Below are 57671 nucleotides of genomic sequence, written 5' to 3' on the forward strand. Positions count from 1 at the left end.
CGCCGGGCCCCCCCGGCCGGCGTGCGCCCGTGGGGGCCGGTTTTCGCCCGCCGCTGTGCCCGTGGGGCCACGGTCGGGCGGGGTTACCGCCCCGCGGGCGCCGCCCGCGGCACGGTCCGGTCGGGGGGCGCCGTCGATACACAGATACCCTTGACAGGTGACCGACGCCCAAGAAACCGCAGCAGCCAGTTCACTGCGAACCACCGGAGGCGCCCCTCCGGACGACGGCGGATCAGCTGATTCCGGGGCGCCGACACCCTTGCTCGAACCGCGCGAGGGCATTCCTCCCGTGATCGCCGACGAGGCCGCCCTCGCCGAGGCGATCGCCGCCTTCGCCGCCGGTACCGGCCCCGTCGCCGTGGACGCCGAGCGCGCCTCCGGCTACCGCTACGGACAGCGCGCCTATCTGGTGCAGCTGCGTCGCGAGGGCGCCGGCACCGCGCTGATCGACCCCGTCGGCTGCCCCGACCTCTCCGCGCTCGGCGAGGCCCTGTCCGGCGTGGAATGGGTGCTGCACGCGGCCACCCAGGACCTGCCGTGTCTGCGCGAGATAGGCATGGTGCCGACGCGGCTGTTCGACACCGAGCTGGCCGGACGGCTCGCCGGGTTCCCGCGGGTCGGCCTCGGCGCGATGGTCGAGGGAGTACTGGGCTTCGTCCTCGAGAAGGGCCACTCCGCGGTGGACTGGTCCACCCGGCCGCTGCCCGACCCCTGGCTGCGGTACGCGGCTCTCGACGTCGAGCTCCTGGTCGACCTGCGCGACGCGCTGGAGAAGGAGCTGGACCGGCAGGGCAAGCTGGACTGGGCCCGACAGGAGTTCGACGCCATCGCGTCCGCCCCGCCCGCCGAGCCCCGCAAGGACCCGTGGCGCCGTACGTCCGGCATGCACAAGGTGCGCCGGCGACGGCAGCTGGGTGTCGTGCGCGAGCTGTGGCAGACGCGGGACCGGATCGCGCAGCGGCGGGACGTGTCCCCGGGCAAGGTGCTGTCGGACGCGGCCATCGTGGAGGCGGCGCTGTCGCTCCCGGTGGACGTGCAGGCGCTGGCCGCGCTGAACGGATTCGGGCACCGGATGGGCCGGCGGCAGCTGGAGCAGTGGCAGGCGGCGGTCGACCGGGCGAGGGCGCTGAGCGAGGCGCAGCTGCCGCAGCCGGGCCAGCCGGTGGCGGGCCCGCCACCGCCGCGGGCCTGGGCCGACAAGGACCCCGTGGCCGCGGCGCGGCTGTCCGCGGCGCGGACCGCCGTCTCCGCGCTGGCCGAGGAGCTGAACATGCCGCAGGAGAACCTGATCGCCCCGGACGCGGTGCGCCGGGTCTGCTGGGAGCCTCCGGCGGCCGACGAGGAAGCGGTTGCCGACGCGCTCACGTCGTACGGGGCGCGGCCGTGGCAGGTGGAGCAGGTCGCTCCGGTGCTCGCCGCGGCGCTGGCCGGCCAGAGTGCCTGACCGCCGCCGCGGACCCGTCCGCGGCGCCTGAGGACGAGGCGCAGGAGGCGCGCGAGGCGAGCGAGGCGGAGGTGCACGAGGCGCACCAGCCGCAAGCGGTTACCTTGACGCTCCTCTCATGAAACCGTTGTAGATGTATTTCTGGAGTGCGAGGAAGACGATCAGTGTCGGCAGGATGACCAGCACCGCTCCTGCCGAGATCGTTTCCCAGTGGGCGGCGTAGGGGCCCTTGAAGCGGAAGAGGGACGTCGAGATCACGCCAAGATCCTGTGAGGGCATGTAGAGGAAGGGGATGTAGAAGTCGTTGTAGACGGCGATCCCCTTCACGATCACGACCGTCGCGATCGCCGGTTTCAGCAGCGGAAAGATGATCTTCCGGTAGATCGTGAACGCGTTGGCGCCGTCGAGGCGGGCGGCCTCGTCCAGGGAGATCGGGATCGAGCGCACGAACTGCAGGAAAATGTAGATCGAGACGATGTCCGTACCCATGTAGAGGGCGATCGGGGCCCAGCGGGTGTCGAACATGCCGAGGCTGTGGACGATCTGGAAGGTGGCCACCTGGGTGGTCACCCCGGGGACCAGCGCGGCGATCAGGAACAGGGCGATCACCAGTTTCCGGAAACGGAAGGTGAACCGGTCGATCGCGTACGCCGTCATCGACCCGATGAGAACGGTTCCGCCGACCGAGACGACGAGGATGAAGGCGGTGTTGCCGAACGCCGTGAGCATTCCGCCGTCCTGGAACGCCGTCACGTAGTTGTGGAGGTTCAGCGGGTCGTGCGGCAGGGTGAGCGCCCCGCTCCCGTTCGCCGTCTCGTTCTCGGTCTTCAGCGAGGTCAGGAGTACGACGCCCAGCGGGAGCAGGACGACCAGCGTCGCGGCGATCAGCGACAGGTACACGAGGGCACGGGCCACGGCACGGCGTGTCATACGAGGTCCACCCTGTCGTCGGGGACGAGACGTCGCTGCACCCAGGTCACCAGCAGGATGATCAGCAGCAGCACGACCGCCGCCGCCGAGGCGAGCCCCGTCTTGTTGAACTGGAAGGCCAGCTTCACGGTCTGGATCACGAAGGTCTCGGTACCGGTCGCCCCGCCGGTCATGATGTACGGGATCTCGAAGGCCGAGAGGGAACCGGAGACGGACAGGATCACCGTCAGGGTCAGCACCGGCTTGATGCCCGGCAGGATGATGTAGCGGAACTGGTGCCAACGGCCGGCGCCGTCCAGTTCGGCCGCCTCGTACAGCTCCCCCGGGATGGACTGGATCGCGCCGAGGAACAGGACGAAGTTCATACCGAGGTAGCGCCAGATCGAGACGCCGGCCAGCGAGGTGTTCGCCGAGGCCGGGGTGCCCAGCCAGGCGTGGTCGGTGTGATAGCCGAAGAGGCCGAGGACCGTGTCGAAGGTGCCGCCGTCCTGGAAGAAGTAGAGGAACACGAAACCGATTGCCACGCCGTTCACCAGGGACGGGAAGAAGAGCACGCCCTTGAAGAAGTTGCGGAAACGGACGCGGAAACTCAGGATCGTCGCGAAGTAGAGCGCGGCAACGATCTGGATCACCGAGGCAACCAGGTAGTAGCCGCTTACCCAGAAGACCTGGAAGAGGTCCTCCCTGGTGAAGATCTCCGTGTAGTTCTCGGCGCCCGTGTAGTGCAGTTCGGGGCTCACGCCGTCCCAGTCGGTAAAGCTGTAGGCGACCATGTTGGCGATCGGCGCGTAGGTGAAAGTGATCAGCAGGACGAGCGGGGCGAGCAGGAACAGCCAAGGGGTCAGCAGCCGCCAGGTGCGCGCCCGGCGCGGGGCCGGGGCGGGCGCGGGGCCTTTCGAAACCGGTTTCGCAGCCTCGGTGTCCGTCTGCTCGGCGCGGTGCGCAGGGAGGGGCGTGTGCGCGTGCGCCATCAGTCGCTCACGGTCGCTTGCGTCTCGGTCCACTTCTTGCCGAGTCCGCCGAGGAAGTCGTCCAGACCGCCCTTCTTGGCGCCGCGGGCCAGGTCGACCAGATCCTGGCGGTACTCGGGCTTGTAGATGCCGACCTCGGACTCGTCGTCGATCAGCTTGACCTTCGCGCCCGCCGTGTCGTCCAGCTCGATGAGCTTGACGCCGGCCTCCTCGTACGGCTTCAGCACCTCGGGCATGGGCGCGTCCTTGAGCGGGGAGATCGCCAGGTTGTCCTTGTCGTAACCGGACTTGTCGGTGAACCAGTCGATCCAGGCGCGGGCCGCCTCCTTGTGCGGGGAGTGGACGTTCACGGCCTGGTTGTAGTCGGGGCCGACCGTCGCGCAGAAGGTGCCGCCCGTCTGGGCGGGAAACGGCATGAAACCGATGTCGTCCGGGTTCACGCCGGCCTTCTTCGCGGCGTCCTGGAACTGGATGATCGCCCAGGTGCCGAGCCACTGGGTGGCGATCTCGCCCTTGGCCGTCCGGGGTTTGGACTCTTCCCAGTTGCTGGTCGTCGGGTCCTTCTCGGCGAGGCCCTGCTTGACGATGTCGTACAGCAGGGTGTCGCCGACGCGCAGGTCGGAGTTCTCGGCCCAGGGGTCGTCCTCGGCGAGCTTCGTGGTCGCCTGCGGGTCGCAGTGGACGGAGCCGTCGACGTACGTCCACGAGGTCAGGGGCCACTGCGCGGCGAAGTTGGTGTAGTAGGGGACCGCGTCGGTCTTCGCCTTGATCGCCTTCAGGTCGGCGAGGAACTCGGCCGGGGTGGTGGGCCATTCGGTGACCCCGGCCTCCTTCCAGACCCGCTTGTTGTAGACGAAGCCGGGCATCACACCGACCGGGCTCTGGCCGTACACCTTGCCGTCGACGGTGGTGAAGTCGGTGAAGCGGTACTTCTTGCCGCGTTCGGCGGCGGTGCCGAGGGAGGCGAAGAACTTCGGGTAGTCGTTCTTCTTGATGACCGCGGGGATCAGCAGGACATCGCCGTAGTCGTCCGTGTTCATCCGGATCTTGATCTCGGCCTCGTAGTTGGTGAGGGCCTGGAACTCCACCTTGACCTTGGGGTAGGTCTTGTTGAACTCGGCGGCGTACTTCTTCATCGTGCCGTCCTGCACGAGGTCGGTGCGCACGGTGAGGACCGTGATGGTTCCGTCGACCTCGGCGGGGTCGTCGGGCGCCTTGGCGTCCGCGCCTTTCGCGCTGCCTCCGGTGCCGGTGCAGCCCGGGAGCAGCAGGGCGGCTGCCGCGACCGTGGCGAGGACCGTGACTGTACGGCGGTTCATGTGCATCACTTCCGTTCTCGGGATGTTCTCGGGACGGACGAGCACGTGCGGGTGGGTCGAACACAAGCGGGTTGGCTGATTCGGCACTCTGGCAGCGCTTTCCTCAACCGGTAAAGTCCGATTCCCGCCAACGATGAAGAAGTGGCGCTCAGTTGTGGGCTTGACCGGTTTAGGGAGTGCGCATGCTGGAGGCCTCACCGCTCGACGACGGCTGGCACCTGCGGCACGAGGGAAAGCCGTTCCCGGCCGTGGTGCCGGGCTGTGTGCACACTGATCTGCTCGCCGCCGGGGTGATCCCGGACCCCTTCATCGGTCTGGGCGAGAAGGAGGTCGCGTGGGTGGGGCGGCGCGAGTGGACGTACGAGCGGGAGCTGCCGGCCGTCCCGTCCGGGCACGAGCAGACCGACCTGGTCTTCGACGGACTCGACACGGTCGCGGAGATCACCCTGAACGGTCGGTCCCTCGGCCGGGTGCGGAACATGCACCGCTCGTACCGCTTCGACGTGACGGGGCTCGAGGGACCGCTGGCGGTCCGGTTCGTCTCGGCCTACGCCGAGGCGGAGGCCGTCCGCGGCAGGGTCGGTGACCGTCCGTCCCCCTACACCGAGCCGTACCAGTACCTCCGCAAGATGGCGTGCTCGTTCGGCTGGGACTGGGGGCCCACCCTGGTGACGGCCGGGATCTGGCGGCCGGTGCGGGTGGAGCGCTGGTCGACGGCGCGGCTCGCCCGGGTGCGCCCGCTGGTGACCGTCGAGGAGGGCGTCGGGGTCGTCGAGCTGCGGGTGGAGGTGGAGCGGACCCGGGTGGAGGCCGGGCTCACCCTGGAGGCCCGGGTGGCGGGACGGTCGGCGCGCGCCGAGGTGACGGGCACCGGGGGTGTGGTGCGCGTCGAGGTGCCGGACGCGGAGCTCTGGTGGCCGCGTGGGTACGGCGGGCAACCGCTGTACGAGGTCGAGTTGATCCTGCATCACGGGAGCGCGCCGCTCGATGTCTGGCGGCGGCGCGTCGGGTTCCGCAGCGTCGTGCTGGACACCTCCGCGGACGCCCACGGAACCGGTTTCACCCTCGTGGTAAACGGGGAACGGCTCTTCGCCAGGGGCGTGAACTGGATCCCGGACGACGTGTTTCCGTCCCGGGTGACCCGGGAGCGTTACCGGAAGCGGTTGCGACAGGCGGCCGACGCCGGGGTCGACCTGATCCGGGTCTGGGGCGGCGGTATCTACGAGAGCGAGGACTTCTACGACGCCTGCGACGAACTGGGGCTGCTGGTGTGGCAGGACTTCCCGTTCGCGTGCGCGGCCTACCCCGAGGAGCAGCCGTTGCGGGGCGAGGTGGAGGCGGAGGCCCGCGAGAACGTCGTCCGGCTGATGCCGCATCCGTCTCTCGTGCTGTGGAACGGCAACAACGAGAACCTGTGGGGGTTCAGGGACTGGGGCTGGGAGGAGCGGCTCGGCGGCGACTCCTGGGGCGAGGGGTACTACCTGGGTGTACTTCCGCGTGTGGTGGCCGAGTTGGACCCGACGCGGCCGTACACGGCGGGCAGCCCGTGGTCGGGGTCGTGGGAGCACCATCCCAATGACCCGGCGCACGGGACGCACCACTCGTGGGACGTGTGGAACCGGCAGGACTACGCCGAGTACCGGAGCGAAGTACCGCGGTTCGTGGCCGAGTTCGGCTGGCAGGCGCCGCCCGCCCACGCGACTGTGCTGCGGGCGCTGCCCGGCGAGGAGCTCGCGGCGGACTCCCCCGGCATGCTGCACCACCAGAAGGCCGAGGACGGCAACGGCAAGCTGGAGCGCGGCCTCGCCCGCCACTTCGCCGTACCGAAGGACGATTTCGACCGCTGGCACTACCTCACGCAGGTCAACCAGGCGCGCGCCGTGGCGACCGGGATCGAGCACTGGCGGTCGCACTGGCCGGTGTGCGCGGGCACGATCGTCTGGCAGCTCAACGACTGCTGGCCGGTGACGTCCTGGGCGGCGATCGACGGGGACGGGCGGGAGAAACCGCTGTACCACGAGTTGCGGCGGCTCTATGCGGACCGGCTGCTCACCTTCCAAGTGCGCGACAGCGGGCTGGTGTTGGCCGCCGTGAACCAGTCGGGTGTGCCGTGGGCGGGCACGGTGTCGTTGCGGCGGATGTCCGTGGAGGGGGAGCTGCTCGGCGCGGTGAGCGTGGAACTGGTCGTCGGCGCCCGGGTGGTGGACGAGATGCGGGTGCCGGCGGACCTGGAGCCGGCCGGGGCGAAGGAGTTCCTGGTGGCCGACGCGTGGGGGTCCCCCGGGCCGAGCGAGGCCGCGCGCGAGGGAGGGCTGCGGGCCGCGCACTTCCCGGTACCCGACCGTGACATCCCGTACCCGCGGCCGCAGTTCGAGGTGACCGTGGCCCCGGGGAGCGTCACGGTCACGGCATGCACCCTCGTACGGGATCTGCTGCTCCAGGCCGACCGGCTGGGGCCGGGGGTTCGGGCCGATCGGGGGCTCGTGACCCTGCTGCCCGGGGAACGGGTGACCATCGGGGTCGAGGGCTGGGAGACTCCGGATGCCGCCGCCGCCCGGGCCGCGCTGTTCTGCCAGGAGCCCGCTCGATGACAGCCTCCCCGTCGCCCCGCGTCACCATCAAGGACGTGGCGGCGCGCGCCGGCGTGTCCAAGGGTGCCGTGTCGCTCGCCTTCAACCGCAAGCCGGGGCTCTCGGAGGCGACCCGGGACCGGATCTTCGCGGCGGCGCGGGAGTTGGGCTGGGAACCGAACCTCACCGCACGCTCGCTGTCGAGTTCGCGCGTGGACGTGGTGGGGCTCGCGATCTGCCGGCCGGCGCGGATGCTGGGCCTTGAGCCGTTCTACATGGAGTTCGTCTCCGGGGTGGAGAGCGTGCTGACCGAGCACTCCTGTTCGCTGCTGCTGAGGCTGGTACGCACCGTCGAGGAGGAGGCGGGGCTCCTGGAGTCCTGGTGGCGGGGACGGCAGATCGGCGGCTCGATCCTGGTCGATTTCCGGGCCGACGATCCCCGGGTGGCGGCGGCCGAGCGGCTCGGGATGCCCGTGGTCGCGGTGGGGCACCCCACGCTGACCGGGAGTCTGACGTCCGTGTGGACCGACGACGCGACGGCCGTGACGGAGGCGGTGCGCTATCTCGCGGCGCTCGGGCACCGGCGGATCGCCCGGGTGGGAGGCGCGGCCGCGCTAGGCCACACGGTGATGCGGACCGCGGCCTTCGACGCGGCGGCGCGGACGCTGGGGCTGGCCGGGGCGCGGCAGGTCGCCACGGACTACTCCGGGGAGGCGGGGGCCCGGGCGACCCGGTCGATGCTGACCGCCGCTCCGGCGGACCGGCCGACGGCAATCGTTTACGACAACGACATCATGGCGGTGGCCGGGCTGGCCGTGGCGGCCGAGATGGGGCTCGGGGTGCCGGGCGATGTCTCGCTCCTCGCCTGGGACGACTCCCAGCTGTGCCGGCTCACCCATCCGACGCTCTCCGCGATGAGCCATGACGTGCACGGTTTCGGCGCGGAGGCGGCGCGCACGCTGTTCGGCGTGATCACCGGGTCGGGTCCCGGATCGCATCCGGTGCCGACGCCCGTGCTGACACCGCGGGGCTCGACGGCGCCGCCGCGGGGCTGAGTGCGAGGGTGACTTCGGCCCCGTCCGGGGTGTGACGTTCGCCGCTTGGCCCTCCGGGACTGGGCAGCTACGTTACCCACAAGTAGCATGGGTCCTGAGCGCGCGCTCAGCGCTTGCGTGTCGCAGCAGTGCCATCCCGCACCTGGAGGAGAGCCATCGTGCCTCGTACCGTCAGGGACGTCGTCTTCGTCGACGGCGTCCGTACCCCGTTCGGCAAGGCGGGCCCGAAGGGCATCTACCACGAGACCCGGGCCGACGACCTCGTCGTGAAGGCGATCCGGGAGCTGCTGCGCCGCAACCCCGGTCTCGACCCGAAGAAGATCGACGAGGTCGCCATCGCCGCGACCACGCAGATCGGCGACCAGGGCCTGACCCTCGGCCGTACCGCCGGCATCCTGGCCGGTCTGCCGACCTCCGTGCCCGGCTACTCCATCGACCGCATGTGCGCGGGCGCTCTGACGGCCGTCACCGCGGTCGCCGGCTCCGTAGCCTTCGGCGCCTACGACGTCGCCATCGCCGGCGGTGTCGAGCACATGGGCCGCCACCCGATGGGTGAGGGCGTGGACCCCAACCCGCGGTTCGTCAGCGAGAAGCTGGTCGACGAGTCCGCCCTGTTCATGGGCATGACCGCCGAGAACCTGCACGACCGCTACCCGCAGATCACCAAGCAGCGTGCCGACGAATACGCCGTGCGCTCGCAGGAGAAGGCCGCCAAGGCCTACGCGAACGGCAAGATCCAGGCCGACCTGGTGCCGGTCTCGGTCCGCCGCACCAACCCGGACGCCGGTGAGACGGGCTGGGGCCTGGTCACCGCCGACGAGCCGATGCGCCCGGGAACGACGCTGGAAAACCTTTCCGGTCTCAAGACCCCGTTCCGGGTCCACGGCCGGGTCACGGCCGGTAACGCGGCCGGTCTGAACGACGGCGCAACCGCTTCCCTCATCGCGTCCGAGGACTTCGCCCGCGAGCACGACCTGCCGGTCAAGATGCGCCTCGTCTCGTACTCCTTCGCGGGTGTCGAGCCGGAGGTCATGGGCTACGGCCCGATCCCGGCCACGGAGAAGGCTCTGGCGCAGGCCGGTCTGTCCATCTCCGACATCGGTCTCTTCGAGATCAACGAGGCCTTCGCCGTCCAGGTGCTGGCCTTCCTCGAGCACTACGGCATCGCGGACGACGACGAGCGCGTCAACCAGTACGGCGGTGCGATCGCCTTCGGTCACCCGCTGGCCTCCTCCGGCGTCCGTCTGATGACGCAGCTGGCCCGCCAGTTCGAGGAGCAGCCGGACGTCCGCTATGGCCTGACCACCATGTGTGTCGGCTTCGGCATGGGCGCCACCGTCATCTGGGAGAACCCGCACTTCGAGGCCGCCGGAGGCGACAAGTGACCACCACCGAACTCCTGAAGGGCGCGGCCGAGCTGTTCCCGGACGAGGTCGTCACCCAGGCGCACGTCCGTCACCTGGACCTGCCGTTCGGCGCCGGGCGCTTCGCCCTGATCACGCTGGACAACGGTTTCGACCACACCAAGCCGACCACCTTCGGCCCGCAGTCCCTCGCGAACCTCGACTCCGCGATCGACCAGGTCGAGAAGGAGGCGGCGGCCGGCGAGATCGTCGGTATCGGCGTCACCGGCAAGCCGTTCATCTTCGCCGTCGGCGCGGACCTCAAGGGCGTCGAGCTCCTCAAGGAGCACAAGGACGCGCTCGCCATCGGCAAGGGCGGCCACGAGGTCTTCAAGCGCCTGTCGAACCTCGCGGTCCCGACCTTCGCGTACTACAACGGCGCGGCGATGGGCGGTGGCGTCGAGGTCGGCCTGCACTGCAAGTACCGCACGGTGTCCGCGGCGCTGCCGGCCTTCTCGCTGCCCGAGGTCTTCCTCGGTCTGGTCCCCGGCTGGGGCGGCTGCACGCTGCTGCCGAACCTGATCGGCGCCGACAAGGCCGTCTCGGTGATCATCGAGAACTCGCTCAATCAGAACAAGCAGCTCAAGGGTGTCCAGGTCTACGAGCTGGGCATCGCCGACGCCCTGTTCGAGGGTGCGGACTTCCTGGAGCAGTCGCTGCTCTGGACGGCGTCCGTCCTCAAGGGCGAGATCGTCGTCGACCGCCCGGTGATCGACCGCGGTGAGGCCTGGGACCAGGCCGTCGCGCGCGGCCGGTTCGTCGCGGACAGCAAGGTGCACGGCGCGGCCCCGGCCGCCTATCGCGCCCTGGACATCATCGCCGCCGCGAAGAACGGCGACCTGCAGCAGGGCTACGACGCCGAGGACGTCGCGCTCGCCGACCTGATCATGGGTGGCGAATTGCGCGCCGGCATCTACGCGTTCAACCTGGTGCAGAAGCGTGGCAAGCGCCCGGCCGGCGCCCCGGACAAGTCCCTGGCGCGTCCGGTCACCAAGGTCGGCGTCGTGGGCGCGGGCCTGATGGCCTCGCAGCTCGCGCTGCTGTTCCTGCGCCGCCTCGAGGTGCCGGTCGTGCTGACCGACATCGACCAGGAGCGTGTCGACAAGGGTGTGGGCTACGTCCACGCCGAGATCGAGAAGCTGCTCGGCAAGGGCCGCATCAACCAGGACAAGGCCAACCGCCTGAAGGCCCTGGTGACCGGTGTCCTGGACAAGGCCGAGGGCTTCGCCGACGCGGACTTCATCATCGAGGCCGTGTTCGAGGAGATCGGCGTCAAGCAGCAGGTGTTCGCGGAGGTCGAGGCGGTCGCCCCGGCGCACGCGATCCTCGCCACGAACACCTCCTCGCTGTCGGTCTCCGAGATGGCGTCGAAGCTGAAGAACCCCGAGCGGGTCGTGGGCTTCCACTTCTTCAACCCGGTCGCGATCCTGCCGCTCCTGGAGATCGTCCGGGGCGAGCAGACCGACGACGCCTCGCTGGCCACCGCCTTCGCCGTCGCCAAGAAGCTGAAGAAGACGGCCGTTCTGGTGAAGGACGCCCCGGCGTTCGTCGTGAACCGCATTCTCACCCGTTTCATGGGCGAGGTGCAGAACGTCATCGACGAGGGCACCCCGGTCGAGGTGGCGGAAAAGGCGGTGGAACCGCTCGGCCTGCCGATGTCCCCGCTGGTGCTCCTCGAGCTGGTCGGTCCGGCGATCGGTCTGCATGTCTCGGAAACGCTCAACCGGGCGTTCCCGGACCGTTTCACGGTCTCGGCGAACCTCGCGGCCGTCGTCAAGGCGGGCAAGCGCGGTTTCTACGTCTACGACAGCGGCAAGCCCGAGCTGGACCCCGAGGTCGCCGCGCTTCTGCAGCAGGGCGACACCGTCCTGACCGCGGAGCAGGTGCGGGCGCGCGTCCTGGACGCGGTGGCGCAGGAGATCGGGCTCATGCTCGACGAGGGTGTCGTCGCCGAGGCGCAGGACATCGACCTCTGCCTGATCACGGGCGCCGGCTGGCCCTTCCACCTGGGCGGCATCACGCCGTACCTGGACCGCGAGGGTGTCTCCGAGCGCGTGAACGGCAAGAAGTTCCTGGCGCCGGGCGTGGCCTCGGTTCCGGCGTAACCGTCGTAATCGCTGTAGCAACCCTGCGTCTTCGGACGTGAAGAGGGCCTCCGCCACTGGCGGAGGCCCTCTTTCCTGCGTTTCCGTCGTTTCCCAGCGACGCTGCTGTTTCCCGCGCCTCCGCCGTTTCCCTACGTTTCCGCCGCTTTCCGCCGTTTCCCTACGTTTCCGCCGCTTTCCTGCGTTTCTCCGCGCTCCTGCCGTTTTCCTGCGTTTCCGCCGTTTCCCGGCGTTTCCGCCGTCCCCTCCGGTCCCGCGGGCCGGGCTATCGGTTCGGCTCTCCCGGCCTCCGGACCGGCGACACGAGCGGGCGTACCGCCGGCCGCGGCGGGCGCGTTACCCGGCCGTGCGACTGATCGGTTGTTCGACTGATCGGCTGATCGGCTGTTCCGCGTCAGACCGTGCGCCAGGCCATCAGGGCCAGGCCGGGCTCGTCCTTGCGGCGGGTGAGCTGGAGCAGGCCGGTCGCCGGGGACAGGGCCGCCGCGACCACCCGGTCCTCGTGGTCCTTGGCGAGCGCCACGATGGCGTCGGCGGGCAGTTGGGGGCCCGACTCGGCCCACCAGGCGCCGGCCGACTCCCGTTCGGTCGGATACGCCGCGAAGGCGACCCGGCCGCTCGCGGAGCGCTGGGCGAGCAACGTGCAGTCGTGACCGTCGAGTTCGGTGCGGATCGCGGCGACCGGACCGGGTCCAGCGGCGGCGAGCACGGGGACGGGATCGCTGCCGGGACGCCACGCGCACACCTCACCGGAGTCGTCGGTGTAGAAGAGGGTGGTGTGCTCCGGGGAGGTGGCCAGCGCCCGGAGGGTGCGGGGCCTGACCGGCGCCTTGAGAGGCTCCTGGAGCACCGGCTGGGTGCCCGGCGCCTCCTGGCGCCAGTGCAGGATCCCGCCGGAGACGGCCGCGTAGGCCTGGACGCAGCCGGACTCCCCCGTCACCGCGATCGGCGGCCCCTCGACGCCCTGACCCTTCAGGTCGCGCCACGGGTCCCAGCCGCCCTTCTCCTTCTGGGCGACCATGCACAGCCCCGTGCCGATGCTGCGGGCGAAGACGTGCGCACGTCCCTGGGCGTCCACCGCGACGGCCGGCGTGCCGGTGCGGTCGCCCTTCTTGTTGGGATGACCGATGGGTGTCCAGTCCAGGGCGGCGAGGTGCGGCCGGAAGTGCGCGGAGTGCACCAGCCCCGCCTCCCCCTTCACGGTGGGCCGCCAGGACGCCAGGTGGGCGTAACCGTCGGCGCCCTGGCCGACGGCCGGAGCCGGATACACCTTCTGGTCGCCGCCCACCCTGCGTGGGGCCTCCCAGGGCCCGCCCGGGGTACGTTCCGCCCGGCACAGGACGGCGTCGTCCGACATCAGATAGACACCGAGCCGCCCGTCGCGGCCGCGTATGAGCCAGTCGCCGTTCACCCGATCACTTTATGTCGGGCCCTTCACGGCGCCTGCGCGAGGGTCACACCCAGGGAGCCGTCCGTGCGACGCTGGGCCCATGGACGACAACGCCGCGCTGCTCGTGATCGTCGACGCCGCGAACGTCGTCGGGTCGGTGCCCGACGGGTGGTGGCGGGACCGGCGCGGGGCCGCGGAACGGCTGCGCGACCGGCTGGCCGCCGCCGGGCTGCCGGGGCACCAGGGGGCCCAGGAGATCGTCCTCGTCGTGGAGGGCGCGGCCCGCGGGGTGGAGCCGGTGCCCGGCGTGCGGGTGGAGGCGGCGCCCGGCAGCGGGGACGACCGTATCGTCGAGCTGGTGGCCGGGTCGGTGGGACGCTCCCGCCTGGTCGTCACGGCCGACCGCGAGCTGCGCCGCCGGGTGACGGAACTGGGCGCGGACGTGACAGGCCCGCGCTCGGTACGGGACTGAGGCGGACGGCACCGGAGCCGGCCCCTGCGGTCGAGCGGGGCCGGCTGCCCGGCCGTTACGCCGTGTCGCCGCTGCCCGGCCCGTGGGCCTGGTCGGCGGATGCCGCCTGGCGCCGTCCGAGGAGACTGTGCGAGCGGCCGTAGAGGAAGTACACGCCGAATCCGACGACCATCCAGATGCCGAACCGCAGCCAGGTCTCGGCGGGCAGGTTGAGCATCAGCCACAGCGAGGCGCACACCGACACGATCGGGAGGACAGGCACCCACGGCGTCCGGAAGGACCGGGGCAGGTCGGGGCGGGACCTGCGCAGGATGATCACGCCGATGGCGACGACCACGAAGGCGAAGAGGGTGCCGATGTTCACCAGCTCGGCGAGTTCGCTGAGGCTGGTGAAGCCGGCCAGGATCGCGATGAGGACGCCGAGCAGGATGGTCGGCCGGTGCGGGGTCCTGAACCGCGGGTGGACGTGGGAGAAGAAGCGCGGCAGCAGGCCGTCGCGGCTCATCGCGAAGAAGACCCGGGTCTGGCCGAGGAGCAGGATCATGCAGACGGTCGTCAGGCCGACGGCGGCGCCGAAGCTGATGAAGCCGGCGAACCAGGGGTGTCCGGTGGCCTTGAAGGCGTCGGCGAGCGGGGCGCTGACCGACAGCTTGGTGTAGTGCTGCATGCCGGTGACGACGATCGACACGGCGACGTACAGGACGGTGCAGATGATGAGGGAGCCGATGATGCCGCGGGGCATGTCGCGCTGCGGGTGCTTGGTCTCCTCGGCGGCCGTGGCGACGACGTCGAAGCCGATGAACGCGAAGAAGACGACGGAGGCCGCGGTGAAGATGCCCATCACGCCGAAGTTGGACGGCGCCCAGCCGAACATCAGCTGGATGAGCGGGGCGTCGAGGCCGCCGCCCGCGTCCACGGTCTGCGCCTTGGGGATGAAGGGGTCGTAGTTGTCGCCGTTGATGAAGAAGGCACCCGCGATGATCACGGTCAGGACGACGGTCACCTTGATGGCGACCACGACGGAGGTGACCCGCGCGGAGAGCTTCGTGCCGACCACGAGGATGGCGGTCAGCACCAGGACGAGGGCGGCGGCGAGGATGTCGAAGCCGAAGCCGTCGGCTCCCTCTCTGCCGCTGAGCGCCGCCGGCAGGTGCCAGCCCGCGTTGTCGAGCAGCGAGGCGATGTACCCGGACCAGCCGACGGCCACCACCGCCGTGCCGAGCGCGAACTCCAGGACCAGGTCCCACCCGATGATCCAGGCGGGAAGCTCACCGAGGGAGGCGTACGAGAAGGTGTACGCCGAGCCGGCCACCGGCAGGGTCGAGGCGAACTCGGCGTAGCAGAGCGCGGCGAGCGCGCAGGCCACGCCGGCCGCGACGAAGGCCAGGGCGACCGCGGGGCCGGCGTTGTTTTTGGCCACCGTGCCGGTCAGGACGAAGATGCCGGTGCCGATGATGACGCCGACGCCGAAAACGGTGAGATCCAGTGCGGACAAGGATTTCTTGAGCGCGTGCTCGGGTTCCTCGGTATCGAGGATGGACTGCTCGACCTTCTTCGTCCGGAAGAGGGTGCTGCTCACGGGGACCTCCCACGCTGTGTCGTCCTCGACATGATCGAGAGGGGGCGTAGACCGTATGCCCCGACGCGGGCGGGTTAACGCGAATGGGCCGGTTTCACCACTCTTCACAGTGGTGAAACCGGCCCATACGGGTGTGTCGGCCTGGCCGGGACGACGTCGGTGCGGCGTCAGTCGCGCGCGGACTCCACGGAGTCGACCTCGGCGGCCGTGCTGCCGTACTTGCCGTCGAGCCTGGAGACCAGGCCGGTGACCTGACGGGCGATGTCGGGGGCGGTGAGCCCGATCTCGGCCATGACCTCGGCGCGGGAGGCGTGGTCGAGGAAACGGGGCGGGATGCCGAAGTCGCGCAGCGGGACGTCGACGCCCGCGTCGCGCAGGGCCTGCGCGATCGCCGAGCCGACGCCTCCGACGCGGGAGTTGTCCTCGACGGTGACGACCACGCGGTGCCGCTCGGCGAGCGGGGCCATGGCCTCGTCGACGGGCTTGACCCAGCGGGGGTCGACGACCGTGGTGGTGATGCCCTGCCGGTCGAGGAGGGTCGCGATCTCCAGGCACATCGGCGCGAGGGCGCCGACGGAGACCAGCAGCACGTCCGGGGTGTCGGTGCCGCTCTCGCGCAGCACGTCCATGCCGCCGACGCGTCCCACGGCGGGTACGGCGGGGCCCACGGCGCCCTTGGAGAAGCGGACGACGGTCGGCGCGTCCTCGACCTCGACGGCCTCGCGCAGCTGGGCGCGGACCTGGTCGGCGTCGCGCGGGGCCGCGAGTCGCAGGCCCGGGACGACCTGGAGGATCGACATGTCCCACATGCCGTTGTGGGAGGCGCCGTCGGTGCCGGTGACCCCGGCCCGGTCCAGTACGAAAGTCACACCGCACTTGTGGAGGGCGACATCCATCAGGACCTGGTCGAAGGCACGATTGAGGAATGTGGCGTACACCGCGAACACCGGATGCACCCCGCCCGCCGCCAGGCCCGCGGCGGAGACGGCGGCGTGCTGCTCGGCGATGCCGACGTCGTAGATGCGGTTCGGGAAGGTGTCCGCGAACTTCTTCAGTCCGACCGGCTGGAGCATCGCCGCCGTGATCGCGACGATGTCCTCGCGCTCCTTGCCGAGCTCGACCATCTCGTCGCCGAAGACCGAGGTCCAGTCGGCGCCCGAGGCCTTGATCGGCAGACCGGTGTCGGGGTGGATGGGGCCGATGCCGTGGAAGCGGTCGGCCTCGTCCTGGAGGGCGGGCTGGTAGCCGCGGCCCTTCTCGGTGAGGCAGTGCACGATGACCGGGCCGCCGAAGCGCTTGGCGCGGGCCAGCGCGGACTCCAGGGCCTCGATGTCGTGGCCGTCGATCGGGCCGACGTACTTCAGGCCGAGGTCCTCGAACATGCCCTGGGGGGCGATGAAGTCCTTCAGGCCCTTCTTGGCGCCGTGCAGCGTCTCGTAGAGGGGTCTGCCGACGACGGGGGTGCGCTCCAGCACCTCCTTGGTGCGGGCGAGGAAGCGCTCGTAACCGTCCGTCGTACGCAGGGTGGCGAGGTGGTTGGCCAGGCCGCCGATGGTCGGCGCGTACGAGCGCTCGTTGTCGTTGACGACGATGACCAGCGGGCGGTCCCCGTCGGCGATGTTGTTCAGCGCCTCCCAGGCCATGCCGCCGGTGAGCGCGCCGTCACCGATGACGGCGACCACGTGGTCGTCGCGGTCGAGGATCTGGTTGGCCTTCGCGAGGCCGTCGGCCCAGCCGAGCACCGTGGAGGCGTGGCTGTTCTCGATGACGTCGTGCTCGGACTCGGCCTGCGAGGGGTAGCCGGACAGGCCGCCCTTCATCTTCAGGCGGGAGAAGTCCTGCCGGCCCGTGAGCAGCTTGTGCACGTAGGACTGGTGGCCCGTGTCCCAGAGCACCTTGTCCTTCGGGGATTCGAAGACGCGGTGCAGGGCGATGGTGAGCTCGACCACGCCGAGGTTGGGGCCGAGGTGGCCACCGGTCTTGGAGACGGCGTCGACGAGGAAGCTCCGGATCTCCTCTGCCAGCTGGTCCAGCTCTTCCAGGCTGAGCCGGTCCAGATCACGCGGTCCCCTGATGCGGGTCAGCAGCGGCACCCGTGCCTCCTTGCAGTAAAAGCTGATCGAGCTGTTGCCGGGCCTGTCGAGTCTAATGTTCCGCCCGGGCGGCTCGACTCCGGCCCATGCGTCATAGGTCACGCGAACGGCCGTACCCAGAATGAGCCTTTCCTATGACACGACTGTGCCCGGCATCTGAACGGATGCCGGGCACAGGGTCACGAGGAGCGTCAGCCGCGACCGGCGGCCTTCTGGCTCTTGCGGGAGATGGAGTCGATGACGACCGCGCCCAGCAGAACACCACCGGTGATCATGTACTGGATCGAGGTGTTCATGTTCAGCAGGTCGAGGCCGGTCTGGATGGACTGGATGACCAGCATGCCCAGGAGCGCGGACCACACCGTGCCGCGGCCGCCGAAGAGGCTCGTACCACCGATGACGGCCGCCGCGATGGCGAGCATCAGGGTGTTGCCGCCACCGGCGTTCAGCGTCGCGGACGCCGTCTGGCCCGCGAAGAACATGCCGCCGACCGCCGCGAAGCCACCGGAGATGGCGAACACGGTGATGCGGACCATCGGCACGCTGATACCGGCACGGCGGGCCGCCTCGATGCCGCCACCGACCGCGAAGACCTTACGGCCGTACGTGGTGCGACGGAGCACGAAGTCGACGATCACCAGCGCCGCCAGGAAGATCACCAGCGCGTTGGAGACACCGGACGCGTTGTTCAGCACGCTCGCGGCCAGGAAGGACGCGACGGCCAGCGCACCGACGCGCAGCAGGATCTCCGTGGTCGGCCGGAACGGCACACCGGCGGCCCGGCGGCGCCGCTGCTCGCCGAAGTTGCCGACGGCGGTCAGCACGACCGCGAGACCGGCCAGCAGGTAGGCGCCGATGATGGCCTGGTCCATGAAGAAGGAGTTCTGGCCGAGCAGGTGCACCGGGCCGGAGTCCGACGGGATGTTGATCGTGCCGCTGGAGCCCAGCAGCCACAGCATCAGACCGTTCCAGCCGAGGAAGCCGGCCAGGGTGACCACGAAGGCCGGTACGCCGATCTTGGCGAAGAACCAGCCTTGCAGGGCGCCGATACCGGCACCGGTGATGATCGTCAGCACCAGCGACAGCCACGGGTTCATGGTGTGGTCCACCACGAACACCGCGAACAGGGTCGACGCCAGGCCGCTGACGGAACCGACCGACAGGTCGATCTCGCCGAGCAGCAGGACGAACACCAGGCCGATGGCCAGCATGCCGGTGGCCGACATGAAGTAGCTGATGTTCGAGAGGTTGTCGGCGCTCAGGAAGAGGTCGTTCTTCGCCTGGAAGATCGTCCAGATGACGATCAGACCGATGACGACGGGGATCTGGCCCAGCTCGCCACCCTTCACCTTGCGCTTGAACTCGGTGAGGTAGCCCTTGAAGCCCTCTTCACGCACCAGCAGGCGCGGGTCGACGACGGATACCGGCGCGGCGGTCGGGTCGTCGGCGGGCGCGACGGTGGTCTGGTCCTCGATGACGCCCCCGGTCTTCTCGACCTTCCCGGGCTCCGAGGAGTCGCTCTTCACGGTCTTCGACGTGTCGCTCACTTTGCCGCCTCCGCGGTGCGACGCCCCGCACGACGGGTCACGGCGTTGTCCGTGGCCCCGGTGATCGCGGCGATGATCTCTTCGTGGCTGGTGTCCTTCACGGGGAAGGAGCCGTTGTTCTTGCCCAGACGCAGGACGGCGACGGTGTCCGCGACCGCCTTGACGTCGGCCATGTTGTGGCTGATGAGGATGACGCCGAGGTTGCGCTCGCGCAGCCGCTCGACAAGGTCGAGGACCTGCGCGGTCTGCTCCACACCGAGGGCGGCGGTGGGCTCGTCGAGGATGACGACCTTCGGGTCACCGATCAGGGCGCGCGCGATGGCGACGACCTGGCGCTGACCGCCGGAGAGGCTGGCGATCGGGATGCGGACGCTCGGGATGCGGATGGAGAGCGTGGACAGCAGCTCCCGCGCGTTCTTCTCCATCGTCACCTCGTCGATGACGCCCCGGTGCAGCAGCTCGCGTCCGAGGTAGAGATTGCCGACCACGTCGAGGTTGTCGCACAGTGCGAGGTCCTGGTAGACGGTCGCGACGCCGAGTCCCTGAGCGTCGTGCGGCCGGTTGATGCTGACCGCTTTCCCCTCCCACTCGATGACGCCCTCATCGATGGGGTGGACACCCGCGATCGTCTTGACCAGGGTGGACTTTCCTGCGCCGTTGTCGCCCACCAGGGCGACCACTTCTCCGGCGTGGACCTCCAGTTCGACGTCGGTGAGTGCCTGCACCGCACCGAATCGCTTGGAGACTCCGCGCAACGCCAGCACGGGCGTAGCGGACACGTGAACCATCTCCTTCGCCGCCTGACCGGCGGGGATGCCGCGCTTATGGACAGGCGCGGAGGGATGTACGCGGCAGGCGGGTACGCGATGCCGACGTACGAGGTTTACAAGATGAACATGCGTGAAGCCGCTGCGCTTGGCAACGGTTCCGTCCGACGCCCGCCCCGGCAGCGGGGTGTGAGGTGGGGCAGGCGTCGGACAGGTCTCACGGGACCGCTGAGCGGTCGGTGGGACCCGAGGGCCGGCTCGAGATGCGACGCGAGCGGGGCCCTCGGGACCGGGTGCCTACGGGTGGACCGGCTGGGCTACTGGAGACCGGCGGTCTTGCAGGCGGCGGCGTACTCGGCGGTGCAGATGTCCGCGACGGTGTACAGACCGTCCTTGATCACCGTGTCCTTGATGTTGGCCTTGGTGACCGACACCGGGGTCAGCAGCTGCGAGGGGACCTTGTCGCCGGAGCCGCTGGTCAGCGTCTCGGTGGCGAGGGCCTTGATGTCCTTGCCCTCCAGCAGGTCGACGGCGAGCACGGCGGCCGCCTCGGCCTCGGGCTTGAAGGCCTTGTAGACGGTGGAGGACTGGGTGCCGGCGACGATGCGCTGGATACCCGCGAGCTCGGCGTCCTGACCGGTCAGCGGGATGCCGCTGATCTTCGCACCCTTGAGGGTGTTGGCGATGCCACCGGCCATGCCGTCGTTGGCGGCGTAGACGCCCGCGATGTTCTTGGCACCGAGCTGGGTGATGGCCGCGGACATCTTCTGCGCGGCGACCGTGTCCTTCCAGAGGCCGGACTGCTCGTAGGCGATGTCGACCTTGCCGTCGAGGGCCTTGTGCGCGCCCTCCTTGAACTGGCCGGCGTTCGGGTCGGCGTCGTCACCGTTGATCATGACGACCTTGGCCTTGGGGGTCGCCTTGGCGCCGAGGGAGTCGAGCAGGGCCTGACCCTGGAGCTCGCCGACCTTGACGTTGTCGAAGGAGACGTAGGCCGAGACGGGGCCCTGGGCGAGGCGGTCGTACGCGACGACCTTGACGCCCTTGTCCACCGCGGACTGGATCGAGGACTTGATCGCGGCGGAGTCCTGGGCGGAGATCACGATGACCTTGACACCCTTGGTCACCATGCTGCTGACCTGCTGGGCCTGCTTGGCCGAGTCGGCCGCGGCGTTCGCGTACTCGAGCTTGCAGTCGGAGCAGAGCGCCTTGACCTTGGCGTCGAAGTACGGCTTGTCGAACTTCTCGTACCGCGCGGTGACGCTGTCGGGGAGCAGCAGGCCGATGGACTTGCTGCCCGAGCTGCTGCTGCCGGAGTCGCTGTCCTTGTCGTCGCCCGCCTTGCCGCACGCGGCAATCGAAAGCGCCATGGACACGGCGGTGGCGCCGATCACGACTCTACGCATCGTTGCGTTCATTGGGGTGTGCCTCCCTGACAGGGCCGCAACGCTGCGGCCGAGGTGGCTCGAAGTCAACTCGGCCGCAAGTTCGACGTCAAGAAGTAAATACTTAACGAGATGGCAACGGCCTCATTCGTTCTCTAAGTGAAGGCAGGGGTCGCCGCGGTCAGCGTGCCGTCCAAAAGGGTCGAATCGCCCATCTCGCTGAGTGCGAGAGCGAGCGCTCCGAGCACCTCCGCGCGGCCCCCAAGCGCCCCTGGGAGAACGGAAAGTTGACGCGCCGCACTCGGGATCGCGTAGCGGCCGACAGACTCCCTGATCGGCCCGAGCACCAGCTCACCGGCTTCGGCGAGATCACCGCCCAGCACCACCCGGCTCGGGTTCAGCAGGTTGCAGAGATTGGCGACTCCACTGCCGATGTGTCGGCCGACGTCGGCGATCACCCGACGGCAGCCCGGATCACCGTCCCTCGCCAGCCGCACGACGCCTTCCATCGTCAGATCCGTGCCGTGGCTGGACTGGAGGAGCGGGAGCACGTAGCGCGCCGCCGCGAAGGTCTCCAGGCAGCCGCGATTTCCACAGCGGCAGACGGGGCCGGACTCGTCAAGTGTAATATGTCCGATTTCTCCGGCAGTGCCGCCGGGGCCGCGGTAGATCTTCCCCTCGATCACCAGACCGGCGCCGACACCGCTCGCGACCTTGATGTAAGCAAGATCACGAACGCCTCGGCCGCTGCCCCAGACCATCTCGCCGAGGGCGCCCAGGTTGGCGTCGTTGTCCACGTGCACGGGTACGCCGAGCCGGTCCTTCATCTCCTCGGCGGGTCTGGTGCCGATCCAGCCGGGCAGAATGGCGGACGAACCGAGCGATCCGGACTCCAGATCGATCGGCCCGGGCACGCCGAGACCGACTCCCGCGACCTTCGTACGGTCCACCCCGGTGGCCTCGATCAGCCGGGTGACCAGCTGTTCCGCCCGGTCGAAGCCCTGCGTCGAGGACGCGTCCACATCCAGTGGCTCGGACTCCTCGGCCAGGACCTGATGGGCCAGATTGCCCACCGCGACACGTAGGTGCGTATGTCCGAAATCCACCCCGATGACGATGCCCGCGTCGCCGCTCAGACTGACGCTGCGCGCCCTGCGTCCGCCGGCCGAGGTCGGCGTCACCTCGACGGTTCCGCCGTCCTTCAGCTCACGCACGATGTTGGAGACGGTCGCGGCGGACAGACCCGTGCTCCGGGCGATCTCCGCTTGTGTGAGGGACCCGGCCAGACGCACGGCGCGTACGACTCGCTCCAGGTTGGCTCGGTGCAGCGACGACTGCGACCCCGGAGTCTCCACGACGACCTCCTGCGCGCGGGACCGCTTCGATGAGGCCCCGTCTATGTCCAACTAGTGAACTCTAAGCTGAGCCGTTCGGGTCGCCTCCCGTCAAGAGGTTGAACAGTATCCGCATGCGTGCGAAGAGACACGGAGGGTGGCGGAGCCGGGATCGCGGGGCGTACCGGAGCGGCTGCGGGGCGTGGCGACCAGGGGCTCGACCGTGGCGGGGGCGGCTGGAGAACGGGTGGTGACAGGGGGCGAGGTGGGGTGAGCGCTGGGTGGGCTCCGGGTGAGCGCCCGGGGAGGGTGCGGGACGGTGGGTGCGAGGGTGGTCGTCGGGGGCCAGGTAATGAAGGCGAAGCCGGTTTCGTCTCATCTTTTGCTGCCGGCCCCGCATGACGCGGCCCACCTCCACGGTCGTGAGCGAGCTCGCACACCGAGCCGGAACCCGGAGAGTCGGAGCGGGAGTCGACGTCCGGCCAGGAGTACGAGTGGCGCGGGGTTGCGTCGGGACCGCGGCGGGCGACCGCCGAAGGCGGGAACGGCGAGGAAGGCCGACGGAGGCGCGACCGGCCGCCGAGGGCCGGTGACGGAGGGCCCGCGATGCAAGGCCGACGGAGGGCACGACCGGCAACAAAGGCGAGCGGCGCGCCTCGTGAGGGCATGCATGACGCCAACGGCAGGCGGCAGGCGGCAGGCGGCAGGCGGCAGGCGGCAGGCGGCAGGCGGCAGGCGGCAGGCGGCAGGCGGCAGGCGGCAGCAAACCATAGGGGGCGGGTCTGGCCGGGTCTGCGCGTGCGGTGACGGTTCCGTGGAGCGGGCGCCCGCGCGGACCTGGAGGGTGTCTCGACGCGGGCGCCGGCCGTCCCCCGGACGCGCTCCTGCTTCGGCGCTTCTACTTCAGCGCCCCCGCGGTCAGCCCCTGCACCACCTGCCGCTGGAAGACGATGTACGCGGCGAGCACCGGCAGCATCGCCATCACGAGGCCCGCGAAGAGCCCCGACCAGTCACCCTTGTAGCCCTGGCTGACGGCCAGTTGGACCAGTCCCTGGGTGAGGACGCGTTTGTCCGGATCGGTGTTGAGGACCGTGGGCAGCATGTACTGGTTCCACTGGCCCAGGAAGTTGAAGATGCCGACGCTGATCAGGCCCGGCTTGGCCATCGGCACCATGATCTGGAAGAACGTACGGCTGTGCGAGGCGCCGTCCACGAAGGCCGCCTCCGCCACCGAGGTCGGCAGCGTACGGAAGAAGGCCGTCAGAAAGAACACCGTGAACGGCAGCGAGTAGGCGATGTAGACGAGGATCAGGCCGTGGATGGAGTTGAGCAGGCCCATGTTGTTCACGACGTAGAACAGCGGGACCAGCGCCAGCATGATCGGGAAGCTCATGCCGCCGATGAAGAGGTAGTAGATGAAACGGTTTCCCGGGAAGTCGAAACGCGCGAGGACGTAGGCCGCCATGGAGCCGAGGACCAGCGTGCCGATGAGTGAACCGCCCACCACCAGGATGGTGTTGAGGAAGTAGTCGCTCATGTTGGCCTCGGTCCAGGCCCGTGACCAGTTGTCGAAGTGCAGCTTGTCCGGCAGCGACCAGGGTGAACCGAAGATGGAGCTGTCGTCCTTGAAGGACGTCATCACCGCCCACAGCAACGGCAGTACGACCATGATCGCCCAAATGACCAGGATGCCGTGAGAAAAGGCGTTGAGAACGTTTCCTTCCGTTTTCTTCTTCGTAGGCGGTTTCTTGGTGGCCAGGTCGACCTTCGTGACAGGGACAGCCGAGCCGGACTCGGCCGGCGGAGGCGCGGGGGTTTCGGTCGTCTTCATCGTCAGTACTCCAGCCGCTCGCGCCGTCCCAGCCGCATCACGACCGCGGCGAAGGCCAGCGTCACGATGAGCAGGGCGACGCCGATGGTGGTGGCGTAGGCGGCCTGACCGTCACGGAAGGCCTTCTGGTACACGTACAGGACCATGACGGTGGTCGAGTAGTCGGGGCCGCCGGGCCCGGTCGTCATGATCTGCACGACCGCGAACGACTCGGCGCCGAGCGCGAGGATCCCCATGTAGACCCAGCCCGACTGCACGGTGTCCCAGAGCAGGGGCAGGGTGATGCGGAAGAACGTCGCGGCCCGGCCCGCGCCGTCCAGCAGTGCGGCCTCGTACAGGTCCGCCGGGATGGAGGCCATGCCCGCCGAGAACAGGACCACGAAGAAACCGACCGTGGACCAGACCAGCACCGCCATCACGCACCACAGCGCGAGATCCGGGTCGCCGAGCCACAGCGGCTGGAGGCCGTCCAGCCCTGTACCCCGGAAGAAGGAGTTGATCGCGCCGCTGTCCGGGTTGTAGGCGAAGGCGAACAGCAGCGCCACGATGGCGATCGACAGCACCTGCGGAAAGAAATACACGATCTTGTAGAAGGAAGAGCCCCGGACGCCCGAGATCACCGGGCCGCCCTTCCTTCGCCGTCCACCGACATTGATCATGAAGGCGAAGAACAGCGCCAGGCTGATCGTCACCAGCGGCAGCACGACCGCGAACATCAAGCTGTGCTGCAAGGACTTCCAGAAGATCTCGTCGTCCAGCATCCTCCGGTAATTGTCCAGGCCGACCATCTTGAATTCGGGGCTCAGGCCGGTCCAGTCCGTGAACGAGTAGTAGATGGACTGGATGAACGGCCACACCACGAAGAGCGCGTACAGTCCCAGGGGGAGCGCCAGGAACCCCACGATGAACCGGTACTTGCCGTGCTGCATCGCCACTCCGGTGCTTTTATGGATACTTCGCCGCAATTCTCGCCGTCACTGGTGCTTGTAATGCTTGATCGAGGTGTCTTTCGCGGCCTCGTCGGCGTAGCCCTGGATCTTCTTGATCGCCTCCGCCGGAGTGAGCCGGCCGGCCATCATCTCGCCGAGGCCGGACACCCCGATCTTCTCCTTCTGCAGCTGGACGTACCAGTCCTGAAGTCGTGGATTCACCACGTTCTCGCCGGCCTTGTCCAGCGCCGCCACGCCCGACTTGAGGCCGGGCGTGAGGGTGATGCCGTCGGTGCCGCCGTTGTACGCGGTCAGCGACTTGACCTTCGAGGTGAAGTTCTTGGAGGACGCCTCGCTGAGCATGATGCGCAGCTGTTCCATGCCTCCCGCCGTGTTCTTCGCCTTGGCCGGTACGACGAACGGCTCGCCGCCCGAGGCCCAGATGGTGCCGAAGGGCATCTTGTCGGAGGAGTCGATTCCGGTGGGCGCGGAGACGGCCAGGTCGAAGTCGGCGGGGATGACGTTCGCCGACTCGTTCTCCACCCAGGAGCCGTTGGGGATGAACAGCGCCTTGCCCTTGGCCCACGCGGTCTGCGACTGGATGTGGTCCAGGCCCGGGGTGCCCTTGAGGACGTAACCCTTCTGGAACAGCTCGTAGTAGGCGTCGAAGCAAGCCTTTACCGCCGGGTGTTTCCAGGCGTTCGGCTCCAGGTTGTCGATGGCGTCGAGGACCTCGCGACCACCCACCTTGCCGATCATCGGGTACAGCGCGAAGGGGAGGTAGTACGGGTATTTGCCCGCGTACGTCCAGCCCGCGATGCCCTTCTTCTTGGCCTTCTCGCAGACCGCGAGCATCTCGTCCCAGGTCTCGGGATACGTGGCGTCGAGCGAGTCCAGTGCCTTCTGCGAGTACCAGACGCCGTAGACGGTGTAGGCGTAGTACATGATCCAGACCGGGTCGCCGTCGAACTGGCCCATCTCGACGATGCCGGGCCGCAGGGTGTCGCGCACCTTCTTGTTCGGGTCGTCGTAGGACGCGGCGTCCAGGAGCGGGGTGAGGTCGGCAAGCTGTTTCTTGCCGACCAGCACGCCCATGTCCATCTGCTCGGCACCGGAGTTGTCGATGAGGTCGGGCGGGGTGCCCTGGTTGAAGCGGGGCTGGAGGGTCGACTGGATCTTCTGGGTGGACGAGAACTTCACCTTCGCGTCGGGGAAGCTCTTCTCGTAGATCTTGACCGCGTCCTCGGCGTACTCCTTGCCGAAACCGCCGTCGAACAGCACGAATTCCATCTGGGTGGTTTCGTTGACCGCGAGGGGATTCTTCGCGGTCTTCTTGCCGGCCTTGGCCTTGTCCTCCTCGCCCCCGCCGCTGCTGGCGCAGGCGGACAGAAAGCTCATCGTGGGGACGGAGATCAGGCCGAGCGCCGCGGATCTCTTGATCAGGTCTCGGCGGCCGACCCCTACGGAGCCGTTCTTGTCGGAGCCGATGTTCTCGGAGTGGGATCCCATGCTCAAGTCCTCGCCTTCTCCAGGACTCAGGCGGTGCACCGGATCCTTCCCGGCACCGCGGTCAGGTCAAGCAGGGTCGTACGGATCATGCGGACGGACAGATCATGCGGTCGGACGGCATCGCCGGATTCGACGGTGAATCGCCGACAGGTATAGTCCACTTCTTGCCAGCGGAGCAAGATCGAATGCAAGGTTGGCCATTGGTCTTTTCCGAGTTGAGACCTCCCGGAAATATGACCGGCCGGTGGGCACCTTGCCGGAAAATTGCATGACATGAGCCTCGCCTGGCGCAATCAACATCCTTGACATCACTGTCCACTTGGCCACCTACTGATTCCTGCGCAACCAGGAGGACAACGTTGTCCGGGGCGTTGTCCGGCGCGGGGAGGGTGCTCACGCATGCAGCGGTTGGGGCGGTTGCGGGCGGTCGTGATCACGGCTGCTCTGGTCATGACGGTCGGCGCACAGGGGACGGCGGTCGCACTGCCCTCCCCGGTGCCGGTACCGGCTCGGGGGTTCGCCTCCTCCTTCGAGGCGGGTGAACACGCGCCCGACTGGCAGAGCACCGTCGACACCACGCCGGGCGGCGGCAAGCGGGCCTCGGGGGTGGACGGCGGCTACGGCGCCGGGCTTCCCGGCGATGTGACCGACCGGGTCACGGACGTCCGGGCGAGTGCGGAGAACACGGCCGGCGGCGAGGTGAAGGAGAACCTCGTCGACGGCGAGGCGAGCACCAAGTGGCTGGCGTTCGCGTCCACCGGGTGGGTCGAGTTCGACCTCGCCGAGCCCGCGCGGGTAAGCGCTTACGCACTTACCTCGGCCAACGACTCGGCCGAGCGCGACCCCGCCGACTGGACCCTCTCGGGCTCGGCGGACGGCACCGCCTGGACACCCCTGGACACCCGATCCGGGGAGTCCTTCGCCGAACGGTTCCAGACCCGTACGTACACCCTCGCGGCCCCTGCCTCGGCCGAGTATCGGCACTTCCGGCTGGAGGTCACCCGCAACCACGGTGCCGGGATCCTCCAGCTCGCCGACGTGCGGTTCGGCACGGGCGGCAGCGACGGGCCCGTCCCGCCGGACATGCTCACCGTCGCCGACCGGGGCCCGAGCGGCTCACCGACCGCGAAGGCGGGCGCCGGGTTCAGCGGGCGCCGTGCGCTGCGTTACGCCGGTCGGCACACCGCTTCCGGGCACGCCTACTCGTACAACAAGGTTTTCGACGTGAATGTCCGGGTCGGTACCCGCACACAGCTGGCGTACCGGATCTTCCCCGGGATGGCGGAGGGCGACCGTGACTACGCCGCCACAAACGTTTCCGTGGACCTTGCTTTCACGGACGGCACGTATCTGAGCGGGCTCGGGGCGAGCGATCAGTACGGCTTCCCGTTGTCGCCTCGCGGGCAGGGCGCCGCGAAGGTGCTGTACATCAACCAGTGGAACGACGTGGTGTCCGCGATCGGGACGGTGGCGGCCGGGAAGACCGTCGACCGGATTCTCCTCGCCTACGACTCCCCCGGCGGGCCGGCCCGGTTCAGGGGCTGGGTGGACGACATCGCGCTGCGCACCGCTGCCCCCGAGGCGGCGAAGGCGCATCTGTCGGACTACGCGGTGACCACCCGCGGCACCAACTCCAGCGGGAGCTTCTCTCGCGGAAACACGTTTCCCGCCACGGCCGTGCCGCACGGCTTCAACTTCTGGACGCCGGTGACCAACGCGTCCTCGCTCGGCTGGCTGTACGACTACGCGCGGGCCAACAACGCGGACAACCTGCCGACGATCCAGGCGTTCAGCGCGAGTCACGAGCCGAGTCCGTGGATGGGCGACCGGCAGACCTTCCAGATGATGCCGTCGGCCGCCGCAGGCGTCCCGGACACCGGGCGGACGGCACGGGCCCTGCCCTTCCGGCACGTGAACGAGACCGCCCGCCCGTACTACTACGGAGTCCGTTTCGAGAACGGTCTCACAGCGGAGATGGCACCGACCGATCACGCGGCCGCCCTGCGCTTCACCTACCCGGGCTCGGACGCGAGCGTCGTCTTCGACAACGTGACCGACCAGGCGGGGTTGACCCTGGACAAGGAAGCCAGCGTCGTCACCGGTTACTCGGACGTGAAGTCGGGACTGTCGACGGGAGCGACCCGGCTGTTCGTGTACGGCGAGTTCGACGCTCCGGTGACGGATGGCTCATCGAGCGGGGTAAAGGGTTACCTGCGTTTCGACGCGGGTGCCGACCGCACGGTCACCCTGCGGCTGGCAACCTCCCTCATCAGTGTCGACCAGGCCCGCGACAACCTCCGCCAGGAGATCCCGCAGGACACCGGCTTCGACACGGTCAAACAGCGCGCGCAGCGGCAGTGGGACAAGCTCCTCGGCACCGTGGAGGCCGAGGGCGCGAGCCAGGACCAGCTCACCACGCTGTACTCCAGCCTGTACCGGCTCTACCTGTATCCCAACTCCGGTTTCGAGAAAGTCGGTTCGACGTACCAGTATGCGTCGTCCTTCTCGCCGATGCCGGGCCCGGACACCCCGACGCACACCGGCGCGAAGATCGTGGACGGCAAGGTGTACGTGAACAACGGTTTCTGGGACACCTACCGGACGACCTGGCCGGCCTATTCGCTGCTGACGCCCACTCAGGCCGGTGAGCTGACCGACGGTTTCGTCCAGCAGTACAAGGACGGCGGCTGGACCTCGCGCTGGTCCTCGCCCGGGTACGCCGACCTGATGACCGGTACCTCGTCCGACGTCGCCTTCGCGGACGCGTTCGTCAAGGGAGTCGGCTTCGACGCCAAGGCGGCGTACGAGGCGGCCCTGAAGAACGCGACGGTCGTGCCCCCGGCGTCGGGAGTGGGCCGCAAGGGCATGTCCACCTCGCCCTTCCTCGGTTACACCGGCACGGCCACGCACGAGGGCCTGTCGTGGGCGCTGGAGGGCTATCTCAACGACTACGGCATCGCCCGCATGGGCCAGGCCCTGTACCGGCAGACCGGCGAGAAGCGCTACCGGGAGGAAGCCGACTACTTCCTCAACCGCGCGCAGGGCTATGTGCACCTCTTCGACACGAAGGCCGGGTTCTTCCAGGGGAAGGACGAGAAGGGCGACTGGCGGGTGCCGTCGGAGACCTACGACCCGCGGGTGTGGGGTTACGACTACACCGAGACCAACGGCTGGGGCTACGCCTTCACCGCCCCGCAGGACAGTCGCGGCCTGGCCAACCTGTACGGCGGCCGGGACGGTCTGGCGAAGAAGCTCGACACGTACTTCGCCACCCCGGAAACCGCTTCCCCGGAGTTTGTGGGTTCGTACGGCGGCGTCATCCATGAGATGACGGAGGCGCGGGACGTGCGGATGGGCATGTACGGGCATTCCAACCAGGTCGCCCACCACGCGATCTACATGTACGACGCGGCCGGGCAGCCGTGGAAGGCGCAGGCGAAGGCCCGCGAGGTGCTCGCACGGCTCTACTCGGGCAGCTCCATCGGGCAGGGGTACCACGGCGACGAGGACAACGGCGAGCAGTCGGCCTGGTACCTGTTCTCCGCGCTCGGCTTCTACCCGCTGGTGATGGGAAGCGGCGAATACGCCGTCGGATCCCCGCTGTTCACCAAGGCGACCGTGCACCTGGAGAACGGCAAGGACCTGGTGGTCAAGGCGCCGAAGAACAGTGCCAAGAACATCTACGTCCAGGGCCTGAAGGTCAACGGCGGTACCTGGACGTCGACGTCGCTGCCCCACACACTGCTCGCCAAGGGTGGGGTCCTGGAGTTCGACATGGGACCGCGGCCCTCGTCGTGGGGGTCCGGAAAGAACGCGGCACCGGTTTCGATCACGCAGGACGACAAGGTACCGGCGCCGCGCACGGACGTGCTGAAGGGAGCGGGCGCGCTGTTCGACGACACGTCGGCGACGCGGGAAACGGTGTCGGGCGCACTCTCGCTACCGGTCCCCGCCGGCACCAAAGCGGTGCAGTACACCCTCACATCGGCCGACCACACTCAGGCGCCGACAAGTTGGGTACTCCAGGGTTCCGCAGACGGCCTGACGTGGACCGACCTGGACCGCCGCTCCGGCGAGACCTTCCCGTGGGACCGCCAGACCCGCGTCTTCACCCTCGAGCGACCGGGCACCTACGCGCACTACCGGCTGGTCCTCGACGGCGAGACGGGAGGGGCGGGCCCCCAGGGCGACCCGGGAGGAATTGGCACCGAGGGCTCGCCGAGCAAAGCGCCCACCGGAGCCCAAGCGGATCAAGTCAGCCTCGCCGAGGTGGAGTTGTTGTCCTGATCTGGTAACCAACAGCGATGGCGTGGTGTACCGGGCGTCACCCGTCTTCCAGAATGATCAGGCCACCCGCGGACACCGGGCGGCCCGCCATGGAGGGGGAAAGCGGAACATGAGCATCATCAGACGGTTCACGGGACTGCTCGCGGGTGCGGCGCTGGGAGCGGGGGCCCTGTTCGCGACGGCGGCTCCGGCGCAGGCGTACAGCCCCAACCCGGTGTTCCACGCCTACTACTACGACACCGACAACTGCCCGTGCAGCGGCGGCAACCTCACCGACCCGTTCGACAACACGTACTTCGCGAACGACGCCGGCGGCCAGGCCGTCAAAATGGAGCTGACCAACTCGGGGGCGTTCGTCGGCAAGGTGGAGTTCCACCCCAACGACGAGAAGCTGTGGGTGTACGACACCGCCAACGACGGTGACACGTACTACGTCAAGGTCGGCTACACCTCCGGCGGCGTGAGCCACAACCTGGGCACCTTCAGCCCGCCCGGCACCACAGCGGTGCTGGACTACCAGGTCATCGACTTCGACCTGCCGGAAGGCGCTTACGTCGACATCTCCGTCTACGACGACGCGGCACTCACCGACCTCATCGGCGCCGCGCGCGGCACCGGGTCGGCCGTCGCCTAGGCAAGCCCGGACCAACCGGAGGGACCATGTCGCTCACCGTGCCCGTCCTGCCCGAGGAGATCGACCCCGCCTGGCTGCCACCGGAGGCGTTCCGGCCGGTAGGAAGGCGGCGAACGCTGGTCGACGGCTCGGGCCCACTGGTGGACACGGTGCGCGGTGAACTGGCGTACGCCTGCGCTCTGTTCGACGGCGAGGTGGTCGTGCGAGACCGAGGCGAACCGGACGCCCCGTCCTCGTACGACCTCGTGCTGCGGGTGACGGAGGCAGGTGGCTCCGGCGACACCCGTCCGGGTCTCGGAGGTGCCGGTGGCCTCGGCGGCCCGGCCGATGTCGGTGAACTCGGCGCAGAGGGGTTCGTCATTGAGCGCGCCGGCGGAGCCACCATCGTCACGGCGAGCGGTCAACCCGGCTTGTTGTACGGCCTGTTCCATGTCGTGCGGCTCGGTGAGGACGCCTTCCGGGGCACGCGAGCGCGTGAGACACACCGCCCGTCGACGGCGCTGCGGATGCTGGACCACTGGGACAACGTGGCCGTGCATCCGGTGATGGGCCAGGTGGAGCGCGGGTACGCGGGCGGCTCGCTCTTCTGGCAGGACGGGCGGGCCCGGCAGGAGTCGGAGCGGATACGGGCGTACGCCAGGCTTCTCGCGGCCTGCGGGGTCAACGCCGTCTCGGTCAACAACGTCAACGTGCACGAGGCCGAGGCGCACCTCCTGACCGACCGGATCGATCAAGTCGCCCATATCGCGCAGGCGTTGCGTCGCTACGGGATCCGTACCCATCTGTCCGTGACCTTCGCCGCGCCGGTGGTGCTCGGCGGGCTGGCCACCGCCGACCCGCTGGACGAGGCGGTGCGCGGCTGGTGGACGGAGGCCGTGCGGGAGGTGTACTCCGCGATCCCCGACTTCGGCGGGTTCGTGGTGAAGGCCGATTCGGAGGGCCGGCCGGGCCCGTTCACCTACGGCCGCTCCCATGCGGACGGCGCGAACATGCTGGCCGCGGCGCTCGCTCCGCACGGCGGCACCGTCCACTGGCGGGCGTTCGTTTACGACCACCACCAGGACTGGCGGGACCGTTCGACGGACCGGGCCCGGGCCGCGTACGACCATTTCGCCCCGCTGGACGGAGAGTTCGCCGACAACGCCGTACTCCAGGTGAAGCATGGGCCGATGGACTTCCAGGTGCGTGAGCCGGTCTCGCCGGTGCTGGGAGCCCTGCCGCGCACCCGGGTCGCTGTGGAGGTGCAGGCCACTCAGGAGTACACCGGGCAGCAACGGCATGTGTGTTGGCTGGGCCCCATGTGGAGCGAGGCTCTGCGCTTCCGGCCGGAGGGCGAATTTCGCGCGACTGTCGGGGAGTTGGCGGGGAGCGGGTTGGTGGCGGTGACCAACGTCGGTGACGACCGGTTCTGGACCGGGCATCCGCTGGCACAGGCGAACCTCTACACCTTCGGCCGGCTGGCCTGGCAACCCGCTGCCGACCCGCGTCGGATCCTGGACGAGTGGATCGCGCTCACCTTCCCCTCTGCCTCGGAGCGGCTGGCCGCCGGGCTGCGGGCGGTGCTGCACGGCTCCTGGCGGACGTACGAGAAGTACACCGCGCCACTCGGCGTCGGCTTCATGGTGCAGCCGGGCCATCACTACGGGCCGAGTGTCGACGGCTACGAGTACAGCCCGTGGGGGACATACCACTTCGCCGACCGGGACGGGATCGGCGTCGACCGGAGCGCGGCCACCGGCACGGGGTACGCGGCGCAGTACGCCAAGCCCTGGGCCGAGCTGTACGAGTCGGTCGCTTCCTGTCCCGACGAGCTTCTGCTGTTCTTCCACCATGTGCCGTACGGGCATGTGCTGAGGAGCGGGAAAACGGTTGTGCAGCATATCTACGACACGCACTTCGAGGGCGTGGAGGAAGCCGAGGAGGCCCGCCGGGTGTGGGCGGGCCTCGCGGACCTGGTGGAGCCGGCGTGGCACGCGCGCGTGACCGAACGGTACGAGGAGCAGGTGCGCGGCGCACGCGAGTGGCGGGACCAGGTCAACAGCTACTTCCTGCGGAAGTCCGGCATCCCGGACGCTCGGGGACGCACGATCTACTGAAGCCGCAGGACGGCCACGCCCAGCGGGTCCAGGGTGAACACATCGCCCTGCTCCAGCCGTTTGCCGGTGAGGAGGTCGGTCACGGCGGTGTGGGCGGGCAGTGGGGCCGGCTCAGCAGCGTGGTTGAGGAGAAAGAAGAGTCGGGTTCCATCGAGTGTGACGCGGGTGGCGGTCTCGACGGTGTGGTGGGCGGCGTAGGGGCCGATCAGGTCGTGGCGGGCGAGTACCTGGCGGATGACGTGGTCGACGCCTGGCTGGTCGAGGGAGGTTGCCACGTACCAGGCCTGTCCAGCGCCGAAGTGGTGACGGGTGACGGCCGGGGTGCCGGCGTAGAAGTCGGCGCCGTAGGTGGCGACCGGTTCGGCGCCGCGTAGCTGGACGAGCTCGAAGACGAGACCGGCCTGCGCCGCCAAATCCCCCAGCTGTACCGGCTGTTGGACGTCGGCGGGCCGGGCGTCCCATTCGTCGACGCGGATACCCATGAGAGGGGCCAGCGGCCCGGGGACGTCGGTGAGGAAGGCGCGGTCGTGTTCGTCGGAGCGGGCGGTGAGAAAAGTGGCGAGGACGGTTCCGCCTCGTCGGGCCACCGCCTCCAGGCGTTCCGCCAGATCTCCCTTGACGAGGTGGAGCACCGGGACGAGAACCACGTCGTACGGCGTGAGATCGGCGGTCACCGCCACGACATCGACGTCGGCTCCCGCCTCGCGGGCGGCTCGGTAGTAAGCGTGTACGACGTCCGGGTAACGGACCAGTCGCGAGGGGCCGTCGGAGATCTCCAGCGCCCACCAGCTGTCCCAGTCGAAGAGGAGCGCGGTGCGGGCCGGGGTCCGGGCGCCCAGGGTGGTCGCTCCGAGTTCGCCCAGTTCCCTGCCGAGGGCGGCGACTTCACGGAACACGCGGGTGTCGTCGCGGCCCGCGTGGCCGATGACCGCACCGTGGTACTTCTCGCAGGCGCCGCGTGAGGCGCGCAGCTGAAAGTAGAGGGCGGCGTCCGCCCCGTGGGCGATGGCCTGCCAGGTGGCGAGGCGAAGTTCGCCCGGTCGGCGCAGGGGGTTGACGTCGCGGCAGGCGGTGGTGGACGGGGTCTGCTCCATCAGCCAGAAGGGGGCACCGTCTTTGAGGCCGCGCATCAGGTCGTGGGCGAGGGCAGGGCGGGTGGACGGGGCGTCGAGGGGCGGGTAGTTGTCCCAGGAGGCGAAGTCGAGGTGGGGCGCCCAACGGTGGTAGTCGAGCGGACGGTAGGTGCCCATGAGGTTGGTGGTGACGGGCGTGTCGGGGTCGTGGGCGCGGATCGCCTCCTTTTCGCCGGTGAAGCAGCCGAGCAGGGCCTCCGTCATGAAGCGCTGGTAGTCGAGGGTGATGCCCTGGAAGGCGGTGTGGTCGGGGCTGCGCCAGTGTTCGGTGAGGGCGCTCGGTGGCTCGATCTGGTCCCAGTCGGTGTAGCGGTGCGACCAAAAGGTGGTCCACCATGCGTCGTTGAGCGCGTCGAGCGCGCCGTGCCGCTCGCGCAGCCACCCACGAAAGGCCTCGGCGCACAGGTCGCAGTAACAGGCTCCGCCGTACTCGTTGTTGATGTGCCAGGCCAGCAACGCCGGGTGTGGGGCGTACCGTTCGGCGAGGCGGCCGGCCAGAGACGTGGCGAGTCGACGGTACTCGGGTGAACTGGGGCAGAAGTTGTGCCGTTGACCGTAGCGGTGCAGGCGGCCCTCGAAGTCGGTGCGGTTCACCTCGGGGTATTTCTTCGCGAGCCAGGGCGGGAGGGCGGCGGTTCCGGTGGCGAGGCATACCTGCCGCCCCTCGGTGGCGGCGCGGTCGAGGATGCCGTCGAGGATCGTGAAGTCGTAAACGGTTTCGTCAGGTTGGGTGAGCGACCAGCTGAAGACGCCCACGGTGAGGGTGTCCACACCGGCCTGGGTGAACAGGCGGTGGTCCTCGTCCCGGACGTCCTGCGGCCACTGCTCGGGGTTGTAGTCGCCGCCGTACGGGATCCTGTCGGTGCGCGGGAGACGGCCGTCGTTTCCGGTGTCGGGCTCGGTCATACGGTGAAGTCCTCCTGGGTCTCGACGATCACCGGGCCGCTCGACCTCAGCAGGGACAGCAGCAATGGCGCGGCCAGCAGGGCGGGCAGGGCTTCCGTGAGCAGGGCGGTCAGAGCGCCGACCAGGACGAGCAGGGAGGCCGCGGCGAGGGTGGCGCGGCTCCGCCGGAGCAGGAAGTACGCGGCGAGGCGGCCGGTGTCACGGGCGCGGAAGGCGAACAGCGAGGTGAGAACGAGCGCGTGGGCGCCCCAGAGGAGCGAGGCCACGCCGATCACCCCGAGGAGCACCGCCCACCAGCCGGGCAGGCCGGTGGCGGCGAAGTGGGTGAGGGTGAACGCGATCACGGTGAGCCAGGCCAGCAGGGGTGCCCAGAGCTTCAGCGCGGGGAAGGCGTTGAGGCGCCAGCCACGCAGGTAGCAGCGGGCCGGGTGGAGGTCGGTGAGGTCGCGGCTGCGGTGGTGCAGGGCGTACAGCGCGGCGGACAGGGCCGGGCCGAGCGGCAGCAGGCAGCAGGCGGCGAGGGGCAGGTTCGCCGGTTCGGGGCCCAGGAAGAGCAGGCCGACCAGTCCGGGGGCGGCCGTCGCGAGGAGAAGGGCCTCGACGGTGAGGAGGGTGTGCAGGAGGGCGGCGGCTCGGGACAGGGGTCCGGTGCCGAATCCACCCGCGGTGATCGCGGAGCTCATGAGGCTTTCCTTGCCGTCGGTGGGCTGCGGCGGGGGTAACCGGTTCCGGAATCATTCGGCCCGCGGCCCGGGAGGCCCTGCTGCGGGGTGGTCGGCGACGGCAGGGCGGGAAACCGGTGGAGAAACCCCTCATGTGGCGGTTCATGAGGTCGTTTCACCGGACACGCGGCGGGGGTGGAAAGCGGTGTCGAAGGGCTTACCGCTTTCATGCCGCCGGCCCGCCGAGCAGCCGTCGTTCGTCCCACCAGGGAGGGGTCTCGTCGGTGACCGGGGTGAGTTCGACAAGGGTGATCTCGTGGCGGGACAAGGTGAGGTCCAGTTCGGCGCGGCCCTCCGGGGTGGGCAGCCGCCGGTGGCTTCGGGCGGGTTCGGCGGCCTCGTGCAGGATGTCCAGCTGCCCGGACCGTGGTGAACGCGGGCTGCCCATGTGCCGCCAGGCGGTGTAGGCGTTTCCGTGCTCGTCGTCGACGGTGGACCGGCGGACGAAGACCTCACACGCCACGACCGGGAGGGACAGCCGCAGCGCATGGCGCCCGGGGCCGGGGGTCTCGCCTGTCGGGTCGACGGGCGCCCAGGCCAGGACCGTGATCCGGCCGTCGGGGTGGCGGGTGACCAGGTGGTCGTGGCCGCGCGCGAGCAGGTCGGGGCCCATCCGCGCCATGAACGCGTACAGGTGGTACGTCGGTTTCTTGATCTGCCGGTGGGTGAGCAGCCCGAACCCACCGTGGAAGAGGGCCGTGGGAACACCGGCTTCCTCGAACATGTCGCTGAAGGTCCAGTACGAGAAGGAGTCGGCGAGGTCACCGCCGTGGGCGAGGACCGGCGCCAGGTAAGCGGCGTGGAAAGCGGTGTCGTGGATCGGGTTGTCCGGGCGGTAGGAGGAGTTGAACTCCGAGATGTGCACCGGTAGCTCGGCCAGCCGGGTTCCCTTGAGGAGTGCCCGGGGTGCGGCGAACTGGTCGAGCAGGCCGGAGGCCGGGGCCAGGGTCTGGTGGACGCCGAAAGGCACGTGCTGCGCGGGGCCGGAGGTGTAGGCGTGCTTAGACACGAAGTCGACGGGCACGTCCCGATGCTCCGCGAACGCGGCGAACCGCTTCAGCCAGTCGTCGGCGCCCGGGGAGATGGCCGGGCCCCCGACCTGGAGGCCGGCGTCCACCTCCTTCACCGTGTGCGCGGTGACCTCGTACAGGCGGTGATACGCCTTTTCGTCCGCGTCCTCCCAGAAGTCGGGCAGGTTCGGCTCGTTCCACACCTCGATCGGCCAGGTGCGAACCTCGTCGAGGTCGTAGCGGTCGACGAGGTGAGCGAGGGTGGAGCGCACCAGGTCGGCCCACTCACGGTATGAGCGGGGCGGGGTGACATTGCCCTGCCACCAGAAGACGGTCCGGCTTCCCGAGGCCAGTTCTGCGGGCATGAAGCCGAGCTCGAGAAAGGGGCGGATGCCGGCCGTCAGAAAGGCGTCGACGACCTGGTCGACGTAGGTGAAGGAGTGGTGGGTGCGGCGGGCTCCCTCATGGTCGTACGGGCGGTACACGCCCATACCGTCACTGAGCAGGCCGTGGCCGCGAATGTGTCGGAAACCGATTTCGCGCTGGATCAGGGCGAGGGACTCCTGGTAGTCGCGACGCAGGGCGAGTTCGATCCGGCCGGTGCCCACACAGAAACGCCAGGCCCCGGAGAGCCGACCCGTCGGCTCGGCGGGAGCCGCACTCACCCGTTTTCCTTCCTGAAGCGTTCACGCGCCTTGTTGTGCAGGCCGACCAGCTGATCCATGTTCTTGGCCTTCAACTCGGTGACATAGTCGTCCCATTCGGACAACGGGCGCTTGCCCATGACGAACTTGAGCGTGTTCTGGGTGACGTGGTCCCTCAGGGGCGTGTCCCACAGCGATGCCTGCTCCTGCTCCACGGACTGCAAGGGGTGGGCCGGGCCGATCGGCAGTTGCTCGCGCCGGGCCATAGCGTCCTGGAACTTCTTCTCGTCCGGGCTGAAGGATGAGGAGACCAGCGCCCAGCTGCCGCCGTAGGTGAAGACACCGTTGAAGAAGCCGTAGTCCTTTTGCAGGTCCTTCGGGGCATCCGGGTCCGAGCCCATGAGGGTGATGCCCGGCTTCAGCTCGTACTGGTCGCCCGCACGGGTGTAGGTGACGTCCTGGACGCCCCACTTGGCGAAACGCTGGCCCTCGTCCGAGTACCACAGCCAGTCGACGAACTGCATCATCGCGACGAAGGTGTCGCTCTTGAGGGCCTTGGCGGAGACCATGACACCGTTTTCCAACCGGGCGCCGCCCAACACCACCGGACCGGCCGGGCCCAGCGGTACCGGTACCATCTCGATCTTCGCTCCGCTGACCTGCTTCTCCAGGTTGTAGCGGTAGTTCTGGACCAGCTCCTGTGGATTGGCGCTGATCGCGAAGGATTTCTCGCCCAGCAGCTTCTGCACGGCGTCGTCATCTGTCTGGGTGAAGCTCTCCGGGTCCATCAGTTTCTCGGCGACCAGCTTTCTCAGGTACTCGATCATCTGGCGGTAGCCGTCCGTGGCACCGGTGAAGACGAACTCCCCGGCCTTCGCGTCGAAACTGATGTTGTCGTAGGTCCAGCCCGCCCTCACGCCGTACGCCTGGCCGAGGTAACTGAGCAACGCGGCTGCCGGGAACGGGGTGTTGGTGCTCCAGCGATCGGTGAACGGGTAGCGATCGGGATACTCGGCTTTGATCGCCTTGAAAACCTCGTACACCTCGTCCCACGTGGTGGGCAGGCTCAGGCCGAGCCTGTCGAGGACGTCCGTGCGCAGGGACAGCGAGTAGCCGGACTTGGCCTTCTCGTGCAGGCCGGGGAGAAGGTAGTACTTGCCGTCGGACTGCCTGATGGAATCCAGTTCCGGCTCCAGCTTCCATTTTCTGACCTTGTCCTGGAAGTTGGGCATCAGGTGCACATACTCGCTGACCGGAAGGATCGCACCCGAGGAGACGAAGGCGACCTCGGACGGGTGGTACGTCTTGGGAACCAGGAACGGGGCGTCGCCCGCGCCGATGAGGACGCTGCGCTTCTTCTCGTAATCGCTCAGCGGGACGGCAACGGGTTTCAGTGTGATACCGGTGCGCTGGGTGAGTTCCTTCCAGAACAGCCAGCTGTCCTTCAACGGGTAGACCGGGTTGTTGTTGTGCAGGACCGAGAAGGAAAGCGCCTTCGACGCCTTGAACTGCTGGCCCGCCCGGTACTCCTTCATCGCGCCGTTCTGTTTCTTGGAGAGGTCTTTGGAGTCCTCTCCGTCGTCGCCGCTGCCGCACCCGGTGAGGGTGGCGAGGCCGATGAATCCTGCGGCGGTGAGGATCTGACGTCGGGACAGCTGACCGGCGTTCTTCACGGATACTCCCTTGTTCCGTAAGAGGGACGGCTCTCAGCCCTTGACCGCGCCGAGCATCACGCCCGAGACGAAATAGCGCTGGACGAACGGGTAGACACAGAGGATGGGCAGCGATGTCAGGACGATCGTGACCGCCTGGATGTTGGCCCCCACCTGACTGAGCTGCTCCGTACCGGCGCCCGCGTTGCCGCCCGTGGTGGCGCCGGAGATGAGGTTGCGCAGATAGACGGTGGCCGGCATGAGTTCGGTCCGGTCCATGTAGAGATATGCGGAGAACCAGGAGTTCCAGAAGGACACCGAGTAGAAGAGCACCATCGTCGCGATGACCGCCTTGGACAGCGGCAGCACGACCCTGAGCAGAATGCCGTAGGTGCTCAGACCGTCGATCTCCGCGGCTTCCTCCAGTTCCGTCGGCAGGCTCTCGAAGAACGCCTTCATCACCAGCAGGTTGAAGACGCTGATCGCGTTGGGCAGCGCGAGAGCCCAGACGGAGTTCTTCAGGCCGAGGCTCGTGACCAGGACGTAGTTCGGGATCAGCCCGCCGGTGAAGAACATGGTGAACACGGCGACGCCGACGAGAACGCCCCGCCCCTTGAGGTTCCTCTTCGACAGGACGTAGGCGTAGCAGGTCGTCAGAGTCATCGCGATGACGGTGGAGACGACCGTGTAGAGCACGGTGTTTCCGTAGTTTCGCCAGAACATCGAGTCCTGGAAAACGATTCTGTAGGTGGTGAGGTTGAACCCCTCGGGCCACAGGGTCACCTCACCGGCGCGGATCTGACGTTCGCCGCTGAACGACCGGGCGATGATGTTGACGAAGGGGTAGAGGGTCACCAGCACGACCAGGGTGAGGATCACGCCGTTCACGCCTTGGAAGACGCGGTAGCCACGCGTGGGCTGGTTCACGGAGGTGCGCGGACGCGGAGCACGGGACGTCAGAAGGCTCACCACAGGCTCGTCCCCACCGTGCGACGCGACAGTTGGTTCGCGCCGGTGACCAGCACCAGCCCGATGACCGCTTCGAACAGACCGATCGCGGCGGCGTAGCTGAAACTGTTGGACTCGACGCCGGCCCGGTAGAGGTAGGTCGAGACCACGTCGGCCGTCGGGTAGGTCAGCGGGTTGTAGAGCAGCAGGACCTTCTCGAAGCCGACCGCCAGAAACGTCCCGATGTTCAGGATCAGCAACGTGATCATGGTGGGGCGGATACCGGGCAGGGTGACATGCCAGATCTGCCGCCAGCGGCTCGCGCCGTCGATCCGGGCGGCCTCGTAGAGGTCTTCGTCGATCGTGGTGAGCGCGGCGAGGTAGAGGATCGTGCCCCATCCCGCGGTCTGCCAGATCTCCGAGCCGACGTAGATCGTGCGGAACCAGCCGGGCTCCTGGATGAACCGGACCGGATCGTGGCCGAACCAGTCCAGCGCATGGTTGACCGGGCCGTCCGTGGCCAGCATCTGCATGGTGATGCCCGCGACGATGACGACCGAGAGGAAGTGCGGAAGGTACGAAACCGATTGCACGAATCGTTTCAGCGAGCGTCGGCGCACCTCGTTGAGCAGCAGTGCCAGGACGATCGGGATGGGGAAGCAGAACACGAGCGTCAGTCCGCCGAGCCACAGGGTGTTGCGGAAGACCTGCCAGAAGGTCGGGTCGGTCAGGAACATCCGCACATAGCGCAGCCCCACCCACTGCTCCCCCAGGATCGAACCGCCGGGTTCGAAGCGGCGGAACGCGATCACGTTTCCGATCATCGGCAGGTAACGGAAGACCAGGAAGAACAGCAGCGGCAGCACGGCCAGCGAGTACAGCTGCCAGTCCCGGCGCAGCGCCCGCCGCCAGCCGCGGCGCGCGGTGGCCGGACGTGCGGGACCGTGCCGGGCCTTGGGCGGCGGGTCCTGCGTTCCTGGGGGTGGGGCCGATGTGGTGGAGGTGCTCATGCTCGGGCCTCCCGGGGCGTTCTTCGAAACACTCGATTCACAGCGCGTGATCTCGAAACTTTCGTGCCCTTACCGGTAACTCTGCGGCAACGTAAGGGCTCATGGAAAGCGCTGTCAATGGGTGCTGCACGGCGGACTGGTGGGACGACGCACGGTGTTGGATTCCGTCACCGGCGGGGTAGAACCGGGAAGTTGAGTGCTACGGTCCACCGCAAATTTCTGTCTGGCCTCCGCAACGATCGATCGCCCACAACCCCTGCGAGGTGCCCCCGTGCCCGCGTTCGACCTGCCGCTGCCTGAGCTGGAACGACACCGCCCCGAACCCGACGAGCCCGACGATTTCGACGCCTTCTGGAGGGACACTCTGAAGGAGGCGGGGCAGCCGGCCCCGCTGGTGTCCGTGCAACCCGTCGAAACCGGTCTCCGCCTCACGAATACCTGGGACGTGACGTTCCGGGGCTTCGCGGGGGATCCGGTGCGCGCCTGGTTCAGCCTGCCGGCAGGCGCTCGGGAACCGCTTGCGACGGTCGTCGAATACGTCGGCTACGGACGTGGCCGCGGTCTCCCCCACGAGCGTCTTACCTGGGTGAACGCCGGTTACGCGCATCTACTGATGGACAACCGCGGCCAGGGGGACCAGTACGGCGACGGGGGCGCCACCCCCGACCCGCACGCCACCGCGCCCGGCGGCCCCGGTCCGGCCGTTCGCGGCCTCAGGTCCCCGCACGACTACCACTACCGCCGTCTGATCACGGACGCGGTACGAGCGGTGACGGCGGCTCGGGCGCTACCCGGCGTCGACGCCACCCGAACGGTCGCCGCCGGCAACAGTCAGGGCGGCGGACTCGCCCTCGCTGTCGCGGGCCTGGTCCCCGACCTGGCCGCCCTCCTGGTCACGGCGCCGCTCCTGTGCGGGATCCGGCGGGCCTTGGACCTCACCGACGCAGGTCCGTACGGCGAGATCGCCACCTACCTCTCCGTCCACCGAGGCTCCGAAGAAACCGCCTACCGCACGCTTTCCTACATGGAAGGTGTTTCCTTCGCCCGACGCGCCCAGGCCCCCGCCCACTTCGGCACCGGCCTGCGGGACACGGTCTGCCCGCCGAGCGGGGCGTACGCCGCGTTCAACCGGTACGGGGAGCTGAGCGGCGGCGCCGATCCCCGGAGGGAGATGTACGCGTATCCGTTCAACGGTCACGAGGGCGGCGAGGAAGCGCAGGTGGCACGCCAACTCCACTGGCTCGCGGCGACGTTGAGCGGCTGACATCCGCATCACGTCGCCACCCGCTCGCGACAGCCGGTGCTGTGCGTCCCGCCGATCCGGGCGATGCGGTGGGGGGACTCCACGTGTCGGGCCGAAGCAATCCCACGCCCTCCCTGCACGAGAACGTGCAAAGGCACCTGGGCACCGGCAGGCGATTCCCGGCCAACCCCTGGCCAAGTCGGTTGGCTCCTACACGCGTTGACCCGGTAGGATCGTCCACGACGTTCAGACAACGTTGTCGCATCGCGATCCCCGCTCGTGGCACCGTCCGGGCGGGGACACCCCGGACCGCCCCGCTCCCCCCTTGGGGCAGGCCCGGCTCGCGGGCCCGGTGGGTGTGCGGCTCACCACCCACCGGGCCCGCCCTGAGCTGCTGACGCTCAGCCGACCCGGCAGGGAAGGCTCGTCGCACTGTCGCCGCCCGAACCGGAGACGACGTATCCGAACGTCGCACTCTGGCCCGGACTCAACGAGCCGTTCCAGTCGGCGTTGTGGACCATCACCGCCTGCCCGTTGTAGGTAGCGTTGCCGCTCCACAGACTGGCCACCGACTGACCGCCGGGCAGCGTCCAGTCGACCATCCAGCCGAGCATCGGAACGTCGCCGGAGTTGGTGACGGTCACCTCGGACTGGTAGCCGCCGGTCCAGCTGTTGGTCGTCCGCCGAGTGGCGGTGCAGGTACCGGGAACGGGTTCGGTCGGGTTGCCCGGTTCATGGATGCCGGTTACCTCGCCGTTTCCACCGTCGAAGACGACGTCGGAGCAGGAGTAGAAGGTCTCGGCACTGTCCGAGCGCTGCCAGACCATGTAGATGATGTGCCGACCGGACTTGTTCGCCGGGAGTTGGCCGGTCCAGGAGTAGTTGGCCTCGACCGTGCCCGGACTGCCGTTGAGCGGCGGGTGGTCGACGGAAAGGAAGGGCTGGCTCTCCATCGCGTCCCAGGTGAGGGTCTGGGTCGGGTCGAAGCCGTCCTTGGTCACATAGACATAGAACCAACCCGGGTGCGCGGCCCAGGCGTTGTAGGAGAAGTCGACGCTCGCGCCCGACGTGAGATGGGTGAGCGGCCAGTCGCTGCGGGCCGCGTTGAAACCGGTGAAGTTGGTGTTGCCGCCGCTGCACAGCTGCCCGTCCGGTACGAAGCCGCGGGTGCGGCCGGCCCCGTCGGAGCGCAGCACCGAGAACCAGTTGTAGAACGGCGTGGTACCGCTTACCTGCTGTGCGTTCTTGCAGGCGGGGTTGACCGGCTTGATCTCACCCGTGTCGGTCAGCCCGTCCTGCCAGCACAGGAACGTGCGGCTGCCGGGTTTCATGGGGGTGCCGTGAGCCTCGGCCCTGCCGCCGGTCGTGACGATCAGGCCCAGGGCGGGGACGGTGGCCAGCAGGGCGAGGAGGACGAGGAGGAGGGCTCGGGTGCGTAACCTCGACCGCGACTTTGGCGTGATCATGACAGTTTGCATGGCAATGAGTCCGCCTTCCGTGTACGGACCGTGCGTGCATGGGGTGCACTGCGGATGCGGGTGTGGGGGCGTGAAGCGGGAGCCTCCCGGACTCGAGCCCGACAGGTTCCGGTCCGCCGGACGCGAGCAGATGTGGGAGCGCTCCCACTTCACCTGTGGCGGAAGGTAGCGCCGTACGGCCCACTTGTAAACGGGCGCGTACGGCGCTGCTGCGAAACGTAGCCGAGCAGCACGGGGCGGCTGAGCGTGGTGATCGGGCTGAGGGGAGTCCCCGGGTGGTGTGGCGGGGCTTGCCGACGCGAGCACCTCGGCGGCGCTCAGTTCATCGCACCGACACCCGTGGACTCCAGGTCAGGGCGTCCACGCCGGTCTCCCCCGCAAGCGGCAGCTCCACCGTGAACTCCGTGCGACCCGGTTCGCTGTGCACGTCGATGTGACCGCCATGGGCCGACGTGATCGCCGCGACGATGGCGAGGCCGAGGCCGGCGCCGCTGCCCGCGGTGGCGCGGGCCCTTGACGCGTCGGCGCGGGTGAAGCGTTCGAAGACCGTCGGGAGGAGATCGGGCGGGATGCCGGGGCCGTCGTCCCGGACACGCACCGCGCACATCCCCCGTCGTGCCTCCACCACCGCCACGACACGCGTGCCAACGGGAGTGTGCACACGTGCGTTGGCCAACAGGTTGGCGACCACCTGGTGGAGGCGGGCCTCGTCACCGAGGACCAGGGGCGCCTCGTCGAGGCACAGCTCCAGTTGCCAGTCGTGTCCGCTGCCTGCGGCCCGGGCGTCCCACACCGTCTCGGCCACGAGCGCCGCGAGGTCCACCTCGGCCGATTGCAGCGGTCTGCCCTCGTCCAGCCGGGCGAGCAGCAGCAGGTCCTCCACCAGCCCCGTCATACGCGCCGACTCGGCCGTCACCCGGCGCCAGGCCAGTCCTGGTTCGATGCGGTCCGTGCCCCGGTTCATCAGCTCCGCGTATCCGGCGATGGAGGCGAGGGGGGTGCGCAGTTCATGGCTGGCGTCGGCCAGGAAACGGCGCATGCGTTCCTCGCTGCGGCGCATCCTCTCCTCGCTGCGCTGGCGTTCGGCGAGCGAGGACTCCACGTGGTCGATCATGCGGTTCAGGGCGGCGCCCACCTGACCCGCCTCGCTGCCGGGATCGGTGTCCCGTTCGGGAACCCGGGTGAGACCGGTTACCTCGCCGTGGCAGAGCGGGGCGTGCGAGACCTCGACGGCGGTGGCGGCGACCCTGCCGAGGGGGCGCAGTTGGCGTCGTATGACCACTGCGCAGACGCAGCCGGCGACCGTGAGTCCCGCCGCGGCGACGACCGCTTCCACTACCACCAGGCCGCTGATCATGTCCTGGACGTCGTCCATCGGGAGCCCGGTGAGAACGCGTACACCGTTGTTGTCGAGCGCGGTGAAGCGGTAGATGCCCAGGCCGGGGACCGTCCTGGTGTGCAGGCCGCCGTCGGTCGCGATGCCTTTCAGGGCCTCGATCTGTGTTTCCGTGAGGTTCTGTGGCGGGGCGTCCTGGCCCACCGTCGCCGCCGCGAGGACGGTTCCGTCCGCGTCCAGACGGGCGGCCAGCATCCCGGCCGGGTGGCCGCTCTCGTTGAGGAAGGTGAGGTCCCGCGTCAGGTCCGGGTGGAGGGAGGCGCCGCCCAGGCTGCGTTCCGAGGCATTGGTGACACGGTCGTCCAGGTTGCCCAGCAGGTAGGCGCGCTGTGCGAAAACGGTGGTGAGTGCCATCACGGCGCACACGGCGACGAGAACGACGCTGATGAAGATCAGGAGACGAGTGCGCAGGGAACCGCCCCGCGGACGGGCATCCGCCCTACGGAAGTCCCACGGGCCGACATCCTCGGGACGGACATCGCCAGGACTGACGTCGGTCGGACGGGCGTCTGTCGGATGGGCGTCGACTGCACGAGCATCGGTCGGACGGACATCCCTCAAACCGGCGCCCTGCGGGCGGACGTTACTCGGACGGATACTCATCCTCCGTCCCCAACCGGCCTGATGGCGTACCCCAGCCCCCGTACCGTGTGGATCATGGGTGGGCGGCCGCGGTCGAGCTTGCGGCGCAGGCTCGAGATGTACACCTCGACGAGGTTTCCGCCGCCGTCGAAGGAGCTGGTCCAGACATGGTCGAGGATCTGGGTCTTGCTCAGGACCTGCCGCGGGTGCTCCATCAGCAGGCTGAGCAGTTCGAACTCCTTGGCGGTCAGGGTGATCCGCGAACCGTCCCGGTGCACCTCACGGGACTCGCCGGTCAGCACCAGGTCGCCGAGGACGCGTACGGAGTCGTCGGTGCGGGTCCGTTCGGCGCCGGACCGGCGCAGCAGTCCGCGCAGTCGCAGCACGACCTCCTCCAGTGAGAACGGTTTCGTGACGTAGTCGTCGGCCCCGTTCGCCAACCCGTTGATGCGGAACTCCAGGGCGTCGCGGGCGGTGAGCATGAGGATGGGCAGTTCGGGGTTCTCGTAGCGCAGACGGCGCAGCACCTGGATGCCGTCCAGGTCGGGCAGCATGCCGTCGAGGACGACGGCATGCGGTGCGCAGCCGCGCGCGATCCTGAGCGCGCTGTGTCCGTCGGCGGCCGGGTAGGGGCGCCAGCCCGCCTCGGTGACGGCCACGGAGAGCACTTCGGTGAGCGCGGGCTCGTCGTCGACGATCAGAACGCGGACCCGTCCGCTTCGGGTACCGGAGATGCCAGCCATGTCCTGATCCTGTCCCGGTTGGCTGAGGGAACCCTGTGCTCCGACTGAGCCGAAGCCGTGCGAACCGGGATTCTTCCCACCCGGGCCGACCCATGGCGGCGCACGACTTTCTGTCCCGGGCCCCGGGCGGGGGCCGCCGAGTGCCGACCAACTGCCCTCTGACCGCCGGCCGACCGCCCGCCGACTGCCCGCGGACGGCCGTGATGGAAAGGGGCATCGGCACTGGTCGACCACGGGGCTCGGCGTCCGGTCGGCACGGCGGAGGGCCGCACCCCCGCTGACGGGGATGCGGCCCTCCACTACCGTGCCGTGCTGCTTGTCCTACCGCTTGCTGAACCGCTGCTCGATCGTTTGCGGAACCGCTTGCCCGATCGGTTACTTGCGGATCAGGCTGCGCAGCACGTACTGCAGGATGCCGCCGTTGCGGTAGTAGTCCGCCTCACCGGGGGTGTCGATGCGGACGACCGCGTCGAACTCCACGCCGGTGTCGGTGGTGACCTTGACCGTGGCGGGGGTGGTGCCGTCGTTCAGCTCGGTGATGCCGGCGATGGAGAAGGCCTCCTCGCCGGTCAGCCCGAGGGTCTCGGCGGACTGGCCCGCCGGGTACTGCAGCGGGATGACGCCCATGCCGATGAGGTTCGAGCGGTGGATGCGCTCGTAGGACTCGGCGATGACGGCCTTGACGCCGAGCAGCGCGGTGCCCTTGGCGGCCCAGTCGCGGGACGAGCCGGAGCCGTACTCCTTGCCGGCCAGGATGACCAGCGGGATGCCCTGCTCGATGTAGTTGCGCGAGGCGTCGTAGATGAACGACACCGGCGCGTCGGCCTGGGTGAAGTCGCGGGTGTAACCGCCTTCCGTCCCCGGCGCGACCTGGTTGCGCAGGCGGATGTTGGCGAAGGTGCCGCGGATCATGACCTCGTGGTTGCCTCGGCGCGAGCCGTAGGAGTTGAAGTCACGTCGCTCGATGCCGTGCTCGGTGAGGTACTTGCCCGCCGGGGTGTCGGCCTTGATCGCACCGGCCGGGGAGATGTGGTCGGTGGTGACCGAGTCGCCCAGCTTGGCGAGGACGCGCGCGTCGGCGATGTCGGAGACCGGGGTGGTCTCCATCGTCATGCCCTCGAAGTAGGGGGGCTTGCGGACGTAGGTCGACTCGGCGTCCCACTCGAAGGTGTTGCCGGTCGGGATCGGCAGCGCCTGCCACTGGGCGTCGCCCGCGAAGACGTCCTTGTAGGACTTGTTGAACATGTCCTCGCCGATGGCGTTCGCCACGACGTCGTTGACCTCGGCCTCGGAGGGCCAGATGTCGGCCAGGAAGACCGGCTTGCCCTCCTGGTCGACACCGAGCGCGTCGCGCGTGATGTCCACCTTCATGGAGCCCGCGAGGGCGTACGCGACGACCAGCGGCGGGGAGGCCAGGTAGTTCATCTTGACGTCGGGGTTGATCCGGCCCTCGAAGTTCCGGTTGCCGGAGAGGACCGAGGTGACCGCGAGGTCGTGGTCGTTGACGGCCTTGGAGACCTCCTCCGGCAGCGGGCCGGAGTTGCCGATGCAGGTGGTGCAGCCGTAGCCGACGAGGTTGAAGCCGACCTTGTCGAGGTACGGGGTGAGACCCGCCTTGTCGAAGTAATCGGTTACGACCTTCGAACCCGGGGCGAGCGTGGTCTTGACCCACGGCTTGCGGGTCAGGCCCTTCTCCACGGCCTTCTTCGCGACGAGCGCGGCGGCGACCATGACGTACGGGTTGGAGGTGTTGGTGCAGGACGTGATGGCCGCGACCGTCACCGCGCCGTGGTCGATCTCGTACGTCGAGCCGTCGGGGGCGGTCACGGTGACCGGGTTGGACGGGGCGCCGTTGGGGTGGTTGGCCGGGGCGTCGGAGGCCGGGAAGGACTCCTTGCCCGCCTCGTCGGCGGAGTCGACGTAGTTGAGCACGTCCGTCTTGAACTGCTCGGCGGCGTTCGCGAGGACGATGCGGTCCTGCGGGCGCTTCGGGCCGGCGATGGACGGGACCACCGTGGAGAGGTCCAGCTCGAGCTTCTCGGAGAAGTCCGGCTCGGCCTGCGGGTCCAGCCAGAGGCCCTGCTGCTTGGCGTACGCCTCGACGAGCGCGACCTGCTGCTCGGAGCGGCCGGTGAGCTTGAGGTACTTCAGCGTCTCGTCGTCGATCGGGAAGATCGCGGCGGTGGAGCCGAACTCCGGCGACATGTTGCCGATGGTGGCGCGGTTCGCGAGCGAGGTGGCGGCGACGCCCTCGCCGTAGAACTCGACGAACTTGCCGACGACACCGTGCTTGCGAAGCATCTCGGTGATGGTCAGCACGAGGTCGGTGGCGGTGGTACCGGGGGTGAGCTCACCGGTGAGCTTGAAGCCCACGACGCGCGGGATCAGCATCGAAACCGGTTGCCCGAGCATCGCGGCCTCGGCCTCGATGCCGCCGACGCCCCAGCCGAGGACGCCGAGACCGTTGACCATGGTGGTGTGCGAGTCGGTGCCGACCAGGGTGTCGGGGTAGGCCTGGCCGTTACGGACCATGACCGTGCGAGCGAGGTGCTCGATGTTCACCTGGTGGACGATGCCGGTGCCCGGCGGGACGACCTTGAACTCGTCGAACGCGGTCTGGCCCCAGCGCAGGAACTGGTAGCGCTCCTTGTTGCGGCCGTACTCCAGCTCGACGTTCTGGGCGAAGGCGTCGTTGGTGCCGAACTTGTCGGCGATGACGGAGTGGTCGATGACGAGCTCGGCCGGGGCCAGCGGGTTGATCTTCGCCGCGTCACCGCCGAGCTCCTTGACGGCCTCACGCATGGTGGCGAGGTCGACGACACAGGGCACGCCGGTGAAGTCCTGCATGATCACGCGGGCCGGCGTGAACTGGATCTCCTGCGACGGCTGGGCCTGGGAGTCCCAGTTGCCGAGCGCACGGATGTGGTCGGCGGTGATGTTCGCGCCGTCCTCGGTACGGAGCAGGTTCTCCAGCAGCACCTTCAGGCTGTACGGAAGGCGAGCCGAGCCTTCCACCTTGTCCAGCCGGAAGATCTCGTACGACTCGTCGCCCACCTGCAGCGTGCTGCGGGCGTCGAAGCTGTTCGCCGACACGACAGTCTCCTTCATTGATGTGCGCTTACCACCGCATCCTGCCGCCACGCAGACTTGGCCGATCCGCTAAGGCCAGGCTAAGTTAGGTAACCCTTACTGGGGTGGCGGCTGCGGGGCGCCTCGGCAGATATCTCGATGTCGAGATAACTCTAGTACATGGGGGCTGAATGGTCATGCCCGGGCTCGCTGTCCGCTCCCGGGGAAAGCCGGATGCCGTACTCGGCCAGCCAGGCCGACAGCTCCCGCCGGGAAGCGCTGACGAGTATGCCGCCGGTGAAGCGCACGTCGTCCGTGACCTCGGCCACGCACTGCGCGGGCGGCACGAAGGCCAGCGCCTCTTGGTCGTCCGAGAACTCCGCCTCTGCGAGAACCAGGCCCGCCAAGGGACCCTCGAAGACGTCGACACCCAGGGGCGGCACGCTGAACCGTGTCTTGGACAGCACCGCCGCCGGCAGTGAGGCGAGGAGGTCGTACTCGGCCTGGGAGAGACAGGTGTTCGTGATCAGTCCCTGGACGGCGCCCGGCTGGTTCGCGGGCACCTTCTGCGTGAGCTTGAGCACCCGGGATCCGGTGTCCGGGCATTCGCTTCGTCTGAGCCGTAACCGCGTTCCCTCCAGATAGCGGTCCCGGATCAGCCGGGTAACCGTTATCGACGAAGGTGACGGAGGAACGGCCAGCAGAAACCGTCTCTCCCGCTCGATCCGCGCGTACCCCTGCTCGCTCACGAAACCAGTTTCCGTCCGGCCGCTCCGATCCGGCCCCTCCCGGCCGTAAAGGATCCGAACCGTCCTCCCGGAAGGGAGGCTCCCCCACGGGTGCGTACGGAGATCAGCCGGCCGAACGGAACCTCCGGCGCCGTCAGGACGACAACCGTGCGACCTGGCCGGGCTCGTGCCCGAGGCAGGTGCGGATCCTCGACGGGCGAGCGGGTCGGCGGCATGCTGCGGCGCAACACCTCACACCCTCTCGCCCGACCGAGAGCCGAGACCACCCGGCCGATCGCCGAGTCAGCCTGATCGAAGGCCCCACAGCTCGCTCACCCCTCAGCCCCCACCCTTCGCCCTTCGTCTCTCAGCCCTCCCCCTTCGTCTCTCAGCCCTCACGCCTGGGCCCTCAGCTCTCAGCCCTCGCGCACCACCCCGCCCACCACCGCCGTCACGACCTTCACGACCTCCGTCATCGCCGGCGGCTCGGTGTTCCTCGCGCTCGCGAAGAGCAGGTGGGTCGCGCCGATCAAGGTGGGGGCGAGGGTGTCGACGTCGGCGTCCGGCGCGATGCGGCCGTGGGCCTGCTCGGCGGTGAGGTAGGCGGCGATCACGGCCGCCGCCTCGGTGAGGAGCGGGATGCCCTTCGAGCCGGCGGCGCGCAGACGGGCGCGCAGTTCGTCGCGGGAGATGACGAGGGCGACGATCGCCACGGCGACCGAGCCGAACAGGTCGGCCAGGACGACGGCGAGATTGGCGACGACCGTGCCGGTCCCGGCGGATTCACACAGGCCCTCCGCCCGGAGCCGGAGGCCGCCGATGCGGTCGAGGACGAGCTCGGCGAGGAACGCGTCGAAGTCGGCGAAGTGACGGTGCAGCACGCCTTTGGCGCAACCCGCCTCAGTGGTGACCGCCCGGCTGGTCAGCGCGGTCACCCCGTCCCGTAGCAGGACGCGCTCGGCGGCCTCGAACAGTTGCTCGCGAACATCGCGGATAGCCACTCCGGTCGGCGCCATGAGTCGCGGTCTCCTTTTTCGATTGCGCAGTCGGTCGGTTACTCGATCGGCCGGTCGGCAGGACGGTCTGCCGGTCGAGCGGTCTGTTGCTCAAGCGGATACTCGGCGACCTCGCCCTATTGTGGCGAGTGAGCATGCGCCCACTAGAGTGGGCGCATGCCCACTTTACCCACGCCCTCCGGCGACCAGCCCCATGCCCAGTCCCGAGCCCAGCCTCACACGCATCGGCAGATGGCCGAGTCCTTCGGCGTCGACGCCGGACGCTACGACCGGACCCGTCCCCGATATCCCGTTCCGCTGATCGAGCGGATCGTCGCCGACCGGTCCGGGGCCGAACCCCTGCGCGTACTCGACGTCGGCTGCGGCACCGGGATCGTCGCCCGGCAACTCCAGGCGGTCGGCTGCCTGGTGCTCGGGGTCGAGCCCGACGAGAGGATGGCCGAGGAGGCCCGCATCCACGGGGTGGAGGCCGAGATCGCCACGTTCGAGTCGTGGGAGCCGGCGGGCCGCGCCTTCGATGCCGTCGTCGCCGGCCAGGCATGGCACTGGATCGATCCGGTCAGGGGGGCCGCGAAGGCCGCACGGGCACTGCGAGCGGGCGGACGGCTCGCCGCTTTCTGGAACGTGCCCCGGCTCCCTGACGATCTGACGACGGCGCTGACCGTCGCCTACCGGCGAGTGGTGCCTGATTCGCCGGTCGACCTCGGGGCGGCCATGCGGCCCGGCACGGACGGCCATCAGGCGCTGGCCACGAAGGCCGCCGACGCCATCAGGGAGACGGACGGGTTCGGCGAGCCGGAGCAGTGGCGGTTCGACTGGGAGTGGACCTACACCCGGGACGCGTGGCTGGACCAGATGCGCACCCACGGCATCCTCACCCACCTTCCGTCCGACCAGGTGGCGGAGGTGCTGGCCGGGGTCGGGGCGGCGATCGACGCGAGGGGCGGCAGCTTCACCGCACCGTACGCGACCGTGGTGGTGACGGCCGTTCGGGGCGTCGACGTCCCGAACGAGCCTCATGGTGAGGGGTATTGGAGGCGCAGCGGTCATGGGCCCGCCAAGTCGGGGTAGACGTGTGCGAACGGACGCCACGCGACGAAGGAGGCTCGATGCCCCTCACCTTCCGCAAGAGTTTCCGCATCCTCCCCGGGGTGCGACTCAACATCAATCGCCGTTCCTGGTCGATCACGACCGGCGGCGGCAAGCACGGACCGCGTCACACGCACAGCAGCACCGGACGTCGTACGACATCGGTTGATTTGCCCGGACCTTTCGGGTGGCGGCGTACCCGTAAGGACAGGCACCATTGACGAGACGTCACCCGAATGAGCCCCCCAAGAGGTGCCATCTCATATCTGAGATAACCTCAACCCCATGGCAGACGACTACCTCGTACGCATCGGCAAGCTCATCCGTGACGCCCGACAGCACCGGGGCTGGACACAGGCGCAGCTGGCCGAGGCGCTCGCAACCAGCCAGAGTGCCGTCAACCGCATCGAGCGAGGCAACCAAAACATCAGCCTTGAGATGATCGCTCGAATCGGTGAAGCCCTGGACAGTGAAATCGTCTCTCTGGGCTATGCGGGACCGATGCACCTGCGGGTGGTGGGCGGCCGCCGGCTGTCCGGCGCGATCGACGTGAAAACCAGCAAGAACGCTTGCGTGGCCCTGCTGTGCGCCTCGCTGCTCAACCAGGGGCGCACGGTGCTGCGTCGGGTAGCCCGGATCGAGGAGGTCTACCGCCTCCTCGAGGTTCTGAACTCCATCGGCGTACGGACCCGTTGGATCAACGACGGTGTCGACCTGGAGATCGTGCCGCCGGCCGAGCTGGACATGGCCGCGATCGACGCCGAGGCCGCCGTACGCACCCGTTCCATCATCATGTTTCTCGGTCCGCTGCTGCACCGGATGAACCACTTCAAGCTGCCGTACGCCGGTGGCTGCGACCTCGGTACGCGGACCATCGAGCCGCACATGATCGCGCTGCGCCGGTTCGGTCTGGAGGTCGCGGCGACGGAAGGGCAGTACCACGCCGTCGTCGACCGCGCCGTCCGCCCTGACCGGCCGATCGTGCTGACCGAGCGCGGGGACACGGTTACCGAAAACGCTCTGCTGGCCGCCTCCCGGTACGACGGGGTAACCGTTATCCGCAACGCCTCCTCCAACTACATGGTCCAGGACCTGTGTTTCTTCCTGGAGGCACTCGGGGTACGGGTCGAGGGCATCGGCAGCACCACGCTCACGGTGCACGGCGTGCCGAACATCAACGTCGACGTCGACTACTCGCCGTCCGAGGACCCGGTCGAGGCGATGAGCCTGCTGGCCGCCGCCGTCGTCACGGAGTCGGAGCTGACGGTCCGCCGGGTGCCCATCGAGTTCCTGGAGATCGAGCTGGCGGTCCTGGAGGAGATGGGGCTCGACCACGACCGCACGCCGGAGTACCCGGCCGACAACGGCCGCACCCGTCTGATCGACCTCACGGTCCGGCCCTCCAAGCTGGAAGCGCCGATCGACAAGATCCACCCGATGCCGTTCCCCGGGCTGAACATCGACAACGTCCCGTTCTTCGCGGCCATCGCGGCCGTCGCGCAGGGCAAGACCCTCATCCACGACTGGGTCTACGACAACCGCGCGATCTACCTGACCGACCTGAACCGGCTCGGCGGACGGCTCCAACTCCTCGACCCGCACCGAGTGTTGGTCGAGGGCCCGACGCGCTGGCGGGCCGCCGAGATGATGTGCCCGCCGGCCCTGCGTCCCGCGGTGGTCGTGCTGCTGGCCATGATGGCGGCGGAGGGCACGTCGGTGCTGCGCAACGTGTACGTCATCAACCGCGGTTACGAGGACCTGGCCGAGCGGCTGAACTCCGTCGGGGCGCAGATCGAGATCTTCCGGGACATCTGATCGGCGGAGTGTCGTGCCCCTAGGAGATGAGGGGCACGACACTCCTAAATGCCTGCCGACCTGCTGTTACAAACTTGCTGGATCCTCCATTGATCATCGCTGTTTTTCATCACCTTGTGCAACGCGCGTGCAAGATGCTCTCAAATTGGTGACGATGTATCAGAGATATCTGAGTATCCGCCAGCCTTCACAGAGAGTGCTTGCCAAAGGGGCCTCGCAATGTCCGCACCGACGGTGCCACTGGCGTTCCTGAGATTCGGAGTTCAGTCCTCGCCGCGCACGCGCATCAAGCGCACTACACCGCTACGGCCAGTTCCAGCCCGGACCTCCACGAGCACCGGCGCTCCTTCGATCATCCGGCTGACCCCCACGTCCGGGTCGGCGACCTGCTGACCGACGCGCCCGCCGCCGAATCATATAATCACCGCAACGATCCCCAGGGGCTTTGATATTCCGTGAACCCTCTGGAGGAGATTCTCGAAATGGCCCACAAATTCATCTCCGGCGAAGATCGATCAATAGATTTCGTGGCGCCCATGGAAGGCTTTACCGTCGAGCATTTCCTAGATTCTGAAGTGGTTGAATTTCTTGCAGAGGGGATGTCCCTATATCGCCCATGGGAAGGGACGCCTTACTGGTCGGAGAGGGAAATGCTTCAACTGCTCGAAGATTTCGTGAGGGAATTCGGGACCGCCGGGGAATCCCGAATTTAGAACTCCGTTGGCCTTGATCGGTTATGAGTCCCCGGCGGCAAGGTGCCGGGGACTCATGAACCGCTCCGGGCTCGGTGGACGCTCTAAGCGCTGACTCCAACTGTCGGTTGGGGCTGGTGTTGAGCGCTCCGTTTTGGCTTCCCGAGAAGGACCGAGTCGACGAGAACGAATCGGGCTGCCGACGATGGAAAACGACGCCCACAACCCCGCCGAACTGTGCCTCGGCGACGCCGGAGGCGTCTACCTCTTCGAGTGCCGTATCTGTCCTGAGCGCCCCATCGGGCACTGGTTCGACTGCTCGTAACAGCCAGGCGGTCTCGAGCAGCTCCAACCGCTCCAAGAGCGACTAAGTCTGGGCCGCAAGCGCGATGGCCTGCACTGGTCCGGTCGCGATCGTGGGCGGGCAGTAGTCTCCGATCCCCTTCTGGGACAGTGCGGGTGGCTCTACGCTCAATGGCATGGGGCAGAGGAAGAAGCCCCTCCCATGTGCTGCCGGGGGACAACGTGACGGTGCCGATGCTGATCTTGCTAGGGGCTGCAGGAGGCGTGCTGCGTGGGCTCCTCGACGTCTACGCCCGATTTCTTGACTGGCAGTCGGACCGCCGCGCCCACCGACAATTATCATCCGGCCAGGAGAACGAACCACCACGGTTCCAGCAGTACTTCGACCCGGTCGGCGACCCTGTCGCAGCGGTGGTCCACAGCGGCCTGGGCGCCGCCGCCGCAGTACTGTTCGGCACCACAGGACAGATCAGCGGGGCGTACGCCGCCATCGTGGTCGGGATCTCAGCACCGGTCATCTTGACTCAGCTCGGCCGCGTCCAGTCGGTAAGCGACGCGCTCACCGCAGGCGGCCCTCCGCCGGACATGGTCCCCGGCGGCGCGATGATGGAACCCCCGGCAGGCCGTGATTCGGTCGCTCCCGAGCTCCCGGTGCCTTCCACAGCGCCCGGTTCCTCGATGGTGGCACAGCCCCAACCCCAGGCGCCTCCGCTGACATTCGTGCACCCCAGCGAGTCAATCCGGGCCGAGAGACGAGGAGACGGCCTGCAGGCGCAGCCAAACGGTCGGCCGACGGATGCCGTGAACGAACCGGCGGCCGGGCGCAGCGGCCCCGATGTACCGTCGCCGCCTCGCGTGCGGCCCCTGAGAGAGGAGGGGACGACGTGATGGTTCGCCCCTCCTGGACTACGCGTGTCGCCGCGAGTGTTCTGGGCGTCGGCCGCCCAGGACCCATCCCACCGACGGTGGAACAGCGGCTCAGCCTCACCCTTCGGCGACGTCTCTTGGCCTCAGTCCTTGGGATCCGAGTGCGTCCGGGCCTTCCAGCAACCTCCATCACACCTGCCGCGCTCCCGGCTTCCGGCAAATCCAACACCGGAGCCGTGGAAGCGCCCCCGGCCGACGACCGTCGGAACAACGCCCCCGAGCCGGTTCGCGCCCCGTCCCCGGCCGACCGCAACGGACCACAACGGCCGCGCGCTACAGGCCGCATGAACAGTCTTCCCCACCTGCTCGACGAGGACCGCCCCGAGTACGAGCGAATCCTCGACGAGGTGCTGCGCTCCGCCCCTACCCGCCCGGAACTGACCGCTGTCGATAAGCGGCTCAACCCCGAACAGCTGCGCACCATGGCGCTGAACGCCACCACACTCATCACGGCGGCCGCGGCGCCCGAATATCAGCACTACGTGAAGGTCCGCGAGGAACTGCGCCATCCGCCGTCGCCCACCCCCTCACCTGTCCGCGAACCCGGCTCCGCAAAACGGGATACGGACGCGAAGGGGCTCGCAACCCCCCTGGGCGAGGTAGCCGAAGACGGAGGAGCCGTCTTTGGCGCCGCGATCCTCAGCTCGCTCCTTGCCGCGACAGCCACCGCGATCTTCCTGCTCGCGGGCTACATCCTCAAGCTGCTCAACCCCGAGCTTGCGCTCGCCAAGACCATGCTCACCGCCGGCTGGGTGTTCGGCGCCACGACCGCAGCGGCGGTCCTCATCGCCACCGTCGGCCTGTTGTTCACCGCCCTGCACAACGGGCCCTCTCCCGACACCGGTGCGAACCGCGTGTCGGGCGGTGAAGTGGCCCGGGCCAGGGAGGCCTGGCACCAAGCTCTTCTGGAACGCG

Annotated in this window: 41 protein-coding genes (1 of these 41 running past the window's edge); 16 read left to right on the top strand and 25 right to left on the bottom strand. The window is 68.6% G+C overall.

The window, feature by feature from the left end; genetic code table 11:
- Positions 1–157 precede the first annotated feature (157 nt).
- Positions 158–1444 (top strand): ribonuclease D, encoded by a 1287-nt coding sequence (locus ACFVYS_RS05505; RefSeq protein ID WP_389499118.1) that lies wholly within the window; start codon positions 158–160, stop codon positions 1442–1444.
- Positions 1445–1543: 99 nt separating this feature from the next.
- Here ACFVYS_RS05505 and ACFVYS_RS05510 read toward each other — a convergent pair whose 3' ends face one another.
- Genes ACFVYS_RS05510 through ACFVYS_RS05520 form a run of 3 tightly spaced genes read right to left on the bottom strand, consistent with a single transcriptional unit; the run spans position 1544 to position 4664 of the window.
- Positions 1544–2374: a carbohydrate ABC transporter permease gene (locus ACFVYS_RS05510; protein ID WP_389499120.1), complete on the bottom strand. Its 831-nt coding sequence runs from the start codon at positions 2372–2374 to the stop codon at positions 1544–1546.
- The gene (locus ACFVYS_RS05515; RefSeq protein WP_389499122.1) at positions 2371–3345 is read right to left on the bottom strand and encodes a carbohydrate ABC transporter permease; all 975 of its coding nucleotides are present in this window, start codon (positions 3343–3345) and stop codon (positions 2371–2373) included. The genes ACFVYS_RS05510 and ACFVYS_RS05515 overlap by 4 nt, the downstream gene beginning before the upstream one ends.
- The gene (locus tag ACFVYS_RS05520; protein WP_389499124.1) at positions 3345–4664 is read right to left on the bottom strand and encodes an extracellular solute-binding protein; all 1320 of its coding nucleotides are present in this window, start codon (positions 4662–4664) and stop codon (positions 3345–3347) included. The genes ACFVYS_RS05515 and ACFVYS_RS05520 overlap by 1 nt, the downstream gene beginning before the upstream one ends.
- A 182-nt stretch (positions 4665–4846) precedes the next feature.
- Between ACFVYS_RS05520 and ACFVYS_RS05525 the strand changes: the two genes are divergently transcribed.
- The 4 genes from ACFVYS_RS05525 to ACFVYS_RS05540 all read left to right on the top strand — a co-directional run bounded on the left by ACFVYS_RS05525 (position 4847) and on the right by ACFVYS_RS05540 (position 11797).
- Positions 4847–7255 (top strand): glycoside hydrolase family 2 protein, encoded by a 2409-nt coding sequence (locus ACFVYS_RS05525; protein ID WP_389499126.1) that lies wholly within the window; start codon positions 4847–4849, stop codon positions 7253–7255.
- Positions 7252–8289, top strand: coding sequence for a LacI family DNA-binding transcriptional regulator (locus ACFVYS_RS05530; RefSeq protein WP_389499128.1), 1038 nt, complete (start codon positions 7252–7254; stop codon positions 8287–8289). Before ACFVYS_RS05525 ends, ACFVYS_RS05530 begins: the two co-directional genes overlap by 4 nt.
- Positions 8290–8447: 158 nt before the next feature.
- Entirely contained in the window at positions 8448–9674 is a 1227-nt protein-coding gene (locus tag ACFVYS_RS05535) for a thiolase family protein (RefSeq protein WP_389499130.1), read from the top strand.
- Positions 9671–11797, top strand: a complete 2127-nt coding sequence (locus ACFVYS_RS05540) for a 3-hydroxyacyl-CoA dehydrogenase NAD-binding domain-containing protein (RefSeq protein ID WP_389499132.1) — start codon at positions 9671–9673, stop codon at positions 11795–11797. Before ACFVYS_RS05535 ends, ACFVYS_RS05540 begins: the two co-directional genes overlap by 4 nt.
- Before the next feature lie 394 nt (positions 11798–12191).
- Here the strand turns inward: ACFVYS_RS05540 and ACFVYS_RS05545 are convergent, their stop codons facing one another.
- Positions 12192–13208, bottom strand: a complete 1017-nt coding sequence (locus tag ACFVYS_RS05545; protein WP_389499134.1) for a hypothetical protein — start codon at positions 13206–13208, stop codon at positions 12192–12194.
- Between the two features lie 79 nt (positions 13209–13287).
- Here ACFVYS_RS05545 and ACFVYS_RS05550 point away from each other — a divergent pair, with 79 nt between their 5' ends.
- Positions 13288–13659: an NTP pyrophosphohydrolase gene (locus ACFVYS_RS05550; protein ID WP_389499136.1), complete on the top strand. Its 372-nt coding sequence runs from the start codon at positions 13288–13290 to the stop codon at positions 13657–13659.
- A gap of 55 nt (positions 13660–13714) precedes the next feature.
- Here ACFVYS_RS05550 and ACFVYS_RS05555 read toward each other — a convergent pair whose 3' ends face one another.
- The 9 genes from ACFVYS_RS05555 to ngcE all read right to left on the bottom strand — a co-directional run bounded on the left by ACFVYS_RS05555 (position 13715) and on the right by ngcE (position 26633).
- Positions 13715–15238, bottom strand: coding sequence for an amino acid permease (locus ACFVYS_RS05555; RefSeq protein WP_389499138.1), 1524 nt, complete (start codon positions 15236–15238; stop codon positions 13715–13717).
- 167 nt (positions 15239–15405) lie between these two features.
- Positions 15406–17331: a 1-deoxy-D-xylulose-5-phosphate synthase gene (gene dxs / locus ACFVYS_RS05560; protein WP_389499499.1), complete on the bottom strand. Its 1926-nt coding sequence runs from the start codon at positions 17329–17331 to the stop codon at positions 15406–15408.
- A gap of 191 nt (positions 17332–17522) precedes the next feature.
- Positions 17523–18878, bottom strand: a complete 1356-nt coding sequence (locus ACFVYS_RS05565) for a sugar ABC transporter permease (protein ID WP_389499140.1) — start codon at positions 18876–18878, stop codon at positions 17523–17525.
- A complete protein-coding gene (locus ACFVYS_RS05570) occupies positions 18875–19666 on the bottom strand; it encodes an ATP-binding cassette domain-containing protein (protein ID WP_389499142.1) in 792 nt (263 codons plus the stop codon). Before ACFVYS_RS05570 ends, ACFVYS_RS05565 begins: the two co-directional genes overlap by 4 nt.
- A 296-nt stretch (positions 19667–19962) precedes the next feature.
- On the bottom strand, positions 19963–21063 hold the full coding sequence (locus ACFVYS_RS05575; protein WP_389499144.1) for a sugar ABC transporter substrate-binding protein: 1101 nt from the start codon (positions 21061–21063) through the stop codon (positions 19963–19965).
- A gap of 122 nt (positions 21064–21185) precedes the next feature.
- On the bottom strand, positions 21186–22385 hold the full coding sequence (locus tag ACFVYS_RS05580; protein ID WP_389499146.1) for an ROK family protein: 1200 nt from the start codon (positions 22383–22385) through the stop codon (positions 21186–21188).
- An 877-nt stretch (positions 22386–23262) separates the two neighbouring features.
- On the bottom strand, positions 23263–24195 hold the full coding sequence (locus ACFVYS_RS05585) for a carbohydrate ABC transporter permease (protein ID WP_389499148.1): 933 nt from the start codon (positions 24193–24195) through the stop codon (positions 23263–23265).
- Between the two features lie 2 nt (positions 24196–24197).
- Positions 24198–25124, bottom strand: coding sequence for a carbohydrate ABC transporter permease (locus tag ACFVYS_RS05590; RefSeq protein ID WP_389499150.1), 927 nt, complete (start codon positions 25122–25124; stop codon positions 24198–24200).
- A gap of 45 nt (positions 25125–25169) precedes the next feature.
- Positions 25170–26633: an N-acetylglucosamine/diacetylchitobiose ABC transporter substrate-binding protein gene (gene ngcE / locus ACFVYS_RS05595; RefSeq protein WP_389499152.1), complete on the bottom strand. Its 1464-nt coding sequence runs from the start codon at positions 26631–26633 to the stop codon at positions 25170–25172.
- 399 nt (positions 26634–27032) lie between these two features.
- Between ngcE and ACFVYS_RS05600 the strand changes: the two genes are divergently transcribed.
- From ACFVYS_RS05600 to ACFVYS_RS05610, 3 genes are all read left to right on the top strand, one after another.
- Positions 27033–30920: a GH92 family glycosyl hydrolase gene (locus tag ACFVYS_RS05600; RefSeq protein WP_389499154.1), complete on the top strand. Its 3888-nt coding sequence runs from the start codon at positions 27033–27035 to the stop codon at positions 30918–30920.
- Between the two features lie 109 nt (positions 30921–31029).
- Positions 31030–31554 (top strand): hypothetical protein, encoded by a 525-nt coding sequence (locus ACFVYS_RS05605; RefSeq protein WP_389499156.1) that lies wholly within the window; start codon positions 31030–31032, stop codon positions 31552–31554.
- Between the two features lie 26 nt (positions 31555–31580).
- The gene (locus tag ACFVYS_RS05610) at positions 31581–33650 is read left to right on the top strand and encodes an alpha-glucuronidase (protein WP_389499158.1); all 2070 of its coding nucleotides are present in this window, start codon (positions 31581–31583) and stop codon (positions 33648–33650) included.
- Here ACFVYS_RS05610 and ACFVYS_RS05615 read toward each other — a convergent pair.
- From ACFVYS_RS05615 to ACFVYS_RS05640, 6 genes are all read right to left on the bottom strand, one after another.
- Positions 33644–35689, bottom strand: a complete 2046-nt coding sequence (locus ACFVYS_RS05615; RefSeq protein WP_389499160.1) for a beta-galactosidase — start codon at positions 35687–35689, stop codon at positions 33644–33646. The two genes, ACFVYS_RS05610 and ACFVYS_RS05615, sit on opposite strands and share 7 nt — an antisense overlap.
- Positions 35686–36372, bottom strand: coding sequence for a hypothetical protein (locus ACFVYS_RS05620; protein ID WP_389499161.1), 687 nt, complete (start codon positions 36370–36372; stop codon positions 35686–35688). The genes ACFVYS_RS05615 and ACFVYS_RS05620 overlap by 4 nt, the downstream gene beginning before the upstream one ends.
- A 205-nt stretch (positions 36373–36577) precedes the next feature.
- Complete coding sequence (locus tag ACFVYS_RS05625; protein ID WP_389499163.1) at positions 36578–38086, bottom strand: xylan 1,4-beta-xylosidase; 1509 nt, start codon at positions 38084–38086, stop codon at positions 36578–36580.
- Complete coding sequence (locus tag ACFVYS_RS05630) at positions 38083–39738, bottom strand: extracellular solute-binding protein (RefSeq protein WP_389499165.1); 1656 nt, start codon at positions 39736–39738, stop codon at positions 38083–38085. The genes ACFVYS_RS05625 and ACFVYS_RS05630 overlap by 4 nt, the downstream gene beginning before the upstream one ends.
- 33 nt (positions 39739–39771) lie before the next feature.
- Positions 39772–40686, bottom strand: a complete 915-nt coding sequence (locus ACFVYS_RS05635; RefSeq protein WP_389499167.1) for a carbohydrate ABC transporter permease — start codon at positions 40684–40686, stop codon at positions 39772–39774.
- Entirely contained in the window at positions 40683–41675 is a 993-nt protein-coding gene (locus ACFVYS_RS05640; protein WP_389499169.1) for an ABC transporter permease, read from the bottom strand. Before ACFVYS_RS05640 ends, ACFVYS_RS05635 begins: the two co-directional genes overlap by 4 nt.
- Before the next feature lie 271 nt (positions 41676–41946).
- Between ACFVYS_RS05640 and ACFVYS_RS05645 the strand changes: the two genes are divergently transcribed.
- A complete protein-coding gene (locus ACFVYS_RS05645) occupies positions 41947–42939 on the top strand; it encodes an acetylxylan esterase (RefSeq protein ID WP_389499171.1) in 993 nt (330 codons plus the stop codon).
- A gap of 380 nt (positions 42940–43319) precedes the next feature.
- Here ACFVYS_RS05645 and ACFVYS_RS05650 read toward each other — a convergent pair whose 3' ends face one another.
- From ACFVYS_RS05650 to ACFVYS_RS05675, 6 genes are all read right to left on the bottom strand, one after another.
- Positions 43320–44384 carry a lytic polysaccharide monooxygenase gene (locus ACFVYS_RS05650; protein ID WP_389499173.1) on the bottom strand — a complete coding sequence of 355 codons (1065 nt, stop codon included), beginning with the start codon at positions 44382–44384 and terminating at the stop codon, positions 43320–43322.
- Between the two features lie 334 nt (positions 44385–44718).
- Positions 44719–46146: an ATP-binding protein gene (locus tag ACFVYS_RS05655; protein ID WP_389499175.1), complete on the bottom strand. Its 1428-nt coding sequence runs from the start codon at positions 46144–46146 to the stop codon at positions 44719–44721.
- 245 nt (positions 46147–46391) lie between these two features.
- Complete coding sequence (locus tag ACFVYS_RS05660; RefSeq protein ID WP_389499177.1) at positions 46392–47117, bottom strand: response regulator transcription factor; 726 nt, start codon at positions 47115–47117, stop codon at positions 46392–46394.
- Positions 47118–47492: 375 nt separating this feature from the next.
- Entirely contained in the window at positions 47493–50210 is a 2718-nt protein-coding gene (gene acnA, locus ACFVYS_RS05665; protein WP_389499179.1) for an aconitate hydratase AcnA, read from the bottom strand.
- Positions 50211–50359: 149 nt separating this feature from the next.
- Positions 50360–50935: a hypothetical protein gene (locus tag ACFVYS_RS05670; RefSeq protein WP_389499181.1), complete on the bottom strand. Its 576-nt coding sequence runs from the start codon at positions 50933–50935 to the stop codon at positions 50360–50362.
- Positions 50936–51330: 395 nt separating this feature from the next.
- A complete protein-coding gene (locus tag ACFVYS_RS05675) occupies positions 51331–51930 on the bottom strand; it encodes a TetR/AcrR family transcriptional regulator (RefSeq protein ID WP_389499183.1) in 600 nt (199 codons plus the stop codon).
- Between the two features lie 156 nt (positions 51931–52086).
- On the opposite strand from ACFVYS_RS05675, the gene ACFVYS_RS05680 reads away from it, so the two are divergent.
- The 6 genes from ACFVYS_RS05680 to ACFVYS_RS05705 all read left to right on the top strand — a co-directional run.
- On the top strand, positions 52087–53001 hold the full coding sequence (locus ACFVYS_RS05680; protein ID WP_389499185.1) for a class I SAM-dependent methyltransferase: 915 nt from the start codon (positions 52087–52089) through the stop codon (positions 52999–53001).
- Between the two features lie 38 nt (positions 53002–53039).
- A complete protein-coding gene (locus tag ACFVYS_RS05685) occupies positions 53040–53240 on the top strand; it encodes a DUF4236 domain-containing protein (protein WP_327185563.1) in 201 nt (66 codons plus the stop codon).
- A 64-nt stretch (positions 53241–53304) separates the two neighbouring features.
- The gene (locus tag ACFVYS_RS05690) at positions 53305–54834 is read left to right on the top strand and encodes a UDP-N-acetylglucosamine 1-carboxyvinyltransferase (RefSeq protein ID WP_314224592.1); all 1530 of its coding nucleotides are present in this window, start codon (positions 53305–53307) and stop codon (positions 54832–54834) included.
- A gap of 455 nt (positions 54835–55289) precedes the next feature.
- On the top strand, positions 55290–55547 hold the full coding sequence (locus tag ACFVYS_RS05695) for a hypothetical protein (protein ID WP_389499187.1): 258 nt from the start codon (positions 55290–55292) through the stop codon (positions 55545–55547).
- A 486-nt stretch (positions 55548–56033) separates the two neighbouring features.
- Positions 56034–56717, top strand: a complete 684-nt coding sequence (locus ACFVYS_RS05700; RefSeq protein ID WP_389499189.1) for a hypothetical protein — start codon at positions 56034–56036, stop codon at positions 56715–56717.
- A 323-nt stretch (positions 56718–57040) separates the two neighbouring features.
- Positions 57041–57671, top strand: the 5' portion of a protein-coding gene (locus tag ACFVYS_RS05705; protein ID WP_389499191.1) for a hypothetical protein. Its footprint extends 194 nt past the window's final position; only the first 631 of its 825 coding nucleotides appear in the window; the start codon lies at positions 57041–57043; its stop codon lies beyond the right edge, outside the window.

Origin of the sequence: Streptomyces sp. NPDC058295, from assembly GCF_042880655.1 — a bacterium.
GTDB classification, from domain to species: domain Bacteria; phylum Actinomycetota; class Actinomycetes; order Streptomycetales; family Streptomycetaceae; genus Streptomyces; species Streptomyces coriariae.

What these genes read in the sequence shown, in the direction of transcription:
- ACFVYS_RS05510 (WP_389499120.1), bottom strand. Translation starts at nt 2,374, where the DNA reads ATGACACGCCGTGCCGTGGCCCGTGCCCTCGTGTACCTGTCGCTGATC.
- ACFVYS_RS05515 (WP_389499122.1), bottom strand. Translation starts at nt 3,345, where the DNA reads ATGGCGCACGCGCACACGCCCCTCCCTGCGCACCGCGCCGAGCAGACG.
- ACFVYS_RS05520 (WP_389499124.1), bottom strand. Translation starts at nt 4,664, where the DNA reads ATGAACCGCCGTACAGTCACGGTCCTCGCCACGGTCGCGGCAGCCGCC.
- ACFVYS_RS05525 (WP_389499126.1), top strand. Translation starts at nt 4,847, where the DNA reads ATGCTGGAGGCCTCACCGCTCGACGACGGCTGGCACCTGCGGCACGAG.
- ACFVYS_RS05530 (WP_389499128.1), top strand. Translation starts at nt 7,252, where the DNA reads ATGACAGCCTCCCCGTCGCCCCGCGTCACCATCAAGGACGTGGCGGCG.
- ACFVYS_RS05550 (WP_389499136.1), top strand. Translation starts at nt 13,288, where the DNA reads ATGGACGACAACGCCGCGCTGCTCGTGATCGTCGACGCCGCGAACGTC.
- ACFVYS_RS05570 (WP_389499142.1), bottom strand. Translation starts at nt 19,666, where the DNA reads ATGGTTCACGTGTCCGCTACGCCCGTGCTGGCGTTGCGCGGAGTCTCC.
- ACFVYS_RS05575 (WP_389499144.1), bottom strand. Translation starts at nt 21,063, where the DNA reads ATGAACGCAACGATGCGTAGAGTCGTGATCGGCGCCACCGCCGTGTCC.
- ACFVYS_RS05585 (WP_389499148.1), bottom strand. Translation starts at nt 24,195, where the DNA reads ATGAAGACGACCGAAACCCCCGCGCCTCCGCCGGCCGAGTCCGGCTCG.
- ACFVYS_RS05590 (WP_389499150.1), bottom strand. Translation starts at nt 25,124, where the DNA reads ATGCAGCACGGCAAGTACCGGTTCATCGTGGGGTTCCTGGCGCTCCCC.
- ngcE (WP_389499152.1), bottom strand. Translation starts at nt 26,633, where the DNA reads ATGGGATCCCACTCCGAGAACATCGGCTCCGACAAGAACGGCTCCGTA.
- ACFVYS_RS05600 (WP_389499154.1), top strand. Translation starts at nt 27,033, where the DNA reads ATGCAGCGGTTGGGGCGGTTGCGGGCGGTCGTGATCACGGCTGCTCTG.
- ACFVYS_RS05605 (WP_389499156.1), top strand. Translation starts at nt 31,030, where the DNA reads ATGAGCATCATCAGACGGTTCACGGGACTGCTCGCGGGTGCGGCGCTG.
- ACFVYS_RS05610 (WP_389499158.1), top strand. Translation starts at nt 31,581, where the DNA reads ATGTCGCTCACCGTGCCCGTCCTGCCCGAGGAGATCGACCCCGCCTGG.
- ACFVYS_RS05615 (WP_389499160.1), bottom strand. Translation starts at nt 35,689, where the DNA reads ATGACCGAGCCCGACACCGGAAACGACGGCCGTCTCCCGCGCACCGAC.
- ACFVYS_RS05620 (WP_389499161.1), bottom strand. Translation starts at nt 36,372, where the DNA reads ATGAGCTCCGCGATCACCGCGGGTGGATTCGGCACCGGACCCCTGTCC.
- ACFVYS_RS05640 (WP_389499169.1), bottom strand. Translation starts at nt 41,675, where the DNA reads ATGAGCACCTCCACCACATCGGCCCCACCCCCAGGAACGCAGGACCCG.
- ACFVYS_RS05650 (WP_389499173.1), bottom strand. Translation starts at nt 44,384, where the DNA reads ATGATCACGCCAAAGTCGCGGTCGAGGTTACGCACCCGAGCCCTCCTC.
- ACFVYS_RS05655 (WP_389499175.1), bottom strand. Translation starts at nt 46,146, where the DNA reads ATGGCACTCACCACCGTTTTCGCACAGCGCGCCTACCTGCTGGGCAAC.
- ACFVYS_RS05660 (WP_389499177.1), bottom strand. Translation starts at nt 47,117, where the DNA reads ATGGCTGGCATCTCCGGTACCCGAAGCGGACGGGTCCGCGTTCTGATC.
- ACFVYS_RS05675 (WP_389499183.1), bottom strand. Translation starts at nt 51,930, where the DNA reads ATGGCGCCGACCGGAGTGGCTATCCGCGATGTTCGCGAGCAACTGTTC.
- ACFVYS_RS05680 (WP_389499185.1), top strand. Translation starts at nt 52,087, where the DNA reads ATGCCCACTTTACCCACGCCCTCCGGCGACCAGCCCCATGCCCAGTCC.
- ACFVYS_RS05685 (WP_327185563.1), top strand. Translation starts at nt 53,040, where the DNA reads ATGCCCCTCACCTTCCGCAAGAGTTTCCGCATCCTCCCCGGGGTGCGA.
- ACFVYS_RS05690 (WP_314224592.1), top strand. Translation starts at nt 53,305, where the DNA reads ATGGCAGACGACTACCTCGTACGCATCGGCAAGCTCATCCGTGACGCC.